This window comes from Alloalcanivorax dieselolei B5, from assembly GCF_000300005.1.
Classification (GTDB): domain Bacteria; phylum Pseudomonadota; class Gammaproteobacteria; order Pseudomonadales; family Alcanivoracaceae; genus Alloalcanivorax; species Alloalcanivorax dieselolei.
Genome location: NC_018691.1, coordinates 57547 through 113900, shown reverse-complemented (window position 1 = coordinate 113900; position 56354 = coordinate 57547). Strand labels below are relative to the sequence as shown.

Below are 56354 nucleotides of genomic sequence, written 5' to 3'. Positions count from 1 at the left end.
CCGATCCACGATCTGTCCGGCGCCCATCATTTCAATGAGGTGGTGTTCGAAAACGTCCAGGTTCCCCGCGACGCCCTGATCGGCGAGATGGGCGACGGCTGGAACCAGGTGCTCAGCGAGCTGGCGTTCGAGCGCAGCGGTCCGGACCGGTTTCTCTCCACTCTGTGGGTGCTGATCGAGTTGATCCGCGCCCTGCAAGGCCGCGATGACGATCAGTCCCGCATCGCCGTTGGCCGCCTCGCCGCCCATTTGATGAGCCTGCGTCGACTGTCACGCAGTGTGGCCGGCATGTTGCAACGGGGCGAGAATCCAACGTTGCAGGCGGCCATCGTCAAGGATCTGGGGGCCCTGCTGGAACAGGACATTCCGGACATTGCCCGGCAACTGGTGGACACCGGCCGCGCCGACGCCGCTCACCGGGACTTTTTCCAAGTGCTCCACTACGCTGTGCAACAAGTACCCGCATTTTCACTACGAGGCGGCACCCGGGAAATTCTGCGCGGCATCATCGCCCGTGGCCTGGGTTTGCGTTAATAAGCCGCGTTAATAACAAGGAATCTTCATGAGCGAACTGGTTACCTATCAACTCGACGACGGTATCGTCACCCTGACCCTGAACAGCCCGGAAAACCGCAACCCGATCTCCGACGCCGACATGATCGAAGCGCTGCTGGATGCCCTGGATCGCTTGGAGGCGGACCCGCAAGCCCGGGTGGCGATCCTCACCGGCGCCGGCAGTGCCTTCTCCAGCGGCGGCAACGTGAAAAAGATGGGTGCCGCTGGCGGTCTCAACGACGCCACGGCCCCGGTGAAAACCCGGCGCAACTACAAAACCGGCATTCAGCGCATTCCGCTGGCGTTCGAAAAACTGGAAGTCCCGGTGATCGCCGCCGTCAACGGCCCGGCGGTGGGCGCCGGCTGCGATCTGGCCTGCATGTGCGATATCCGCATCGCCGGCGAACGCGCCTGGTTCGCCGAGAGTTTCGTCAAGTTGGGCATCATTCCCGGAGACGGTGGCGCCTGGTTGCTTCAGCGGGTGGTCGGGTTCTCCAAAGCGGCGGAAATGGCACTCACCGGCGACCGCGTCGGCGCCGAGGAGGCGCTCGCCTGTGGTCTGGTGTCCCGGGTGGTGCCCGACGACAAGTTGCTGGACGAAGCCCGTGCCCTGGCCGCGCGTATCGCCGCCAACCCGCCGCAGGCGGTGCGCATGACCAAACGCCTGCTGTGGACCGCGCGCTCCTCGCGTCTGGATACGGTGCTGGAAATGTCCGCCGCCATGCAGGCGCTGGCCCACACCACCGATGACCACGACGAAGCCGTGGCCGCCTTCATTGAAAAGCGGGACCCGACCTTCAGCGGCCAGTGAGTTCATCTCTCAAAAGTGGACGGAGCCTGCGACATCCTGTTCAGGCTCCAGAGGATCCAGCCCCTTCGCCTTGCCGCCGCCAGGTATCACGGGCGGCCCGAAAAGCGGCTTCCACCCGTTGCTTCACCCCTTCATGCGCCACCACCGGCGGCGGATAGTCGCCGCTCAACAGCGGCTGCTTCCAGGGCTCATGAACACTGTCGTTATCGAGCTCCGCCAGCTCCGGCACGTAACGGGCAATAAAATGTCCTTGCGGATCGAACCGCCGGCTTTGCCGTACCGGGCTGAAGACCCGGAAATAAGGCGCCGCATCGGTTCCGGTGGAAGCACTCCATTGCCAGCCGCCATTGTTGGCGGCAACATCCCCGTCGATCAGATGTTGCATGAAAAACCGCTCGCCCTTGCGCCAATCGATAAACAGATGCTTGGTCAGAAACATGGCGGTCAACATGCGCAACCGGTTATGCATCCATCCCGTGCTTAGCAACTGCCGCATGGCCGCGTCCACCAGCGGATAACCGGTGCGCCCCTGGCACCAGGCGTTAAATAGCGTTTCGTTGTCGTTCCACTGCAACAAGCGGGTTTCCGGGCGAAACGGCGCGCCCTTGGCCAACATCGGGAACCGGTGCAGAATTTGCCGATAAAAATCCCGCCAGGCCAGTTCGCCGATCCAGCAAGCCGCGCCCTCCCGCACGCCAGCATCGCGCATCGCCAGCCGGGCGACCCACCAGGCCTGGGCCGGCGCCAGCGTGCCGGCGGACAACGCCGCCGATAACCCACTGGTTCCGGCTTCGCAGGGGATATCACGCCGGTTCTTGTAGTGTGCCAGATCCCGCGCCACGAACCGTTCCAGTTGCCGGGCCGCGGCGGCTTCTCCTGGCTGCCAGAGTTCCGTCAACCGCGGCGACACCGACAGTTCCGCCAGCGCCTTTCGCACCGTGGCTCGACCAACGAAATCACCTTGCCCGCCCGGCCATCGCGGCGTCTCCGGCAGTGGCGGACCTTTCTCCTCCATCCACGCATCCCAACGCCGCTTATACGCCGTGAAGACGGTGTAAGGGGTGCCCTTGCCGGTATTCAGCGCTCGCGGCGGCACCAACACGCCATCATCGAAACCGCGAATGCGCACGCCGGTGTTTTCCAGTGAACGCGCCACTGCCCGATCCCGATTCAGCTCGTTGACGGGGTATTCACGATTGCAGAACACCTCGGTGACACCCCGGTCGGCGACAAAGCGTTGCACTACCTCCACCGCGCCGGCGAAATCGCCGCCATCGATCACATGCAAGTCGACGCCCCGAGCCGCGAGCTCCTCGCCCAACTCCCGCAGACTCTCCAGTACATACCAGCGACGCAGCGGCGCGACATCGTGAGCGTCCCACTGCCCGGGGCACAGCACATACAAAGCAAGCACCGGACCGGCGCCGGCCAGCGCTTGCCGTAGCGGCGTATGCCCATGACAGCGCAGATCGTTACGGAACCAGACCAGACGCATGGCCATTCCCCCGCTCGTGTTCGGCAGACTCGCCATGGCCTGGAGCGGCTCCCAATGTCAGGCCAAGTGTTTACGCAAATAGATACGCCGGTAGGTGCCCTGCTCCAGGCGCCGTTCGTACTCCTGATAGCCGTGGTCGAGATAGAACACCAGGTTCTCCACCATGGCCTCGCTGATGTAAATGTACAGCGCATCATGCCCGGCTTCGCGGGCCAGCTGTTCGGCCTGGGCCAGCAGGCGACGCCCCAGGCCCTGTTTCTGAAAGTCCGGATCCACCGCCATGTTCTTGGTGAGCAGCCCGAAATCCGTTTCCTCCAGTTCCACCACGCCCTGGATGCCGAGGCCGTCATCGGCCACCCATACCGTGTTACGCCGCAGAACCTGGTTGTAGTCGTCGGTCATCGGTACCGGGGGACGTCCCATGCGGGGAACAAAATGTTGATAAGCGCGCAGCACACAACGGGATATGGCCGCCGCATCCTGCCGACGGGCCGGGCGTAAAACAACGGGACGGTGCCTGTCCATGACGACCATAACGCTCGAGCGGTTTCCTCAATGATATTGGGCCCGGATTCGGTAACCGGCGACCGGAGGGTCGGATCCTGGATATCGAATACCGCACTGTAAAAAGATTGGCATTGATTGAGAAGAGCCTGTACCACAATACGAGAAAAGCAGGCCGCCGTGCCAGCTGACATGGAATCACAGCGCTGATCCGCCCTGCCCGACGAAAGCCGGGTAGAGGCAGAGACAGGAAGTGACACCGGGGCACGGGATCATACTGGGGCGGCTCCTGTGCCAAAGCCATCCCCGGCGGCGTCGACAATAGCACCATCGCCATTACTCGCCATAGTAATGTTGTATCCCTGCAAACCGCGATGAACAAAAAAACCCCGGGTACCGCAGTCGATACGGCCCGGGGTCCTGAAGAGAGCCAGGAAATGAGCCCGGCAAGGCCGGGCTCCGTGTCATCAGCAGGGATTCAAGCGATGTTGTTCACGCGGCGCGCATTGCGGAACAACTGATCCATTTCCCCTTCGTAGTAAGCCTCAACGCGGGGATTCATGACCTTTTTCCACAGCGGCGGGAACAACGCCAGCACATACATGGCGGCGTAACCACCGGGCAATTGCGGACTTTCCTCGTAGTGGCGCAGGACCTGATAGCGCCGCTTGGCATAGGCATGGTGATCACTGTGACGCTGCAATTGGAACAGGGCCAGGTTGGTGAGGAGGTAATTGGAGTTCCAGCTATGCGCCGGGGTTACCCGCTCATAGCGGCCATTTTCCTGAACCCGACGATGCAGGCCGTAGTGCTCGATGTAGTTGATGACCTCCAGCGTCAAGGCGGCAACGAAGCTCTGTGCCAGGAAAAACAGCACACCCTGCCAGCCGAAAGCGATACCGAAAGCCACCGCGAACAAAGCGGAAATGCTGTACCACCAGATCAGCTCATTATGGATGCTGAAGTTCTTTTTGCCCTTACGCTCCAGATATTGCTTTTCCAGCTTCCAGGCATTGAGGAAGTTATGCTTGATGGCGCGCGGCAGAAAGCTGTACAGCCCCTGATTGTACTGGGATGAGGAGGCATCCTGCGGGGTTGAAACATGAACGTGATGGCCGCGCACGTGCTCCACCTTGAAGCCGGCGTAGGTCACCGAGGACAGCAGCAGCCCCCCCATCCAGTTCTCCAGCTTGGGATCCTTGTGGACGAACTCATGGCCCAGATTAATGGCGATGATGCCGCCCACGGTACCGATGGAAACAATCCACCCCAGCTTGCCGAACCAACCGTAGTCGTTGCTGATGAACACATGGCCGGCGTAGAACAGCACGCCCAGCCAGACAAAGCCCATCAGAAACAGGAAGAACGTGTAGATGCGCTCCTCGCTCAGGGAAGGCACCTGGACCTTCTCATCCGGGTTGGAGGGGTCCTTGCCGATAAGGTAGTCGAGCAACGGCACCATGCCGAACACGACGAAATAGATGAACCAGGCCCAATAGTCCTGGGTGCCGGCCTCACGTCCCACATAGACGCTGAACGGCAGCAGCGGCAGTACCGCGGCCCAGAACAGGAGATAGCCCCACTTTTTTATTTTCAACATGGTGTCGGACGACATTTTGGCGAACATGAGCGGCCTCGCTAGTGACAGTAACAGTCCTCGATGGCAACGTTAGCATGATTAATTCAATTGTCAAACAATTCAATTAGTGACACATCAGCTCATAATCGGGATAATCGCTCTCATCAAAAGGAGCCCTTTATGACCTTGAGAGCCGTGAGCCTCAGCGAGCAGATCGCCGATCATCTGGCCGAGCAGATTGTCCGCGGCGAGCGCAAACCGGGAGAGAAGCTGCCGGAGGCGGAGTTGGCCAAACAGCTTGAAGTGAGCACCAACTCACTCCGAGAGGCCTTCAGGCTCTTGGAGAAGCAGCATTTGATCGAATTGCAGCCACGCCGTGGTGCGCGGGTTTGCGAGGTCAGCGAAAGCGAGGTCCGCGACCTCTACGACTTCCTGTTTCTGCTGCTTTCCCGTCTGGCGGCCATGGCGGCCAGCAACTGGCGACCGGGCCAGATCGAGGATCTCGCCACCATGCTGCCGGACTTTCAGCGCTGCTATGACCAGGGGGACGTACAGGGTGGCCACCAGCTGGCCTTCCGTTTCGTCGAGATCGCCACCGACCGTTTCGCGGACAATCGCTACCTGGCGGCCGATATCACCGACCTTATGCCCTTGTTGAAGCGGTTCTCCTTCATCGCCCTGCAGGAAGAAACCACCGAGTTCGATGTGTCCCTGCGCATCTTCCAGCGGCTGCTGGAAAACGTGCTGGCGCGGGATCCCGAAAAGGCCGCGGCGGACATTCGCGAGTATGGCGAGAACCAATGCCGGATCGTGCTGCGGGCCGTGGCCAAACGGGAAAGCTAAGGCCCATCGCGGCCCTCCGCTCACGAGCCGCGATGGGCTGATGGGCTTCCCTCATCCCTTCCACACAAAAGCCACATAAGAGTCTCATTCAGGCCGTCCATGCTCTCCCCGACCTAACCTGCGAGGGGAACCGACATGATCATTCGCCTGCTTGCCACGCGGCCCGATGCCGCGCCCCGAACCGCCTTGCCCTGGGCTTTGTTGTGCCTGGCCGCGCTGCTGTTGTCCGCCACCGCCCACGCCGTGCCCCGGGGTACTCCGGCGGAACCGGGCAGCGGCGTGTTCCTGATGTTCGATGACGATGGCCAGGAGGTACCGGCAACCCTGCTCTCCACTGATGTGGACATCCATATCAGCGGACCGGTGGCCCAGGTCACCCTGGTGCAGTCGTTCCAAAACGAAGGCGCGCTCTTCAGCGAAGGACGTTATGTGTTTCCGCTGCCGGAGCAGGCGGCGGTCACCGGTATGACCCTGACGGTGGGCGAACGCCGTATCGTCGGCGAGATCCAGCCGAAACAGGAAGCCAAACGCCGCTACCAGCAGGCCAAGAGGGACGGCCATCGCGCCGGGCTGGTGGAGCAACGTCACAGCAACCTGTTCACCACTTCCGTGGCCAATATCGCCCCCGGCGAGCGCGTCGAAGTCACCTTGCACTACAGCCAGACCGTGGATGTACAGGGCAATGACTTCCGGCTGAGGGTGCCGATGACGCTGACGCCGCGTTACCAGCCCGAAGGCGACGAGAACCTTTCCGGCCCCTTCCATTCCCCGGATAGCAGCGCCGCCCCCAATATGGCCCGTCTGCGGGTGGAGCTGGATGCCGGCCAATCGATCCTGCCGCCGGACAGCGGCAGTCACGATCTGGACGTGGACGGCGCCCGTGGCCTCTATCGGATCCATCCCAGCGACGGCCTGGTGCCCATGGATCGGGATTTCCTGCTGCACTGGCGCATCGCCAACGCCGAACAAAGTCGCGGCAGCCTGTTCGTGGAGAATGTGAATGGCGAACACTACGCGCTGGTGATGCTGACCCCGCCCTCGCACCCCGCCGCCACCCGCGCCCTGCCCCGGGAAACCTTGTTCATCATTGATACCTCCGGCTCCATGAGCGGCGCCTCCATCCGGCAGGCCCGCGCCAGTCTGCTGGAAGCGCTGGCGCATCTGCGCCCTGGCGACCGCTTCAATGTGATCGAGTTCAACAGCGTCCATCACGCCCTGTTCGCGGCACCCATGCCCGCCGACGAGGCGCACTTGCAACAGGCACGCCGTTTCGTCACCGGCCTGAAAGCCAGCGGCGGCACCGAGATGCTGCCCGCCTTGCACACCGCGCTGACCATGCCCGCCGATGCCGAATACCTGCGCCAGGTGATGTTCATCACCGATGGCGCGGTGACCAATGAGGACGGCATTTTCAACCTGATTCATCGGCGCCTGGGTTCGGCCCGCCTGTTTACCGTCGGCATCGGTTCCAGCCCCAACAGTCATTTCATGCGCAAGGCGGCGCAGTTCGGCCGCGGCACCTTCACCTACATCGGCAACTTGCAGGAAGTGTCGAAAGCCATGAATGACCTGTTCGTGAAGCTGGAAAACCCGGTGATCCGCGATGTGCGGCTGACCCTGCCGCCGGGTGTGGAAGCGGAAGTCTGGCCACGCCGTATTCCTGATCTGTACGCCAGTGAGCCGCTGCTGCTGACATTGAAGCTGAATCGTGTTCCCGAGTACCTGACCTTGACCGGTCTCACTCCTGCCCCATGGGAACAGACCCTGCAACTGCCCGAAGGGCGGCAACATCCCGGCATCGCCCGCCTTTGGGCCCGTAACAAGATCGAGGCGCTGAACGACCGGCTGGCGCTGGGCGAAGCGGAACAAGTGATCCGTCCACTGCTCACCGACGTGGCACTGGAGCATTCGTTGATGAGCCGCTACACCAGCTTCGTGGCGATCGAGCGTACCCCTTCCCGTCCGCTGGACGAGCCGTTGATCCGGGAGAACATCGCCAACACCCTTCCCGATGGTCTGGCGTGGCCCGCCACCGCCACCGGCGTGGACCGGCTCTGGCGACAGGCCGTGGTACTTGCCCTCACCGGCCTGCTGTTAATTCTGGTGTTCCGCCGGAGACGCCACCGTGGCCAGGAGTGAGCGTCTGCTGCTGGGGGTGGTCCTGGGCTTGCTGATACTGGTGGCCGGCAAGGCGACCTGGATCGAAGCCAAGGCCTGGGTGGCCCAGGCGCTGATCGCCCGGGCCTGGGAAAGGACTCTGGCCGAAGGCGGTCATCATCCTCCCTGGCCGTGGGCGGACACCTGGCCAGTGGCACGGCTGACCGACAACCGCGGCAAGGATCTGTATGTCCTGGAAAGCGCCAGCGGTCAGGCGCTGGCGTTCGGCCCCGGCCGGATGGCGACCGCCGGCGGCGGCTGGGTGGTGGCCGGACACCGGGACACGCACTTCCGCTTTCTGCAGGGGCTGGAAAAGGAAGACCGGTTGAGCCTGCAGAAGGCGGACGGGCGCTGGGCCCGTTACCGGGTGACGGCCACCGAAGTGGCCGACACCCGCCGGGACACCCTGCAACCACCGGCGGACCCGCAAACGCTGGCGCTGGTGACCTGCTATCCCTTTGACGCCAGCGCAGCGGGAGGGCCGCTGCGCTATGTGGTCAGTATGGAAACGGTGGCCAGCGCGGAGGCGCTTAGCGGCCGAGGATATCCCGGGCGATGATTTCCTTCATGATCTCGCTGGTACCGCCGTAGATACGCTGAATGCGGGCGTCCACGTAGTCCCGGGAAATCGGATACTCCTTCATGTAACCGTAACCGCCGAACAGCTGCAGGCACTGGTCCGCCACCTTGCCCTGCAGTTCCGTGGTCATCAGCTTGGCGATGGAGGCGTTGGTGGTGCTCAGTTCACCACGGCCGTACTGCTCGATGCACTGGCTGGTAAAGGCTTTGTTGACCTCGACCATGGCATGCAGGTTGGCAAGCACGAAACGGGTATTCTGGAATTTGGCCACCGACTGCCCGAACGCCTGGCGCTCCTGAACGTACTCGATGGTCCGCTCCAGCATGCCCTCGCAAGCGGCCACCGCGCTCAGCGCCAGGATCAGGCGCTCACGGGGCAGTTCGTTCATCAGGTTAAAGAAGCCCTTGCCCTCTCCGCCCAGAATCTGGTCCGCGCCAACGCGGACGTCCTGGAAAAACAACTCCGAGGTATCCGCCGCGTGATGGCCCATCTTTTCCAGATTACGGCCACGGGAAAAACCCGCGGTGGTGGCGTCCACGGTAAACAGGGTCACGCCCTTGGCACCGGCATTGGCGTCGGTTTTGGTGGCCAGAACGATAACGTCGCTGTGCTGGCCATTGGTGATAAAAGTCTTCTGACCATTGATCACATAGTGGTCGCCGTCTTTCTCCGCGCGGGTTTTCATGCCTTGCAGATCGGAACCGGCGCCGGGCTCGGTCATGCCAATGGAGCCCACCGCTTCCCCGGTCACCATCTTCGGCAACCAGGCCTGTTTCTGCTCCTCCGTGCCCAGGTGCAGGATATAAGGGGCAACAATGTCGGAGTGCACGGACAGGTTGGACGCCAGAGCGCCGAACCCCAAACGGGAGGCTTCCTCCACGATCACCGCGGAAAGCCGAAAATCGGCGCCAAAGCCACCGTAGGCCTCCGGTACGTCCACACACAGAAACCCGTTCTCACCTAACTGGTTCCACAATTCGCGGGGAAACTTCTCCTCTTTCTCCCACTGATCATAGTGCGGCGCGACTTCCTTCTCGAGAAACTTGCGGACGTTATCGCGGAACAACTCAATTTCGTTTTGGTCAAGCATGACTCACCTGTTTTGTAACCTGGCCATCTGAAAACGGGGCCCTCCCGGCCCTCGTCACGGGTACCCGAACCACCCGGATACCGCAAAGGACATACCGGTTTGCCGGAAAGCGCCCTATTCTATGGCGTGATCCTTCAGGATAACACTTGACGTAGCGTCAACCTGAAGCCTCGGCGGCAACCGCCGACGCGACATTTTTTACCTATCCTCCGTCTTCCCGGCGCGGCCCCGCCTCGTCCATTCCGCCGATTGTAACCAGGCATGGCTGGACAGCGCCGTCACCGCCATGGATCATCTGCCGTTTCCCGAATCGGCAGAACGGAGCGTTCATGGCCAAACTGTTTCTGGTACGTCACGGCCAAGCGGCCTTCGGCGAAGACAATTACGATCAGCTTTCCGAGCTCGGGCACCAACAGGCACGCTGGCTTGGCGAGTATTTCCGTGAACGGGGCGTCACTTTCAAACGGGCCCTGGCTGGCGAGTTGATGCGACAACAGGACACCGCCAAAAGCCTGCTCGCCGCCACCGACAATCCACCTACCCTGGATATCCATCCCGGCCTGGACGAGTACGATGGTCACGCGCTTTATGCCAGCCATACCGGCAGCGCCGATGTGGCCGGCCACCAAAAACGGGACGCCGTGGATTACTGGCGGACGTTCCGTGGTGCCTATCAGGGCTGGGTGGACGGCACCCTTGTCGGAGAACACGAGAGCTGGGCCGATTTCGGTGGTCGTATCCAGCAGGCATTGAACGGACTGTGCACCGGTTTATCCCGGGAAGACAATGTTCTCGCGGTCAGTTCTGGCGGCGTCATCGGCACTACCATCGCCGGTCTTTTACAGACCGCGCCGCGTTCCGCCATCGAATTGAACTTCCAGTTCCGCAACAGCGCGTTCTGCGAAATCATCGTCGGCCGTTCCGAATGGCGCCTTTCCACGTTCAACGCCCTGCCCCACCTTGACCGCCCGGATCGGCGTGACGCCATTACTTTTGTTTGACGGCTCAGGCCCGCCCGGCAAATCGTCGTAACAGACGATAACCGGTTATTGCTTTGTCGATAGGGTAAGGACGGCCAGACCCGCTTTTTTTGGCGGGTTATTAACCCTTCCGGGAGGTCGTCCATGCGCCTTTTTCTTGTCGTTCTACGTCCGGTCTTAATGGTGGTTCTGCTCGCCAGCATGGCCGGTGCCCACGCCACTACCTTGCGTTATGCCACCGGTTATCCACCGGGATCCCTGCCCGCCAAGGCGGCGGAAAATTACGCCAAAGCGGTGGAAAAATATTCCGATGGCGATCTGAAGTTACGCGTCTTCGCGCTGTCTCTTCTCAATGCTTCGGAAACTTCCGATGGTGTCCGTGATGGCATCGCCGACGGCGGCTATTTGCTGACAGTGTATTTCCCCGCCATGTATCCGCATACCAATCTGGCGAACGAATCTTCCATGCAGCTGTTGTTGTTCGATGAGAAAGAACTCAATGGCAAAGGCGCCCTGGCCTATGAAGGCGCCATGACGGAATTCACTTTCTTCAACTGTTCTGAATGTCTTGAAGAATATGAAAAGCAAAAACAGGTCTATACCGCCAACGCTGCCAGTTCCAGCTATGGTTTGCTGTGCAACAAGCCGGTTACCAATCAGGAACAACTCAAGGGCAAACGCCTCCGGGTAGCCGGTTCTCACTGGTCCCGCTGGTCCGAGCATTTCGGCGCCACCTCCATGTCACTGACCATCAACGATACGCTCGAAGCGCTGCATCAAGGCGTGATTGACTGCACCATCGCATCAGCACCGGAGCTGATCAATCTGGGACTGATCGAAGCGGTCAGCGATATCACCATGAGCGTGCCCGGCGGCGTCTATGCCGGTGCCAATGCCGGAAGTTTCAATATTGATGTCTGGCGCAAACTGAACGAAAAACAACGCCAGGCCATTCTGCGCGCCGGCGCCCGCTACACCGCTGAAATCCCCTGGAGCTACCTGCAACTTGAGAAGGAAGCGCTGAGTAAAACCGAGGAAAAAGGCGCCGAACTGCATCAGGCATCACCGGAGCTTATGGAAGCCAGCCGCGAGTTCATTAAGCAGGATCTCAACACCATCATCGACTACTACGCCAAAAATCACGGTGTCGAACGTGGTGAGGAAATGCTCGATAGATTCCACGACCTTCTCAAGAAATGGGTTGGCCTGGTACAGGAGGTGGACAGCCTCGACGAATTGGAAACGCTGTACTGGGACGAGATTTTTTCCAAAGTGGACGTATCCAGCTACGGAATGAAGTAAACCGATAACACAGAGAAAGGTGACTGATTATGGTAATAACAAAAAGTGTCACCCGTGCTTTTCTTGTGGCAATGCTCCTGGTCGGTTTCGGCCAGGCCAGCGCCTCGGAAACATTGAGATTAGCACTGGGCTACCCGCCGGGCTCAAAAGCCGACGAGGTCATGCAGAAGTATGCCGAGACGGTAAAACAATATACCGACGGCAGCCTGTCGGTGAAGGTGTATCCGATGTCATTGTTGAGCGCCGCGGAAATTTCCGACGGTGTGCGTGACGGCATCGCCGATATCGGTGTCATGTACACGGTGTACTTCCCGGCCATGTACCCTCACACCAATCTGGTCAACGAATCCGCCATGCAGCTTCTGTTGCTGGATCCGGAAACCCTGAACGGCAAGGAGGCTCTGGCTTTCGAAGGGGCCATGTCGGAATTCACCCTGTTCCACTGCCCCGAATGCCTGACGGAGTACGAGAAACAGAATCAGGTCTATACCGCCAACGCCACCAGTATCAGCTATGGTCTGCTGTGTACCACCCCGGTGACCAATAAGGCACAGCTCAAAGGCAAGCGAATCCGGGTCGCCGGCTCTCACTGGTCCCGCTGGGCTCAGCATTTCGGTGCGTCCTCGGTTTCCCTTACCATCAACGAAACCCTGGAGGGGCTCAGCCAGGGCGTGATCGACTGTAGCATCACCTCCCCTGTGGAGCTGATCAATCTCGGTCTCGGGGAAGTCGTCACCGACATGACCCTGGCCATTCCTGGTGGCCTGTATGCCGGCGCCAGTGCCGCTGGCTTCAATCGGAACGTCTGGCAGGGGCTCACCGAGGAGCAACGCCGTGCAATACTCCGTGCCGGTGCTTCCACCACCGCCCTGTCACCCTGGGCCTCGCTGGAGCAAAAAGAGGAAGCCATGGCCCTGGCCGACAAAGAAGGGATCAAACAGCACGACCCGGACCCCGAGCTGATGGCGGCCACCCGTGAGTTCGTCAAAGCGGATATGAATACCATCGTCGACTACTACGCCAAGAATCATGGCGTCAAACGCGGCAAGGAAATGCTCGATTCCTTCCATGACATTCTGGTTCGCTGGGTCGATCTGGTGCAGGATGTGGACAGTGCCGAAGAGCTGGAAAAACTGTACTGGGACGAAATTTTTTCCAAGGTGGATGTGGCCAGCTATGGCATGAAGTAAATCCACGGGGAGCACTTCGGGAATATAAAAAGGCCGGCACCAGCACCGGCCTTTTTTTGTTAAAAAAACAAACTACTGTTCCGGATTTACGCTCACTGACGCTTTCAGTGAATTGGCCACGAAACAATTTCGGTGCGCGCTCTCATGAAGCCCCCTCAGCGTCGCCTCATCCACTTCCTCACCTTCGAAAACCACTTTTGGATGCAGCACCACCTCGGTAATGGACATCCGGCCTTCCTCATTTTTATCCACCACCCCCTGGGGTCGGTCCACGTAACTGAGCACCCTTAGTTTTTTCTTGGCGGCGATGGAAAGAAAAGTAAGCATGTGGCAACTGGACGTGGCGGCGATCACGGCTTCGTCCGGGTTCACCCGGCTATGGCAACCGTAGTAGTCCGGCGATGCCGATGCCTGAACCACCTCGCCACCGGCGAACGTCCATTCGTGATCGCGAGGAAAAGTTTCATACTGAAAATCCGCGCCCGGCGGCAAATGCCAGGCAACACTGGCGGTGTACTCGGTCATGGTGATTTCTCCCTCTGGCCCTATGGACAAGCTCCAGTTTAACCATGCCCCCGGTGGCGGTTTCTGGCAAGTGATCGAGGTCAATACCAACCACGGAAACGTTATCTCATGGTCTCATCCTGCAACCCTTCGGCCACCGCCCGTGCTACCCGGCGACTGTAGAGCAGGGCGCAATGGCCGAGGTAGGGCACATGCACGGTGCGCTCGGCGCCGTCCAGCAAGGCGCTGGAGGCCGGCAGGATAAAGTTGTCCATGGTGGAGTAAATCACCTGGTAGCGAGCCCCGCCGGGGCAGACTCCGCCTTCTTCCAGTTCCTTGACGAAAGGGCTGTCATAGCGCATCTGGGCGGCGGCGCCACGGGGTGCGAACAGTGCCGAGATGCGCGAGCCGCGATGGGGACTGCCCAGGGTGATGACCCGATCCACCTTACCGGCCAACCCCAGATTCTTGAGCGCATAGCGGACCAGAGGACCGCCCATGGAATGGCATACCAGATCGGCTTTCTCCGCCCCGGTCAGGGCCAGGATGCGGTCTACGTGATCCGCCACCTGTTGAGCCAGTTTGCGCGCGTTGATGTGGGGTGGGGTATAACTCACCGAATACACGTTGGCCCAGCCACGACGCCGCAACCACCATTGCAGCCACAGAAAATTGGTGCTGTTACCACCGTACCCGTGGACCAGAATAATCGGCTTTTGCCCTTGTTGGCGGGAGCGCTGCGGCGAGGCATCCTGAACCAGGCGCAGCGGGTAGCTAAGCACCAATACCGTCAGGCTGACCGCCTCCCGCGCCACCGCCAGCAAAGCGGGCAGGGGACGCAACGGCGCGTCCCGGTCCGCCGGTGTGGGGGAGGGAAAGGCGCGCCGGTCGTAGTACCAAAGCAGATAGAACACCAGGGTCAGGGCGCCGGGGATAAGCATCAACGCCAGCAGCAAACAGAAAATCCAGGACATACGGGCTTCTCCTTTCGTTACCGGCACCCCCGGCACCGGATTCCTTCCGGCAAACTACGCGCCCCCGGCGCCCGGCTCAACGCGGCACTGGCACCAGCGTACCGCCGACGGTCATTGACATGACCGCGGCGGGGATGTCATGGCAAACTGGCTGACCTTTTCGGGAAGAGCACGAACGAGAACAATATGAGCGACACCGTCATAATCAACGAAGTGGGCCTGCGTGATGGCCTGCAGAATCAGCCCGTCACCGTGGATACCGACACCAAGGCGCGTCTGGCCCGCCTGCTGGTGGACGCCGGTGTCCGCTATCTTGAGCCGGTCAGCTTCGTCAGCCCGAAAGCGATCCCGCAGATGGCCGACGCCGCCGCGCTGACGCCCCGGCTGCCGGCCGACGAGGGGCTGCACTACACCGCCCTGGTGCCCAACCTTAAGGGCTACCAATTAGCCCGGGATGCCGGTTACCGCACCGTGGCACTGGTACTGTCCACCACCGACACCTTCAACCAGCGCAATCTGAACATGAGCCTGGAGCAGGCCGCCGCCAGCTGCGAGAGCATCATCGCCGCCGCCCGTAAAGACGCTGTGGCCACCCGGACCTACATTTCCGGTGCTTTCGCTTGCCCTTACGATGGCCCGGTTCCGGTCAGCCTGCCGCAACAGCTGACCGAGCGCATGTTCGCCGCCGGCAGCGATGAAGTCGCCATCGCCGACACCATCGGCGCCGGCAACCCAAAACAAATGAAGGACATCATGACGCCGCTGATCCGCGAATACGGCGCCGAGAAGTTCTTTGTCCATCTGCACGACACCCGCGGGCTGGCGGCGGCCATGGCCTGGGAAGCCGCGGACCTGGGCGTGCGCCGCTTCGACGCCTCGGTGGGCGGCCTCGGCGGCTGCCCGTTCGCACCCGGCGCCACCGGCAACATGGCCACCGAGGACCTGGTTTACCTGCTGGAGAGTTGCGGGCTGAAAACCGGCGTCGACATCCAGGGCTTGCGTGACGTGGTGGCACTGGCGGCGGAGGCGACCCAGCGGCCGCTGGGCGGGCGGATCCTGGAATGGATGGCCTCCCAGGAGAAGCGGGGCAAAACCCCCTGTCTTTGGTGAGCTTCCGGAACGATGAGGCCAATATCCGCAATTTTCATTGAAAATGCGGCCATTGGCCTCGAAAAGAGCCGAAACTCACTAATGAAGCTGAAACAGAATCTTCAGCAGCTGCACCCCCAACAACACGATCAGCGGGCTTAAATCCAGACCTCCCATATCCGGCAGCAAGCGGCGGGTCGGCGCCATGATCGGCTCGGTGATCTGTACGATCACCCGCACCATCGGATTGTACGGATCCGGCGCGATCCAGCTCAGGATCACCCGGATCAGCACCATCCAGAACACGTAGTTGAGGATCAGCGACGCCAGTTCACGCAGGGTGTAGAGCAATAGCTCGGGACCCAGGCCAGCGGGCAGGGAGCCGTAATGAATGGCGCTAAGCACCAGCACCTTGGCGATGATCAGGATCACCACCAACACCAGCGAGGCGATGTCCAGACCGCGCCAACCCGGGATGATCCGACGCAGCGGCGCCAGCAGGGGGTTGGTGGCGCGCAGTACGAACTGGGAAATCGGGTTGTAGAAGTCGGCCCGGGCCAGTTGCAGTACAAAACGGGTCAGAACGATGAAGATGTAAATGCTGAACGCCACATTGATCAGGAAGATCGCGGCACCCTGGGGGTTCATAGGCTCTCCGGCGGTGTCATTTGGCGAAAGAGTATTGGGGCAAATCGGCGTGAATTCAAACCGGATCGGTGGGGGACGTGATTGGAAAGAGCCGGCCCCTGGGATCGAGGGGGTGTCGCCGTTGCAGGAAACGCCCATGAGGGCAGTTGACAGTTGATAGTGGACAGTTGAGAGCGGAAAAATAAAAACAGCTGATCTTTAGCCGCTGTGGGAAGCTTGCTTGCAAGCGAATATTGCAAACGCCTGAGTGGACCCTTCGCTTGCAAGCAAGCTTCCCACAGCCATCCATGGCGCGGCGCCGTGCCGGTCGGAGAGCCCGGCCTGGCCATCCGTGGCCAGTCGTAAACCCAGCTGCGAAGCAGGCTTCGGTCTCGGTTTACCCAGCCAGCTCTTCGGAGCGTTCGCGGGCGGCGGCGACGGCGGCCTGGACATGCTCGCGGAAGCCGGCTTCCTCGAAGACTTCCAGGGCGGCGGCGGTGGTGCCGCCGGGGCTGGTGACGCGCTGACGCAGCACATCCGGGCCCGCCTCGCTGGTGATCGCCAGTTGCGCGGCGCCCCAGGCGGTCTGCAGCACCAACTGGCGGGCGGTGGCGGCGTCCAGGCCCTGGGCCTTGGCGGCGTCAATCAGCGCTTCCATCAGCAGGAAGAAATAGGCCGGGCCGGAGCCGGAAACGGCGGTCACCGCATCCAGCGACTGCTCGTTATCGAACCAGAACGTCAGACCCACCGCCCCCAATACCTGGGCGGCCAGGGCTTTCTGGCTGTCATCCACGCCTTCGGCGGCGTACAGACCGGTGGCGCCGGCCTGCACCAGCGCCGGCGTATTCGGCATGCAGCGCACGATGGGCACCTCCTCGCCGAGCCAGTCACGCAGGTTGGCCACCGTGACACCGGCGGCGATGGAAATCACCAGCGGCCGCCGTTCCGCCACCACGGAACGCAAATCAGCGCATACCGATGCCATCATCTGCGGCTTCACCGACAGCACCAGGGCATCCACCCGCTGGGCCACTTCCAGGTTATCCGTGGCCACGTGGACGCGGTGCTGCTGGGACACTTCGTCGAGGCGATCCCGGGAGGGGTCGCTCATCCAAATACGGGCGGGGCGAATGCCCTTGGCGATCATGCCTCCGGCCAGGCTGGTGGCCATGTTGCCGGCGCCGATGAATCCGATTAGCTGTTGTGCCATGCGTTCCTTCCCATGTTCAGGTCCCGCCGTGGTCATACCGCGGGATTACTCGCCTTGGGCGGGCGCGGACCGAACAGGGCGGTGCCCAGGCGCACGATGGTGGCGCCCTCATCGATCGCCACCGGATAGTCCGCGCTCATGCCCATGGAAAGCGTATCAAGGGCCGGCATTGTATTGCGCAATTGTGACAGTGTCATGGCGAGTCGACGAAAGGCGTCCCGGCCGCCATCGGCGGCGTCCGCCCGGGGAATCGCCATCAGCCCGCGCAAACGCAGGCGCGGCCATTGCTGGAAGCGGGCGGCGAGGGCAGGGACGTCCGCCAGCGCCACACCGCTTTTGCTGTCTTCCGCATCCACATTCACCTGAATGCAAACATTCAGTGGTGCCAGCCCTTCGGGGCGCTGAGCGTTCAGGCGCTCGGCGATTCTGGCCCGGTCCACGGAGTGCACCCAGTGGAAATGGGCGGCGATGTCACGGGTCTTGTTGGACTGGATCGGGCCGATGAAATGCCAGGTCAGGTCCCGGTCCGCCAGTTCCCGGATCTTGTCCAGCGCTTCCTGCAGATAGTTCTCGCCAAAGTGGTACTGGCCCTGATCCGCCAACGCGGCCACGTCCCCGGCCGATCGCGTCTTGCTGACCGCCAGCAGGGTCACCCGCGCGGGATCCCTTCCGGACCGGTGACAGGCGTCGTCAATTCGTGCGCGAATCGAGGTATATGGTGTTTCACTGTGCTTCATGATTGAACGGTGGGCATCCAGGGGTTAGTTTATGGCTGATACTTTTTACTGAGTGTTTCGGTCATCGGGTTTTCGGGGGTCGGCCGGAACGAATCACACAACACTATATAAGCAACCCATGGATATCACCGAATTGCTCGCCTTCAGCGCCAAAAACGGCGCTTCGGATCTGCACCTGTCCGCCGGCCTGCCGCCGATGATTCGCGTGGACGGCGACGTGCGCCGCATCAATCTGCCGCCCATGGAGCACAAGGAAGTGCACTCCCTGATCTACGAGATCATGAACGACAAGCAGCGCAAGGACTACGAGGAGTTCCTGGAAACCGACTTCTCCTTCGATGTGCCCAGCGTGGCGCGTTTCCGGGTCAACGCCTTCAATCAGAATCGGGGCGCCGGCGCCGTATTCCGGACCATTCCCTCCAAGGTGCTGAGCATGGAGGAACTGGGCATGGGCAAGGTGTTCCAGAACATCGCCTCGCTGCCGCGCGGCATCGTGCTGGTTACCGGCCCCACCGGCTCCGGTAAGTCCACCACGCTGGCGGCGATGATGGATTACATCAATAACACCCGCTACGAACACATCCTCACCATTGAGGACCCGATTGAATTCGTCCATGAATCGAAGAAATGTCTGGTCAACCAGCGGGAAGTGCACCGGGACACCCATGGTTTCGCCGAAGCCCTGCGCTCGGCGCTGCGGGAGGATCCGGACATCATCCTGGTGGGGGAGATGCGGGACCTGGAGACCATTCGTCTGGCGCTGACCGCCGCCGAAACCGGTCACCTGGTGTTCGGCACCCTGCACACCACCAGCGCCGCCAAGACCATCGACCGGGTGGTGGACGTGTTCCCCGCCGAGGAGAAGGCCATGGTCCGTTCCATGCTCTCCGAGTCGCTGCAGGCGGTGGTGTCGCAAACGCTGATGAAGAAAAACGGCGGCGGCCGGGTGGCCGCCCACGAAATCATGATCGGCACCCCGGCGATTCGAAACCTGATTCGCGAGGACAAGGTGGCGCAGATGTATTCGGCGATCCAGACCGGCGCCTCGGTGGGCATGCAGACCCTGGATCAATGCCTGCAAGGACTGGTGCAGCGGGGGCTGGTATCCCGCGAAGTGGCCCGGGAAAAAGCCAAGTCCCCGGACTCAATCTGAACGCAGCGGTGAGCGCCCATGGAATTCGAAGACCTGCTCAAACTGATGGTGCAAAAAGGCGGCTCGGACCTGTTCATCACCGCCGGTGTCCCGCCAAGTATGAAAGTCCACGGCAAGGTGGTGCCGGTTACCCGTAACGCCCTGACCCCGGACATGACCCGGGACCTGGTGTTCGGTGTGATGTCGGAAAAACAGCGCAAGGAGTTCGTCGACCAGCACGAATGCAACTTCGCGCTGTCCTCGCGGGGCATCGGCCGCTTCCGCGTTTCCGCCTTCTATCAGCGGAACCTGGTGGGCATGGTGTTGCGGCGCATCGAGACCAAAATTCCCGATGTGGACGAGCTGCGGCTGCCGCCGATCATCAAGGACCTGGCGATGACCAAGCGCGGCCTGGTGATTTTCGTCGGCGCCACCGGCACCGGGAAATCCACATCGCTGGCGTCGATGATCGGCCACCGTAATCGCAATTCCAAAGGCCACATCATCTCTATTGAGGATCCGATCGAATTCATCCACCAGCACCAGGGCTGCATTGTTACACAACGGGAAGTGGGTCTGGATACGGACAGTTTCGAGATCGCTCTCAAGAACACCCTGCGACAGGCGCCGGATGTGATTCTGATCGGTGAGATCCGCAGCCGCGAGGTGATGGATTACGCCATCGCTTTCGCCGAAACCGGCCATCTGTGCCTGGCCACCCTGCATGCCAACAACGCCAACCAGGCGCTGGACCGGATCATTCACTTTTTCCCGGCCGACCGTCACCGGCAGTTATGGATGGACCTCTCCCTGAACCTGCGCGGCATCATCGCCCAACAACTGATCCCGACTCCGGACGGCAAGGGCCGCCGCGCCGCCATCGAAGTGCTGCTGAACACGCCACTGGTGGCGGACCATATCCGTAAAGGCGAAGTGCATTTGCTCAAGGCGCTGATGGGCAAATCCCGGGAGCAGGGCATGCAGACTTTCGATCAGGCCCTCTATGATCTTTATGACGCCGGTGAAATCACTTACGAGGACGCGATTGCCCACGCCGACTCCCCCAACGATCTGCGTCTGATGATCAAGCTCGCCAACGAAACCGACGCCTCCAGCCTGGACCACGCCACCCGTGGCCTGAGCATCGAGGACTCGGACTGATTTTTCCTGCCTCGGCGGTCTCGAAGACCGCCTTTTTTTGGTTCCTCCCGGTTTAGAGGGAAACGATATGACTCTCCATCGGGGACGCTGATCGGCGTTACGCCTTTACGGGAACGCCGTGAATACATCCATGTAAGCTCCCGGTCGAACATCCCTGTTCGACAGGGTCCCGCAAAGGCGTAACGCCGATCAGCTTCGAGGTAGCCAGCAGGCATGAGTGTCCTTCCAGCCGCTCCCAAAAAACCACGATGGGCTGTGGGTAACGCGCCCCCCCTTTCCAAAAAGGTTCGTCGTTGTTCGGGCCCGGAACATTGCGGTTCACTCGAAGCGGGTCTGTACGGAGGCCTTCCGGGACCCTGTTTGACAGGGACGTCAAACCGGGAGCTTACATGGACGTATTCACGGCGATCCCGGAAGGCCTCCGTACAGACCCGAGCCCCCGATGAAGGCACTCAGTCCCGTTATTCCGTGATGAATCTTTCTTTTTATTGACATCGGTCACGTGACACGATACAAATAATTTTAACCTTCACCGACAAACGAACCCGGGGACATTGTTAACGCAGTCGCCAGGAACAACACGCCATACGCATCAACGAATCAGGGGAGGTCTCATGACGCCGGAAAGCTTGTCAGGCCTGGAACGCCGTCCCACCCATCCTGGCGAGATGCTGCGCGAGGATTTCATGCCCGATTACCAGCTCACCGTGACCCGCCTGGCCACGGCGGTGGGCGTGTCCCGTCAGTCCATCAATGAGCTGCTGCGGGAACGGCGCGCGCTGAGCCCGGAAATGGCGCTGCGACTGGCGCGCCTGTTCGGCAACTCACCGGAGTTCTGGCTCAACGCCCAGCGCGCGGTGGATTTATGGGATGCGGCCAAAGCCATTGGCAAAGAGGTCGCGCGGATCAAGCCATTGAGTGCGGCCTGATTCGCCACGAGAGCAGACGCGATGAGCGGCGGGCTATAAAGAGTAAAGAAAAGCCCCGCCGAAGCGGGGCTTGGAGCATTGGCCTCAGGCCGGTTCGGTGAGAGTCCCGTTGCGATAATCCTGCAGGGCCTGTTCCAGCTCCTCCTGCGTGTTCATCACGAAGGGGCCGTACTGTGCCACCGGCTCACCCAGCGGCCGGCCCGTCAGCAGCAGCAACCGGGCGCCGTCCCGTCCAGCGACCAGGGTGACCCGGTCACCGTCGGTGAGTACCGCCACATGGTCCACCGACACCGTGTCTTCCGCCACCGTCACCGCGCCTTCGAACAGATACAGGAAAGCGTTGTAGCCCGGTGTCAGCGGTACCGCGACGCTCTCGCCGGGGCGCAATATCACATCCAGGTAGAGCGGGTCGGTACTGCCGCCGTGCACCGGCGCGGTGAGTGACTCACCGGCAAGGTCCACTTTCCCGGCAATCGCCTTGATCTGCCCGCCGGTCGCCAGATCCAGCCGCGGTATTTCGCGATCATGGATATCGCGATAGCCAGCGGGTTTCATTTTTTCCGCCGCCGGCAGATTGATCCACAACTGGAAACCGCGCAGCAAACCGTCTTCCTGCTGCGGCATTTCCTCGTGGATGATGCCGCGCCCGGCGGTCATCCACTGCACACCGCCCTGTTGCAGATCGCCCTCGTTACCCAGGTGATCGCGGTGGCGCATGTGGCCTTCCACCAGGTAGGTGACGGTCTCGAATCCCCGGTGAGGGTGGGGCGGAAAACCGGCAATATAGTCGTCCGGGTTATCAGAGGAGAACGCATCCAGCATCAGGAACGGATCCAGACGCACCGCCGGGTTTTGACCCAGGGCGCGCTTGAGCCGCACGCCGGCGCCGTCAGAGGTTTCCATGGCCCGGATGGTATGCAGCACTTGTCTGTCTTTCATGTTTCCTCCTCGCCCCTTGGGGCTTTCATGGTGCCCAGGATCAGGCGCCACGTACTTCCCGCTCGCCCAGCCGTTCACGCTGATGCGGCGCGGTAAAATCCAGTTCCGGCCCGATCGGGATGATCCCGTGGGGGTTCACCGTCGGGTGACTGCGGAAATAATGGTGACGGATGTGATCCATATGCACGGTCTCCGTCACACCGGGCAGTTGATACAGTTCACGCAGCAGCCCGTTGAGGTTCGGGTAATCACTGATGCGGCGCCGGTCGCATTTGAAATGGGTGACGTAAACCGCATCGAAACGCGCCAGCGTGGTCCACAGCCGCAAATCCGCTTCGGTGAGTGTATTGCCCACCAGATACCGTTGCCGGCTCAGCCGCTGCTCCAACTCTTCCAGGGTGTCGAACAGTGACACCACCGCTTCGTCATAGGCCCCCTGGCTGGTGGCGAAACCGGCCTTGTAGACGCCGTTATTGACGCGGTTATAGACGGTGTCATTGACGGCATCGATCTCCGTGCGTAACGACTCCGGATAATAGTCACCGGCCTTCGCGCCCAGACCGTCAAAGGCCTGGTTGAGCATGCGAATGATTTCCGCCGACTCATTGCTGACAATGGTTTCACGCTGTTTGTCCCACAGCACCGGCACCGTGACCCGGCCGGTGTACTGTGGATCGGCCTTCAAATACAGCTCGTACAGCTTGCTCAGACCGTACAGCGGGTCGCCCGTGGCGCCGTCGAAATCCGTACCAAGCTCCCAGCCATTTTCCAACATCAACGGGTGCACCACGGAAACACCGATGTGTTCTTCCAGCCCTTTCCAGGCCCGCATTACCAAGGCTCGGTGGGCCCAGGGGCAGGCATAGGAAACGTACAGATGGTAGCGCCCGCTTTCCGCCTTGAAGCCGCCCTCGCCACTGGGCCCGGCCTCGCCATCGGCGGTTACCCAGTTGCGGAATTGGCTTTCCGACCGCTTGAAGCGGCCACCGGTACTGTCGGTGTCGTACCACTTATCCTGCCATTTACCGTCCACCAATAATCCCATGGTGCTCTCCTTACTTTGCCGTTTGCCGCGTCAGCCGATCGCGGTGATTTACAGGGCCGCCAGCGCCGCTTCTGTTTCCACTCGCGCCTTTTCCAGGGCTTCCTCTTTCACATCCTCACTAATGTTCAAACCCTCGGCGTAAATGAAGCGCACGTCCTCAATGCCGATGAAGCCGAAAATCGCTTTGATAAAGGTGGTGCTGGTTTCATGGGGCTGGCCCACATGAAAACCGCCGTGAGAGGCGAACACCCGCACCGGGCGGTCAGCCACCAGCCCTTCCGGACCGTTAGCGGTGTAGCGGAAGGTCACTCCGGCCCGGGCGATATGGTCGAACCAGGCTTTGAACTGGGTGGGCACGCCGAAGTTGTACATCGGCAATCCGACCACCACTAAATCCGCCGCCCGCAGCTCTTCCACCAGGGCATCGGACAGAGCCAGTACCGCTTTCTGCTCATCGTCCAGGCTATCAGCAAAGCCGCGCAGCGCACCGGCACGGGCCAGGTCCAGATGAGGCACGCCGTCATTGACCAGATCGCGGACCACCACTTCGGTGCCGGGGTGCCGGGCCTGATAAGCCTCGATGAAGGCCGTGGCCATCTGGCTGGACTGGCCCTGGTCACCAAAGATGCTGCTCTGCAGGTAAAGAATGCGGGTCATGGCTGCTGCTCCGTAAGAATTGAATGACATCATTGTCTTTTCGTCTGATCCGATATAAAACAGCAACTATTCGAGCAATATCTTCGAAATATCTGATATGTCGACCAAAATCTCCCTGGACCAGTGGCAAGCCCTGATCGCCGTGGTGGACGAGGGCGGCTATGCCGCCGCCGCCGAGGCGCTGGGCAAAAGCCAATCCGCGATCAGCTATGCCGTACAGAAGATCGAAACCGAGCTGGGTATCCGCGCCTTCACTCTGGAGGGGCGTCGCGCCAAGCTCACGGAAACCGGCGATATGCTCTACCGGCAGGCCAAGCTGTTGCTGGAAGAAGCGGGCCGTATCGAAAACTCGGCAATCCAGTCCAGTCATGGCTGGGAGCCTCTGGTGCGGCTCGCGGCGGACGCCTTGTTTCCCCGTCAGCAGGCGTTGTGCGCTCTGGTCACTCTGGCTGAGGAAAGCCCGCTGACCCGGGTGGAATTCCAGGAAACCGTATTGTCGGGATCCGAGGAGGCGCTGCTCCGGCACGAAGCGGACGTGGTGGTTACCGGCCGGGTACCGCCCGGGTTCATGGGCGATCATCTGATGCGGGTGCGCTTCATTGCCGTGGCCGCTCCCGACCACCCCCTGCACCAGAAGGGCGAGCTGAGCCTGGAAGATCTGCGTGCGCACCGCCAGCTGGTGATCCGGGATTCCGGCAAGCGCCGCCTGGATTCCGGCTGGCTCGGCGCCGAGCAACGCTGGACCTTCTCCTACGGCGGCAGTCGGCGGGAGGCGCTATTGCGCGGGCTGGGGTTCGCCTGGGCGCCGGAAACCGAGGTGGAAGAGGATCTTGAAGCCGGCAGCCTCAAACCTCTGCCGCTCAAGGAGGGGGAGGAACGTTACGGGGATCTGTACCTGGTCTACGCGGACGGGCAATACGCCGGCCGCGCCGCGCGATTCCTCGGTGAAAGCCTGAAAGCCAGTTGCCGGAACCCGGACACTGACCCTTAGTCGCACCCGGTCTATACTGAAGCAAGATTTGCTCTGGAGGCATTCCCATGCGCAGTACCGTTGCTCTGATCCTTGCCCTCCTGCTAACGGGGTGTGTCGCGCCAGTGGTCATCGACCAGCGCGCGCAGACCGATTTCAGCCAATACCACAGTTATGCCTTTGATCCGCCGCAGGAGGATCAGGAAGCGCTGAGCCTGGACGGCCAGCGAGTGCAAAAAGCGGTGCGCCAGGCACTGGCCAGCAGCCCGCTGCAACCCGCCAACGAGAACAGCGCCGATCTGCTGGTGCGCTACCGTTTCGTTCCGGTGGATCGTTTCCAGGGCAGCTCGGTGCAGTTCGGCTTCGGTTTCTGGCGTGATCACTACGGCCTGTCCACCTCGACCCCGGTGGAGGGTCAGACCAATCAGGAGTACCGTCTACAGATTGCTCTGGTGGACCGCGGTGACAAACAGGTGGTCTGGCAGGGCACCAGCCGCGACACGCTCTATTTCGAGATGGCCACGCAGCGGCGGGCGGAGCGTATCGATACCATGGTGCGGGAAATGTTCAATCGCTACCCGCCGGTGGCCACCCCAGACTGACGAGCAGCCCGCCCGACGGACGGTTCTCCAGCCGCAATCGCCCACCGGTGCGGGCCATGATATTGGCGACGATGGCCAGCCCCAGGCCATGACCTCCGTCATGGCCGTGCCAGCCCCGATCCAGAACACGCCGTTGCCGCGCCTCGGGAATACCGGGCCCCTGGTCGGCCACCGTCAGCCAGCACAGGCCGTCCTTCTCCTCGAATCCGATGCTGACCACACCCAGTCGGGGGCTGTGGCGCAGCGCGTTATCCAGCACATTGCGCACGGCGATACGAACCAGCCCTTCCGGCGCCAGCGGCGCCGATTGGCCACCCTCCGTCAGCTCCCGCCGGGGGTCCTGGCCGGGGAATTCCTCCAATACGCTGGCCGCCACTTCGGCCAGGGGCGGGCAGGGCGGCGCCTCACCGGGAACGCGGTCTTCGCGCGCCAGCGCCAATAACTGCTCCAGGCTGCCTCCCAGCCTCACGGTGGCCTGCTCCGCCGCCGCCAGCGCCCGCTCCGCCTGTTCTCCAGAGGTGATCCGCGCTACCTGTAGCTGAGTGCGAATCGCCGCCAAGGGTGTACGCAGCTCGTGAGCCAGGTTATCGGTCAGTTCCCGCTCCCGGGTCAGTGCGCGGCCGCTTTGCGCCAGCCAGTGATTCAGTGACGCCACCATCGGCGCCAACTCACCGGCTCCCGGCGCCAGCGTCAACGGCCGGGTGTCCTCCAGGTCCCGCGTCGTCAACTGCTTGCGCAGCGAGGACACCGGTCTGAGCGCCCGTCCCACCGCCCACCAGACCAGCGCCAGACTGGCCAGCAGACCGGCCACCAGCGTCACCATCAGCATCACCGCCATACGGTGAAGGAAGCGGGTCCGGCCGCTGACGCGCTCGGCGGAAGCCACGCGCAGATCGCCCTCGGTAATGGTGTAGATGCGCCAGGCCTCACCGTCCAACCGGCGCTCGCCGAAGCCGTCCTGCGGCAGCACCAGTTCCCCCAGCGGCGCCCCGGCACTGCGCGCCAGGATCTCGCCGCGCAGCACACTGACTTCGCAGGCGATACCCTGGAAGGGCATGTCGTCCGGGCTGTCCACGGCCTGATTCGGCGTGGCGCCACTGGCGGTGATCAGTGACGCCACCATCCGCGCCGAGGCCGCCAGGCGATGGTCGAGCATGTCCGACAGCCGGTCCCGGGTTTCACCATGCAGCCAGATCGCCAGCAGCAGCCATAACAACGACAACCCCAGTCCCAAAGCCCAGAGCAGGCGCGCGCGCAGGCTTCGTGCATGAATCACGGCGGGCTCCCCAGTCGGTAGCCTTCGCCACGCACCGTTTCAATCAGATTTTCCCCCAACTTGCGGCGCAGATTGTGGATGTGCACGGCCAGGGCATTGCTCTCCACGCCACCGGTCCAGCCGTACACACGATCGGTAAGCTCGTCCACGGTCAGCAATCGCCCCCGGCTCTGCAGCAACGCTTGGAGCAGCGCCCGTTCCCGGCGGGCCAGTGAAACCGGCTGCTGATCCAGCCAGACCCGCTGCTGGCCCGGATCGAAACGCAGGCGGCCATATTCGATCCAGGGCGCGGCACGGCCCTGGGCACGACGCAGCAAGGCCCGCAAACGCGCCACCAGCTCATTGAGATCGAAGGGTTTGACCAGGTAATCATCGGCGCCGGCATCAAGGCCATCGACCCTGTGGGCCACCCGGTCCCGGGCGGTGAGCACCAGTACCGGCTCATCCCGCCGACGGCGGCGCCAGCGCCGCAGCAGTACCAGACCGTCCTCGTCCGGCAGCCCCAGATCCAACACCACCACATCGAAGTGGCAACTGGCCAAAGCCCGATCCGCTTCCGCCGCACGGGTGACCCAGGCCACGGTGAAGCCGTGGGCCTCAAGACCGGTGCTCACGCCGTCTCCCAGCAGGGCGTCGTCTTCCACCAGTAGTACATGCATTGTCTTCCAGGCTCCAACGAACGGATCACCAGGACGTCCAGCCCCGGGTACTCCAGAATAGCACCGCCGTATTAGCCCGCCATTAACGGGGCTGGCACGCTAAGCAGACTGCATTCAGCGATCGCTACAAGGCCGCTGTAGGAGCTTGCCCTGCAAGCGAATCGGGCGCTCGGGCCCCAAAAAATATTCGCTTGCAGGGCAAGCTCCTACAGCGGCTTCGTAGTCCGGTCTGGGAGAAGCTGACGGGCAAGCCCTGCGCTCACAAGCCGCGATCGGCTAATGGTGTCTTAATCGACGCCCCGCACACTACGTTATCGGAGGAGCCGCGAATGACCACCTTCACGCTGGGCCCGCTGGCCTTGCCATGGATGGCGATCCCCTGGCTGGCTTTATTGCTGAGTGCCTGGTTAACCACCGTATGGCGGCGGCGCCGGAACGGCCGGGCGGACGCCGAGCCTTTGCTGTGGTGGCTGCTGACTGGCGCTCTGGTCGGTGCACGCTTGGCCTTTGTCGGCCGCTACTGGGACCAATACGGCCTGACCTGGGCGCTGATCGACATCCGTGACGGCGGCTGGTGGTGGCCGGGCGGGGCAGCCGGCGCCGTCGTTGGCGCCGCTCTGGGCTGGCTGCGTCACCGGCAGGCCGGTGGTGAACTGCTGCGGACGCTGGCGGTGGGCGCCGTGGTGGCCGTGCCGGTGCTGGCCACGGTAATGGCCTTCAGCGGCGTGCGCCCCATGGCCCCGGACGTGACCCTGCAGGATCTGCAAGGACGCCCTGTCCAACTGCTCGATGACGGTCCGGCCACCGTCACCGTGGTCAACCTGTGGGCCAGTTGGTGTCCGCCCTGCCGCCGGGAAATGCCGGTGCTGCAACAGGGACAGCGGCTCTACCCCGAGGTGGACTTTGTCTACGTGAATCAGGGCGAGAGCAGCGCCCGGATCCGCAGCTATCTCACCGACCAGTCACTGCGCCTGCAACGGGTTCTGGCCGATCCGCACAGTGATCTGCTGCGCGCCCTGGGCAGCAGCGCGCTGCCCACCACAGTGCTGATCGATACCCGGGGCCGCCTGGTTGGCAGCCATGTGGGCCCGCTTTCCGACGCCAGCCTGCGCCATCTGCTGGCTCCGTACATCAAGGAGTAACGCCATGCTTCGTTTATTGTCCCTGCCATTGCTGTTGATGGCCGCCCTGTTCATCGTCCCGCTGGCACACGCCGACGATCAGGAGGACCAGGCCGCCGTGCAAAAACGGGTCTTCGAGATGTTGGAAAAAAGCCATTGGGTGGCGGAGGGCGCGGACGATCCGGAACGAGTGGTGTACCTGTTCACCGACATGGAGTGCCCGTATTGCGCCAGTCAGTGGCAAATGATGCGGCCGTTTCTGCAAAGCGCGGACAACGACGTCCAGGTGCGTCACATCATCGTCGCCCTGATCAAGCCCACCAGTCTGGGCAAGGGCGCGGCGGTGCTCGATGCCAAGGATCCGCAAGCGGCTCTGAACAAGGCCCAAGGTGATTTCGACCAGGGTGGCATCGAGCCGTTGCAGAACATCCCCGCCAAGGTGGAAAACGCCATCCAGGCCAATACCATCCTGATGATGCAGCTTGGCTTGCGCGGTACACCGGCAACCCTGTTCCGGGATCCTGACGGCCGCTTGCAGGCGGCGCCGGGGCTGATGAACGAGGAGGTTCTGGCCACTTACGTGTTCCAGACCCGGCCGGCGCCGGAGGCGCCGTGACCGGATCCGCCGGGGCTATTCGGCCAGCCAGCTCACCTCGCCATTACACAGGGTACGGCGCACCGAGCCGGGCAACACGGCATCAAGCCAGGGCGAGTTACGGCCGCGGGAAAGCCAGCGCTCATTCATGACACGCTGTTCATCCGGCGCCACCACCGCCAGGTTGGCCATCCGCCCGGTTTCCAGCTGACCCGCGGGAATGCCCAGGCAACGGGCCGGCGCCGAGGTCACCGCGTCCAATGCCCGATGCAGCGGCAAGGCACCGTCCTGAACCAGTTTCAGCACCAGCGGCAGCAGGGTATCGAGCCCGGAGATACCCGGTCGGGTGGACGGGAACGGCGCGGCCTTGCTGAACGAGCCCAGCGGTTGATGTTTGGAACAAATGGCATCCAGGGTGCCGTCAGCCACCGCGTCCAGTAACGCCTGCCGGTCCTCCACCGTACGTAACGGCGGCAGCACATGGCAGCGACTGTCGAAGCCCTCCAGGGCGGACTCGTCAAGCAGAAGATGGTGAATGCTCACATCCGCTGTAACCGGCAAACCACGGCGCTTTGCTTCCCGAATCAAGGTCAGAGAATGGCGGCTGGAGATCTGCTGGAAGTGAGCCCGCACGCCAGTAGCTTCCACCAGCAACAGGTCCCGGGACAGGGCCACCGACTCCGCCACCGCGGGAATACCGGGCAAGCCGAGGCGGGCCGCCACGGCGCCGTCGTGGGCGCAGCCTCCGGCGGTCAGGGAAGCGTCCTCGGGCCGGAACAGCACCAGCAAATCAAAGGTGGCGGCGTATTCCAGACAGCGCTTGAGCGTGAGGGAGCTCGCCACGGATGCGCCGGCCTGGCCCACCGCGATGCAGCCGGCCTGGGCCAGGGTCTGCATTTCCGCCAGGTGTTCACCGGCCAGGCCCTGGGTCAGCGCCGCCACCGGCAGAGCCCGGGCAAAGTTGGCTTGCCCCGCCTGTTCCCGGATCAGGCGTACCACCGCGGTACTGTCCACCGGGCCACAGTCCGGCTGCACCGCCATATGGGTGATACCACCACCCGCGGCGGCGCGGCATTCCGAGGCCACGTCACCGGTCCAAGGGCCCTCACCGGGCAGCGACAGATGCACGCAGCTGTCCACCAGGCCGGGAATCACCCACAGCCCTTCGGCCTCCATGATTTCCGCCCCGGGCGCGTCCAGGCTGGCGCCCACCCGCACCAGGCGGCCTTCCTCCACCAACAGGTCGGCGACATCATCACGGCCGGAGGCCGGGTCGATCACCCGTCCCTTGCGGATCAGCAGGTTGGCTTTAGTGTCCATGGCCGCTCTCCTCCCGGGCTGCCTGAGCCGCGGCCAGACTTTCCTGGCCACTGATGGCCATGGACATCACCGCCATGCGCACGGCGATGCCGAAGGTAACCTGGTTGAGAATCACCGAACGGGGCCCGTCAGCCACTTCCGAAGCGATTTCCACGCCACGGTTGATCGGTCCCGGATGCATGACGATGGCGTCCGGTTTGGCGTGGCAGAGTTTTTCATTGGTCAGCCCGTAGAGGCGAAAGAACTCGCCTTCGCTGGGCAGCAGGGCGGAATCCATACGCTCTTTCTGCAAGCGCAGCATGATCACCACATCCACATCCTCGATGCCCTGAACCATATCGGTGAACACGGTGGCACCGAGCGCGTCGGCATCCGCCGGCAGCAGGGTGCGCGGCGCGATCACCCGCACTTCCTCGGCGCCCAGGATATTGAGCGCGTGGATTTGGGAGCGGGCCACCCGTGAGTGCAGGATATCGCCGACGATGGCCACCTTGAGACCCTCGAAGCCGCCCTTGTAGTGGCGGATGGTGTACATATCCAGCATCGCCTGAGTGGGGTGCGCGTGGCGCCCGTCACCGGCATTGATGACCGCCACTCTCGGTGTCACCTGTTCGGCGATAAAAAACGGGGCACCGGAGTCCTGATGGCGCACCACGAACATGTCCGCCGCCATCGCTTCCAGATTGCGCAGGGTATCCAGCAGCGTCTCACCCTTGCTGGTGGCGGACTTGGCGATATCCAGGGTGAGCACGTCCGCGCTCAGGCGCTTGGCGGCCAGCTCGAAAGTGCTGCGAGTCCGGGTGCTGGACTCGAAAAACAGATTGACCACGGTCTTGCCGCGCAGCAGCGGCACTTTCTTGATCGCCCGTCCGCCGACGTCGACGAAACCGGCGGCGGTATCGAGGATGTCTTCCAAAAGCGGGCGGGACAGGTGTTCCAAGGAGAGAAAATGGCGCAGCTTTCCATCATCGGTGAGCTGCACGCGGGAGGAGGGCGGCGCAAGCGTCATTCCTGAAACCTTATTTCCAGGGTCTGTGGGCACGGACAGAACCTATGGCATGCTCCGCGGCCGGAATGCGCGGATCCGCCACATTCTAACTATTGACCGGGGCAGAATGCTATGGACCGGAGCATAATGCCAAAGTTTACGACATCAGTGTCCGTTCCGGACGGCCTGCACCGATGCTTCCAGCTTCTCCGGTCCGCTCAGTTCCACCCGTTGATCGGCGGGCAGGGACAACACCTCACCGCAAATGTCGGCACGAATAGGTAACTCGCGCCGACCGATATCGAATAACACCATCAGCCGTATCGAGGCCGGGCGGCCAAAATCAAACAACTCATTCATGGCGGCACGAATGGTGCGGCCGGTCATCAGCACATCGTCCACCAGGATCAGATGCGCCCCTTCCACGTCGAATGGCAATTTGGACGGTTTGATGCTTTTCTTCAGGCCGCGCTTCTCGAAATCATCGCGGTAGAAATTGGCGTCCAGAACCCCCAATGGCAACGGCTTGCCCAGGCGTTCGTTCAAGGCCCGCGCCACCCAGGCGCCACCGGACTCGATACCCACCAGGGCGGTGGTGCCGGCCTCGTCCGCTCCGTCCATGCTCTCCAGCGCGGACGCCATGTCCCGCAGCAGGGAGTCAATCTGTTCCGGATTCCAATGCAAGGTCATCTCCTCGGCCTGTTGTTCTGGCCGTCACCGCCGCGCGCTCCGCCGGCCGGTTTGTAAGGTCTGTTATCGCTTCGCAGCAGTCTAGCCGTTGCCGGGTGAATTGAAAAACAGGTTTACATCACAGGACCCGCCATGGCTTTCAGAGTACACTGCGCAGCTTGTTTTATGTCACTTCGATTACTAAGGAACGGTTATGAACCAGATGATTCGGATTGCTGTGGGGGCGGTGCTGGCAGGAACCCTGGGCGCCAACGCTCACGCCTTTGATCTGAAAGGTATGGCCGACAAGGCCACCAAGGCGGTGGACGACGCCAACAAGGCGGTCAGCGAGCAAACCGACAAAGCCAACAGCGCCATCGACGCCGCCTCGGAGCAGGGCCAGGCCAACCTGGACCAGGCCACCGGCCAGTGGCAAGTGGCTGGTGACGCCAAGAACATGGTCGACACCCTGTCCAGCGACCTCGGCGTCAGCCAGGCCCAGGCCGCCGGCGGTTCCGCCGCGCTGCTCGCCCTGGCCCAGACCAAGCTGGATGCCAGCCAGTTCAGCGGCGTTACCGACAAGGTCTCCGGCCTGGATCAAATGCTCGGCAACAGCCAGGAAAGCAGCGGTCTGCTCGGTAGCGTGCTGGGCAACGTGAAAAGCCTGCAAGGCGTGCAAACCGCGTTCAGCGCCATGGGCCTGAGCCCGGACATGGTGAGCCAGTTCGCACCGACCATGCTGAAGTTCCTGGGCGGCCAGGGCGTGGCCGACGGCGTGCTTGGATCCCTGCAGCAGCTGTGGACTCCGGCCGGCTAAGGCCCCACGAAGACCGTTAGCGGCGCTCTTATGAGCGTCGCCGGCGGCTTCTTCCCAGCTCCGCCTTGAGGCGCTCCGCCGCGTCAGCCCGCGCCAGAAACTCCATGGTTTTCCCCACCTTGTAAGGTGCCAGAATCTGCATCTTCTCCAACCGTTGCAGATCCGAGCGCGCCGTATTCTCGGACACGTCGAACAAATTCTTCACTTCCTTGGCGGTGAAGCTGGTTCCCGGATTTTTCAGCGCCTGGCGCAAAAGCTGCCCCTGACGGTAATTCAACCGATCACCGATACCGATTTCCGTTAACCAGGCGATCAGCTCCAGATACTCCCGCCGCTTCGTTTCCACATACTCCAGAAAGGTATCAATGGCGCGCTGAATCACCGCCAACTGGTAAACAATGAAATAGGTCAGATCCAGGCCGTCGGTTTCCGAGAACAGGTAGGCCTCGCCATATTGAATCGGAGCCTCTTTCAACAGACTGCTGATTGATATGTACTCAAATGGCCAGTACCCGGCTTTCAACATGTACCAGTAAAACACCGCCCGTGCGGTCCGGCCATTGCCGTCCGCGAACGGGTGCTCATACCCCACCATGAAATGCAGAATCACCGCTTTTACCGCGGGATGGATAAAAGCTCTCCCATCCCGGCCATCGTGGGTTGCATTGGCGAAACGGCACAAGGCTTTCAAACGCCCCAGCAGAGCCTCGGCGGTCGGCGGCCTGTGGACGACATCGCCATCCCGGTCAACCACCACGATGTCATCGGTCTGACGCGGCTCTCCAGGCACTACTCCATCCTGGAGAGTCCCCGAGGTGGCCAGCTCGTGGAAACGGAAAATCAGTTCCAGAGACAGCAGTTCTTCACTGGCCCTCTTTGCCTCCTTCATCAACAGATAGTTATTGAAGATCATCCTCTCGTCTTCGTTACGGGGGCGGCGCTCGCGGATGAGCATGTCCCGGGCAATCTGACGAGTGGTGGCGGCCCCCTCCAACTGCGCACTGGAGATCGCCTCATCCATCATCAGGGTCTCGACCAGATACTGCTCCCGTTCACTTTGGTTGGAGAGTTCCAGCCCACCCTCCTTCAAGGCCGGAGCGCACAGACGATCAATGCGATGCAGCACACTTTCGGCGGCGTCAATGGTGCAGAACTGGAAAGAACGGCCGTCCTCGGCTTTCAGTGGCAAAGATTTGAGCAATCCGGACCGGGCCAGTTTAATCGCAGCCCAGGCGGCCTCCTTATCCTCGGCGGCCGGCAAACGGCGCCGCAGATCATGCCAGTGCATGTAGCGCCCTTTTGCGTCCACTGCTCCATAATGGGACATGGCGGCAACCACGGCACTTGTTTTCTCTTTAAAAACCTTACTGAAATCAGGTGGTTGCTGAATTTTAGCCATTTCAACTCAATTTTCAGTAAATTGAGTTATAAATAGGCGTCTGAGTCGGGGATGTCAAGATGAAGCCACCGGTGCTCAAGGCGCCACCGGCTCGGTGCCATTCAGATACCCCTCCGCGATCACCACCGCGGCCATGGAATCCACCTTCGGATCCGGCCCCCTGGTGGCGGTGCGCTCGCGCGCTTCCCGGGTGGAAAGACGCTCATCCACCATATAAACCTTCAGTCCGAAGCGCCCCAGGATGCGCCGGGCGAATTTGCGCGCGCGCTCACTGGAATGGCTTTCACTGCCATCCATGTTCAAGGGCAGCCCCACCACCACCAGTTCCGGGCGCCACTCATCCAGTAACACGGCCATCTGTTGCCAGTCGGGCTGTTCGTTCTTGCAGGACAGGGGCGGTAACGGCGAGGCGGTGCCGATCAGGGTATTGCCGCTGGCGACACCGATTTTGCGGGTTCCGTAATCAAAGGCGAGCAGAATCAACCGTGGCCCACCTGAGTGGTGATCAGGCTCATATCCACGCCCATGCGGGCGGCCGCGGCATGCCAGCGCTGTTCAAACGGGATCTCGAACACCAACTCCGGGGCGCTGGGGGTGCTCAGCCAGACATTATCCGCCAGTTCCTGCTCCAACTGGCCTTCGCTCCAACCGGCATACCCCAGGCACACCAGGGTGGATTCCGGTCCCTCGCCCACGGCGATGGCCTCGAGAATGTCCCGTGAGGTGGTCATGCACAGCCCATCCGCCAGCATCAGGGTGGACTGCCAGTGGCGCTCCACATCCCGGTGCAACACGAACCCGGCTTCCTGCTGGATCGGGCCGCCGGCCACCACCTGATGGCGGCTGGAGGGCGGCACCTCCACCTCGATCTCCATATCCGCCAGAATATCGTGCAGGCTCAAGCCGGCCGGACGGTTCAGGGTCAGCCCCATGGCCCCTTCCGGATTGTGCTCCACCACATAGGTCACGGTGCGGTCGAAGTTGGGATCATCCAGCTGCGGCATGGCGATCAGGAACTGGTGTTTCAGGCTGTTGTGCGTCATGGGCCCAGTATCCGGGGAGCGCGGGACCAGGGCAAGAGTAGAGGGGTACTGGGGTAGAGGGCGCGCCGGATCAGCGTGAGGAGACCTGCCGGTTGGCGTCGAACTGCCAGGTACGGATGATCTCCAGCACGTCCATATGTTCGCGCATCTCCGTGGAAAAGGGTTCAAACGGCGCCGACAGGCGCACACTCTGCACCGCCGCCTCATCCAGGAAGGCATGACCGGAAGACTGCAACACCCGAATGTCGCGAATTTCACCGCTCTTGCCCAAAGCCACCATCAGCCGCACGCCACCAAAGGTGTTGCTGGTCAGTGCCCGGGCCGGGAAATGGCGGGTGCCGGTGATTTCCACTTTGCGGCGGAAGGCATCGATATAAAGCGCTTCGTAATGGGCCTTGGTGGAAACCGAGGTGAGCCGGCGCACCCGCGGCCGTTTGGCATAGGCCTGTTTCTGTTGGTCCAGACGCGCCTGCAAGCTGGCGATCTCACGGCTGAGCTGATCCAGGCTGTCATCATGGCGCTGCGGTTCGCTGGGCTCCTGTTTCTGCTCTTGCTGCCGTGGTTCGGCGCGTGGGGAGAAGGAATGCGTCACGATCACTTTCTGGCGCGACACCGGACGGGGTGGCGGCGCACTGTCCGGCTCCAATTGCACCGGGCGCGGCTGGGCATCGGTGAACGGCGCCTGCTCGGTGGTGGTCAGCTCCTGTTTTTCTTCCTCGTCGCCGGCCCCTTCCTGGTTGGCCTGGGCGATGAAGTCCGCCTCGTCCGGCGCCTGGTCGCTACTGTGAGTCGCCAGTGTCACATCCAGTGTCCGCGGCGTGGCGCGGGGCTGCTCCGGCGCGAAGCCGACACCGAACAGCACCAGGCCATGCACGGCCAGCGCCATGAAGAGTGTGAAGCCGAGGCGATCGGCGGCGGTAACCTGAGCAGAGGCCATGGGCAGTTATCGAAAAGTGTTATCGGAAAGAGTGTTATCGACAATCCGGTCGGGCCGGTGGACCGGCCCTTGTTATGGCGGCTATTGTCCCGTCGGTTTTACTTTTTCGCTAGGACCGGTTACGCATTTCCAGCAAAGCGTCGAAAAGCTGACCGGCGATATTGATGCCGTAAATGGCGTCCAGCTCACGCGCGCAGGTCGGGCTGGTGACGTTGATCTCGGTGAGATAGTCGCCAATCACATCCAGGCCGACAAAATACAGCCCCCGCTCGCGCAGCACCGGCCCCACCTGCCCGCAGATCCAGCGATCGCGGTCGCTCAGTTCCCGCCCCTGGCCGGTGCCACCGGCTGCCAGGTTGCCACGGAACTCGCCTTCCTTGGGAATGCGCGCCAGGGCGTAAGGCACCGGTTCCCCGTTGATCATCAGGATGCGTTTGTCGCCACTGGTGATCTCGGGAATGAATTGTTGCGCCATGATCGGCGTGCGGCCGTGATCGGTCAGCACCTCGATGATCACACTGGTGTTGGGGCTGTCCTTGGATACCCGGAAGATATTGGCGCCGCCCATGGCATCCAGCGGCTTCATGACGATGTCATTGAACTCCGCTACAAAAGCCCGCAACTGATCAGCGCGGCCGGAAACCAGGGTCGGCACACAGCATTGCGGAAAATCGGTGGCGAACAGCTTTTCGTTGCTGTCACGGACACTGCCGGGACGATTCACCACCAGGGCGCCCTCGCGCTCCGCTTTTTCCAGAATATAGGTGGCGTAAACGTACTCGGCGTTGAACGGCGGATCCTGGCGCATCAGGATCATGTCCAGATCCGGCAGCGAGGTCTGTGTGGCTTCGCCGAGTTCGAACCAGCGATCATTGTTGTCTTCCACCCGCAGCGGTTGGGTGGTGGCCAGGGGCCGGCCATCACGGACGTACAGATCCCCCGGTTCCATGTAGTGCAGCCGCCAGCCACGCCGCTGAGCTTCCAGGAGCAGGGATAAGGTGGTGTCTTTCCAGGGTTTTATGTGGGCGATGGGATCCATCACCACACCGATATCAAGGCTCATGGTGGCTCCAGGCAAGAGGACGACACCGCATGTTAGCAGTGCGCGGGAATGCTCGCTACGGGATGCTTTTCTCAAGTCCCACAGGGTCTTATAGATTGATTGTAGAAACTGTGTTAAAACCTCGGCGTGGGCTGAAAGACCCCGAAGCCCTGCCTATCGCGACACTATAAAAAGATTCCTCATTACAAGGTGTCGCGGCCTGTATTTGAATCACGGTGAAAGGCAGTTCTCAATGACTGACAATTTTCAAGACCTCAAGGTCATGGTGATCGACGACTCGAAAACCATTCGTCGTACCGCCGAGACCTTGTTGAAGAAAGCGGGTTGTGAGGTGATTACCGCCACCGACGGGTTCGATGCGCTTGCCAAGATTGCCGACAGCAAGCCGCGAATCATTTTCGTGGACATCATGATGCCCCGGCTGGATGGCTATCAGACGTGCGCCTTGATCAAGAACAACAGCGCGTTCAAGCAGACGCCGGTGATCATGCTCTCCTCGAAGGACGGCTTGTTCGATAAGGCCAAGGGCCGCATCGTGGGATCCGATGAATACCTCACCAAGCCTTTTTCCAAGGACGAGCTACTGGGCGCCATCCGTCAGCATATCAGCGCCTGAAACGGGCGCCTGACCGGAGTCACCCTGCTCAACCATAGAGGAAAAGATGGCACGGATTCTTATTGTCGATGACTCTCCCACGGAGACGTACAAGCTGCGGGAGATTCTGGAGAAACACGGCCACCAGGTGCTGGAAGCCAGCAATGGGGCCGACGGTGTGGCGACTACCCGTTCCGAACAACCGGACCTGGTACTGATGGACGTGGTGATGCCCGGCCTCAATGGTTTTCAAGCCACCCGGCAGTTAACCAAAGGCGCGGACACCCGACACATCCCGATTGTTATCGTCACCACCAAGGATCAGGAAACCGACCGGGTTTGGGGCAAACGCCAGGGCGCCCGGGATTATCTGACCAAGCCGGTGGATGAAGAGGTTTTACTCAAAACGGTCGAGCGTCAGCTCACCGGAGCGTGACGAGGGGGTCGCCGATGAGCGCCGCGTCCACAGCCTATTTGAAACTGGCGGATTACTTCATCCGTTGCCGCGACAATGCCGCCAACCTGCCGGAGGAGCAGGACGTCACGCCTTATTGGAGTGGCGTGGGGTTTTCCCTCAACGGTCACCGTCTGGTGGCACCGTTGACGGAAGTGGCGGAGATTCTATCGCCGCCGGCCTGTGCCCGGGTGCCCGGTGCTCAGGATTGGGTTCGCGGCGTGGCCAACGTTCGTGGGCGTTTGATGACCGTGACCGATTTGAACCGGTTTCTCGAACGCGCCTCGGAAGTGGCCGACGGCCGGCGCCGGTTGCTGGTGCTGGACCGGGACGAACTCTACACCGGCGTGATGGTTGATGACGTTCTGGGGATGCAACATTTTCCGGTGGAAAACCGGGTGACGGCACCGCCGCGCCCGGAAGAAAGCCCGATGGCCGCCTATCTGGATGGGGGTTACCGCCGGGACGGGGAATACTGGTCCGTGTTCAGCCTTGCCCGGCTGGCACGGGATCCGCGCTTTATGCGAGCGGCCAGCGGGGAATGAGCAACGGAGAGTGACCGCGGGGGGAGGGCGTCGTGCCAGGGGGGAATATCGACACACGTCCATTAAACCATGGCGGTTCCGAAAATCATAAGAGCAGAGTCAGGCCAGGAGCCAAGCTATGAAGTTCAAACCGGGGCTTGTGTTAAGCAAGATGCGGGGGGGAGCCGGTAACAATCCGCTGGGCGTTGCTCTGTATGTCGGGTTGCTCGCCTTTATTGTTCTCGCCTTGATGAATTTCGTTCTGTCCGCCATCGGCGCCAACCACGCCCGGGACAATATTACCCAGGCGTCGGACATGCGTGTGTATTCCCAGCAGCTGCCGAAAAACGCCTTGGAGGCGGTGTCCGGTAACGCCGAGGCCTTCGCGTTGCTTGAACAGGGTCGCCAAGGCTTTCTGCGCGCCTGGAATCAGGTCAGGGACGAACGGGTATCGGATCCGCGGGTGATGCAGCGTCTGCAGAATTTGTGGGACGAAGCGCTACGGCAGGTGAACACGGTCCTTCAGGGGCGCGCCACGGTGCTGGACCTGCACCAGGTGTCCGCCACCCTGGCACAGACCATTCCGGAACTTCAAAACAAGTATGACGAGGTGGTGCGCCTCCTGATCGCCAATGGCGCCTCCGCGGATCAGGTGGCACTGGCGCAACGTCAGTCATTGCTCACCGAACGCCTGATGCGATCCTTGGCGAAGATTCTGGAAGGCCGTGACAGCGCGGTGGCGGCGGCGGAAACGTTCGGCACCGACGCGGTACGATTCGGCAATGTCGTCAACGGCATGCTGCGCGGCAACAGCCGTCTCGGCATCCAGAGAGTCAGCGACCGCGATGCCCGCGCGCGGTTGACGGATATCTCCGACGTTTTTAATCAGTTCATCAATCCTTCCGTGGACAAGGTGCTGGAAACCGCGCCGGATCTGATACAGATCCGCGCCGCCGCCGACAGTCTGTTCCTGCGCTCCCAGGACCTGCTGCAGGAAGCGTCCAATCTGGACAACCAGTTCGAGAACGCCAACAGCGGCCTGTTCCCCTCCATATGGCTGGGCATCCTGTGCGCGGCGGTCTCGGTGTTACTGTTTTTCCTGATCATGCTGCAGGGCAATCGCAGCGCCAGCAAACAGCGTGGCGAACTGGAAAGCGAGAATCAGCGTAACCAGGCGGCGATTCTGCGCCTGCTCGACGAGTTGGGGGATCTGGCCGACGGCGACCTGACCGTGGAAGCGACGGTGACCGAGGATTTCACCGGCGCCATCGCCGACTCCATCAACTATTCCATCGACCAGTTACGCAGCTTGGTACAGACCATCAACCAATCCGCCGTGCAGGTGGCCAGCGCCGCCCAGGAGACCCAGTCCACCGCCATGCATCTGGCGGAGGCTTCCGAACATCAGGCGCAGGAAATCGCCGGCGCTTCGGCGGCGGTGAACGAGATGGCGGTGTCCATTGATCAGGTGTCCGCCAACGCCGCCGAGTCCGCGGCGGTGGCGGAACGAGCGGTGGCCATCGCCAACAAGGGCGCCGAGGTGGTACAGGCCACCATTCATGGCATGGACACCATTCGTGAGCAGATTCAGGAAACCTCCAAACGGATCAAGCGCCTGGGTGAGTCCTCCCAGGAAATTGGTGACATCGTTTCGCTGATCAACGACATCGCCGACCAGACCAATATTCTGGCCTTGAACGCCGCCATCCAGGCCTCCATGGCCGGGGAGGCCGGTCGCGGCTTCGCCGTGGTCGCCGACGAAGTGCAGCGCCTGGCGGAACGCTCCGCCGCCGCCACCAAGCAAATCGAGACGCTGGTGAAGACGATTCAGACCGACACCAACGAAGCGGTGATTTCCATGGAAGCCACCACCGCCGAAGTAGTGAAAGGCGCCCGTCTCGCCCAGGACGCCGGGGTGGCGCTGGAAGAGATTGAAACGGTATCCAAGAACCTGGCGGATCTGATCCAGAATATTTCCAACGCCGCTCGCCAGCAGGCCGCGTCCGCGGGGCACATTTCCAACACCATGAACGTGATCCAGGAAATCACCTCGCAAACCTCCGCCGGGACCACCGCCACCGCCCGTTCCATTGGCGATCTGGCGGAAATGGCGCAGGACATGCGTAACTCGGTGGCCGGCTTCAGATTGCCGGGCTGATGGACATTGCCGTGACGCCGCCCTGGGCTCTTCGCAACGCGCCGGCCATGGACACGGAGCAGTTCCAGCTCTGGCAGACCCTGCTGGAAGAGCGCACCGGCATGACCTTGCCGACGGAGCGGAAATCCTTCCTGGAAACCAGCCTGAGCACACGCATGCGTGAGCTGGGCCTGGAGGATTATCAAACCTACTACGCTCAATTGGTCACCGGCGCCAGCGAGTCCCGCGCCATGGAGTGGTCGATTCTGGTGGACCGGCTCACGGTGCAGGAAACCGGTTTTTTTCGTCATCCGGGATCCTTCGCGCTGGTCAAAGCGTTCAGTCGTGACTTCGCCCGCCGGCACGCCGGCGGCGGCACCTTGAATGCCTGGAGCGTGGGGTGCTCCACCGGCGAGGAAGCCTATTCGCTGGCCATGGTCATCAATGAGTGTTTCGCCGACGCCCGGGACAAGCTGTTTTACGGCATTACCGGCACGGATATCAGCCTGCCCACTCTGGCCAGGGCACGCCGGGGTGTGTTCCCCCTGCGCCGGGTGAACCGCGTGGCGCCGGTATTGCGTGAGCGATATTTTCAACACTACGACGCCCAGCACCTTCAGGTCACCGCCACCTTGCGCGAGCGGGTGTGCTTCGCCCACCTGAACGTGCTGGATCTGGATCAGGCGCCGATGGAAAACCTGGACCTGATCTTCTGCCAGAACATGCTGATTTATTTTCGCCGTTGGCGAAAACGCCAGATCGTCAATCGTCTGGCCGCCCGTCTGGCGCCGGGGGGCGTCCTGGTCCTCGGGCCCGGCGAAATCACCGACTGGCAAAACGATAATCTGGAGCGGGAAGCCTATCCCGACACGTTGGCGTTCCGGCGCCGCGTTTGACGGCCAGGGGCTGGGGGCAGCCCCGGGGGGATCATCAAATGAGCGATCATCACGATTATCTGGCTCTCGACTGGGTGCGCGGCGAAATCCAGGAAACACTGGACCAGGCCCGCCAAGCGCTCGAAGCCTATGTGGAGAACCCGGGCGACTCAACACGCATGCGGTTCTGCCAGACCCACCTGCATCAGGTCCATGGCACCTTGCAGATGGTGGAGTTCTACGGCGCCGCGTTGCTCGCCGAGGAAATGGAAAAACTGGCCCGGGCCCTGCTCGATCAGCGTATCGACCGGGAAGCGGAAAGCCTGGAATTGTTGATGCGCGCGATCCTGCAGCTGCCCCCTTATCTGGATCGCGTGGCCAGTAACCGCCGGGATTTGCCGGTGGTGCTGCTGCCATTGTTGAACGACCTGCGCGCCGCACGCGGTGAACCGCTGCTGTCCGAAACCGCGCTGTTCAAACCCGATCTGCGGCACGCCCAGGGCGACGGCCGCATTGATGAGAGCATCCGCAACGACGCCCGCTTTCCGCAGTTGATCCGCAAAATGCGGCAGACGTTCCAGGTGGCGCTGGTGGGCGTCATGCGCGGCGAGCAGGTGAAACGCAACCTCGGGTATCTGCGCCGGGTGTTGGAAAAACTCCGGCAAATCAGTGGTGAAGCCGCCCGGGCGCCATTGTGGCGGATCGCCGATGCGATGGTGGAGGGGCTGGAGGAAGAGGTCATTCCGCTGGGCTCTTCGGCCAAACAGATGCTGGGCCAGTTGGATCGCACCTTGCGAGAGCTGGCCGCCGACGGCGCCGACAGCCTGGAACGGCCAGCCCCCACGGAGTTGATCAAGAACCTGCTGTATTACGTGGCCCGGGCGGAGCGCGCGACGCCGGCCATCGATGCCATCCGGCGGCGCTTTCGTCTGCAGGACGCATTACCTCCCGAGGCATTGGTGAACGAGGAGCGGGCCCGCCTCAACGGCCCGGATGCCACGGCCATGCATTCGGTGGTGACCGCCTTGTCCGAGGAGATCACCAAGGTCAAGGATCACCTGGAGCGGTTCGTTCACGACTCCCGGGCGGACCCCGCCGATCTCGCGCCCCTGGTCAGCACGCTGAAGCAGGTGTCCGACACCATCGCCATGCTCGGCCTGGGCCAGCCCCGGGTACTGGTGGATGAACAACGGCAGGTCCTGGAGGACATCGCCGAACGCCGTCAGCCGCCGCAACGGGAGCGGCTGATGGATGTGGCCGGAGCCCTGTTGTACGTGGAAGCCACGCTGGCCGGCTTTGGCGGCAACAACCAGCACCGCCCCGCCGGCAATACCGTTGGCAATACCGTTGAAGGTACCGACACTTCTTCGCTGCCCAATCATCTCGGCCAGGCCATGGACGCAGCGCTGCGCGAATGCCGGGCGGGGCTGGAAGAAGCCAAGGACGGGGTGGTGGAATTCATCGCCTCGCATTGGGATCGTGCGCATTTGCAATCGGTGCCGGACCGCCTGCAGGCCGTCCGTGGCGGCCTGGAGATGGTGCAACTGCAACGCCCGGCTCTGGTGCTGCGGCAGTGCGCCCGTTTTATTCAGGAACGGCTGCTGGGCGACGAACAGGCCCCCGACTGGCAGAGCATGGATACCCTCGCCGATGCCATGAGTTCGGTGGAGTATTACCTGGAACGCCTTAGCGACGATCCGCATACCAGTGACGATGTTCTCGAAGTGGCCCATCGCAGCATCGCCGCCCTGGGGTATCCGCTTCAGCCTCTGGAGAGCGATGCGGAACCGTCATCAACGGCAACAGCGGCGGAGCCGGAACCGCGAAACGCGGACGACGATGATGATCTGGTGGATGACGAAATCATCGAGATCTTCGTCGAGGAGGCGGACGAGGTCATCGAGGCACTGGACCAGTACTTTCCCCGCTGGGCCGCCGATACCGGCGATGAAACCGCTCTGGTGGAGTTTCGCCGCGCCTTTCACACGTTGAAGGGCTCCGGCCGCATGGTCGGTGCCACCACCGTGGGCGAACTGGCCTGGGCCATCGAGAACATGATGAACCGGGTCATCGACCACAGCATCAGCGCCGACGCCACGCTGATCCACCTGGTACGCGAAGCCCACGGCCTGATCCCCGATCTGGTCGGCGCTTTCGCCCGCCGCCAACCGGACCCGGTGGACGTGACCCCGCTGATCGAAGCCGCCGGCATCCTTGCTGGCGGCGGCAGCCTGGATAACCTGGACGGTCCAACGTTGCCGGAAACATCCGCGGATCAGACCGACCCGGTGCTGCTGGATATTTTCCGCCGCGAGGCCGACCGCAATCTCACGCTGCTGACGCAATGGCTGGATGGGCTGGACCCGGAACTCGGCGAGCAGGATCTGGACGATCGCGTCCATCGCGCCCTGCACACTCTGAAGGGCAGCGCGCGCATGGCCGAATTGGATGCCATGGCGGAAATGGCGGAGGCCGGTGAAAAACTGGTGAAGGAATTGATTGCCGCCGGCCTGCGCGCCAACCGCGATCAGGTGGCGCTGATCCGCGACAGCCACCGGCAACTGAGCGAAGGCCTGCGGCGATTGGCCTCCCAGGGCGATGCCGCTTTACCCGATGCCGGACCGCTGTTGCGTGCCCTGGACGACGCCCGCCACCAGGTGCGTGGAGACCATCAAAACAATAACGCCCAGGTTCTGGCCATGCTGCTGTCCGACAGCATGGACCTGGTGATGGACGCCGATACCCTGCTACAGGCCTGGGCCACCGATCCCGAGCAGATCCGGCCGTTGGCCCGGCTCCGCGATGAACTGCAGAACCTGGCGCAAGGTGCCCGCAAGGCGAGTCTGGAGGAAATCGAAGGGCTCGCCCTGGCCCTGGCCACCGCCTACGCCACCGTCACTCAGGGACGCCTGGCCTTCGACCCTGGGCTGCTGGCACAGCTCAATGAAGGTCATGACGCGCTGATCAATATGCTCGATTGTCTGGCCGCTGGCCAGACCGTGCGCGCCGAATTGGGGCTGGTGGATGGCCTGCGCGACCTGACCGAAACCCGGCAGCCGCTGACGCTGGACCCGCAAGCGCCATCCGCACCCGCCTCGGAGCATAGCAGTGGACTTTTACAGCAGGCCGAGGAGGCCTTGCTGCGCGCCAACGAACATCTTGCCACCTGGCAATTGGGGCAACCGGCCAGCCTCAATCAGCTCGACCAGGAACTTACCGAGCTGGCCACCAGCGCCGGCGAGGCGGAAGTCCCCGCCCTGGCGGACCTGGCCGCCTCCCTGGCCGGGTTGTACCGCCGTCTGGCATCACCGGAGACCGGCGCGCCAACGCCCTCGGTGTTCGATATTCTGCAACGGGCCCATCATCGACTGGCTGACATGATCGATCAGCTGCGCTCCGGCTCACTGCCGGCCACGGACACCGTCCTCGAGGATGTACTGGCACTGGCCGACATACCCTGGACCCCGATGGCGAAGGCGGAGGTGGAGGCGGAGGGCGCGCCACCGGAACCGGCGGCTCAGCCAGCCATGGAGGAAAGGGATCCGGAATTGGTCGGCATCTTTCTGGAAGAGGCCGAGGACATTCTCCACAGTTGCACCGAAAGCCTGGAACGGTGGATTGCGGAACCGGAGAACATCCTGCTGGTGCAGGCCCTGCAGCGGGACCTGCACACCCTGAAAGGCGGGGCGCGCATGGCCGAGCTCAGCGAGCTGGGTGATCTGGGCCATGAGATGGAAACGCTCTACGAGCGCCTCGCTCTTGGCCGGGTGGAGCGACAGCCGGCGGTTTTCGATCTGCTGCACCGCTGCCACGACCGCGTGGCGGAAATGATCGACCGGGTCACCGCCCGGCAGGCCCTTGCCTCTGCCCGGGATTTGATTCAGGCCATCCATGACTACCTGAACGATCCATCCGGTTTCAGACTCGCGGCTCCCGTCTCCGACGTCATTCCCGAAGCCGCCCCGGCCAGACCTGCCGCGCCGCCGTCCGGCGGCGGTGATAGCGGCGGCATCGATCCCGACATTCTCGATATTTTTCTGGAGGAATCGGAGGAACTGGGCGAGACCATTGAAGCGACCCTGACCGCCTGGCGGGATCAACCGGAGGACCGTCAGCTCAACGACCAGCTCAAACGGGCGCTGCACACCCTCAAGGGCGGCGCTCGGCTGGCGGGGGTGGCACCCCTCGGGGATCTGAGCCATGACTTCGAGCAATTTCTGGAGCGGCTGGACAATCAACGCCGGGCCCCGGAAGAAGACGACTTCCTCACCATGCTCGGCTGGCTGGACGCGATTAACCAGCAACGCGGGCAGCTGCGCGGGCAGCCGGCGGACACCCGGGCACCGGACCTCCTTCCGGAACCCAGCGCCACTCCCGAGCCGGCTGCCGCCATGCCGGCGGCACCACAGGAAATGGTACGGGTGAGCGCCGAGGTGCTCGAGGCGCTGGTGAACCTGGCCGGGGAAACCTCCATCAACCGGGGCCGGGTGGAACAAAGCATCAACGATTTCGTCTCCCATGTGTCGGAGATCGGCGCCACCGTCACCCGCTTGTATGAACAACTGCGCCGGCTGGACGCGGAAACCGAAGCGCAGATCCTCTCCAATTATCAGCAGGGCGTGGACCGGGGCGAGTTCGACGCCCGCTTCGACCCCCTGGAGATGGACCAGTATTCCGAACTGCACCAGATCACCAAGCAGCTTTCCGAGTCCGCCTCGGACTTGCTGGATCTGAAAAACACCTTGCTGGAACGAACCCGCGACAGCGAAACGCTGTTGCTGCAGCAGCAGCGTATCAATACCGAGCTGCAGGAGAAGTTGATGCGCACACGCATGGTGCCGTTCTCCCGGCTGGTGCCGCGCCTGCGCCGCATCGTCCGCCAGGTTTCCGGCGAGGTTGGCAAGCAGGTCGAGTTCGAGGTGATCAACCCGGAAGGCGAGTTGGATCGCACCTTGATGGAACGCATGGTGGCGCCGCTGGAGCACATGCTGCGCAACGCCATCGACCATGGCATCGAGTCGCCCCGGGAGCGGCGCGAAGCCGGCAAGAATGAGACCGGCCAGGTGCGCCTGGAACTGACCCGCGAGGGCGGCGAGGTGGTGCTGACGCTGGCCGACGACGGCGGCGGTATCAATACCGGGGCGGTACGCGCCAAGGCGGTGGAGCGGGGGTTGATCGATGCCGATGCCAACCCCAGCGACAAGGACGTGCATCAGTTCATCTTCCACGCCGGCTTCTCCACCGCCAGCCAGGTCACCCAGCTGTCGGGCCGGGGCGTCGGCATGGATGTGGTGGCCAGTGAAATCAAACAGCTCGGCGGCACCGTGCACATCGAGTCGCGCCGCGGGCAGGGCACCCGTTTCGTGGTGCGTCTGCCGTTCACCCTGGCGGTGAATCGGGCCTTGATGGTGCGCGCCAACGAGGACACCTACGCCATTCCGCTCAACCAGATCGAAGGCATCGTGCGGGTCAGTCCGTTCGAATTGCTCGATTATGTGGAGAATCAGAACCTGGTGTATCGCTACGCCGGTCAGGACTACGACCTGCATTACCTGGGCCGTTTCGTACATGATCTGCCGATGCCGCATCCGGATGTGCAAAGCCAGCCGTTGCCGTTGCTGTTGATCCGCAGTTCCGACCACGCCGTGGCCCTGGTGGTGGACAGCCTGGTGGGCTCCCGCGAGGTGGTGGTGAAATCCCTCGGGCCGCAGCTCACCAGCGTGGCCGGCATCAGCGGCGCCACCATCCTCGGCGACGGCTCGGTGGTGGTGATCCTCGACATCCACTCCCTGATCCGCGCCGCCCAGCTGCGCCAGCCAGCACCGCTGACCGCCCCGGCGGACCAGCGCGATGCCGCTCGCGAGCAGGCACCGCTGGTGATGGTGGTGGACGATTCGGTGACGGTGCGGAAAGTCACCGGACGCCTGCTGGAGCGTCAGGGCTATCGCGTGGTCACCGCCAAGGACGGTCTGGACGCCATCGCCAAGCTGGAGGATCACACGCCGGATGCCATGCTCCTGGACATCGAAATGCCACGCATGGACGGCTTCGAGGTGGCGTCCCATGTCCGCCATGATGCGCGGCTGGCGCGGGTGCCCATCATCATGATCACCTCGAGAACCGGCGAGAAGCACCGTGACCGGGCCTTCGATATTGGCGTCAACGGCTACATGGGGAAACCGTTCCAGGAAGGCGAATTGATCACCACGCTCGGCGAGTTGCTGGAGGAAAGCCGGGAGAGCGTGGGATGACGCCACCGGCGGCCCGCATCGGCGTGATCGCCGATGACACCCTGCAAGGCCATCTGCTGTCCACCGCGATTCGCGGTCAGGGCTATCAGGTAGTGATCAGCACCGACCCGGAGAATCTGGCGGCACACTGGCTTGATGACACCGGTCTGGATCTGTGGGTGGTGGACCTGTCCCGGGAGGATCGCTGGCAGCGGTTCCTCGATCACTTGCTGGAAGGCGCCCGCGCGCCGTTGCTGTTCTGCGACGGCCAGGCCCCGCCGCGTAACGCCGCCCACTATCCACGCTGGGAGCGGCGTCTGCTGAGCAAGTTGCTGGATTATGTCGGCCCGCCGGCATTGCAGGAACGCTTGCAAAGCCTGCCCCCGGACACCAGGGCGCCGATCCCGGAACCGCGGGAATTCCGCGACCTGCCGCGAGCTGACCAGGACCGTCCGCGAAGGGTGTGGGTGCTGGGCGCCAGCCTGGGGGGACCGGCGGCGGTAAAACGTTTTCTCGACTCGTTACCGGAACATCTGCCGGTGGCCTTCGTACTGGCTCAGCACATCGATCCCGGATTCCTGGGCACACTCCGCCAGGTGCTGGACCGGAACCCTTCGATCCGCTGCCGGATCGGCGACGACGGCAGCCGTCTGTGTCACGGCGAGGTGCTGCTGGCGCCGGTGGAACAAGCGATCCGTTTTCATTCCGACGGCCGCGTCATCACCACCGGTAGCCGCTGGGAGGGCCCTTATGCCCCCAGCATCGACCAGTTGATGACCCATGTCCTGGATGGCATCGGCCACTGTGCCGGCGCCATTCTGTTTTCCGGCATGGGCAACGACGGCGCCATCGCCGCGCCGCGTCTGGCGGCGTCCGGCGCCCTGGTCTGGGCGCAGTCGACGGACACCTGCGCCGCCAGCAGCCAGCCGGACTCGGTGCGGGAAACCGGCTGTGTCAGCTACAGCGGCAGCCCGGAGCAACTGGCCGGCCAGTTGGTGGAACAGGTACGCCGGGAATTATCGGTCCCGGCACCAGGCTGGTGAACCCGGTCCTTGCAAGGAGAAGACGATGTTCGATAAGACCCTGTCCGATGATCGCAATGCCGATACGCTCCCCGACGACATCGCCAGTCTGCTGATTCCCATGGCGGAACGCCCCTGGCTGATCCCCAATCTGGTGGTGGCGGAGGTGATTCCGCTGCGCCACCCGGACCGGCCCGGCCACGGTCCGGAATGGTTGCTTGGCTGGATGCACTGGCGCGAGCAGGAACTGCCGCTGCTGTCCTTCGAAAAGCTGAACGAGTCCGGCCCCGTTCATATCGGGCCACAAGCACGCATCGCCATCCTTCATTCGGTGTCCGGGGCGTGCCGTTTCTACGCCATGGTGGTACAAGGGATACCAAGATTGCTGCGGGTGACACCCGGCGCGCCTCGGGAGGAACCGGGGGAGATCGGTCCGGCAGCGGCGATGAACGTGCAAATGGGAGGTGATCTGGCGGTGATTCCCGATCTTGACGCGGTGGAAAAGGCGGTGGCGGGCCTGCAAGCCGGGCAGCGCCGGCAATGATCGACTGGTCTCTACTGGAACAATGGGCGCGGCGCGATGCCCGGCCTCGCGGACGTTTCCGCAATCTTTACCCCACACCCGATCACGGACTGGCGGAGTTGCTGCGCTGGCAACGGGAAACCCGCGGCCGCTTCCCGCCCCATCTGCCATTCCCATTACAGCAACCAGACCCGGCGCTGCTGGCCCGGCCGGCACCGCAGCCGCGTTTCACCTGGATTGGCCACAGCACCTATCTGATCCAATACCGGAACTGGAATCTGCTGACCGACCCGGTGTTCTCCGAACGCTGTTCACCGGTCTCCTTCGCCGGCCCCAAGCGCGCCGTTCCGCCGGCGCTGACCATCGATGTACTGCCGCCCATCCACGCGGTGCTGGTTTCCCATAACCACTATGATCACCTGGACCGGGCGGCGGTGGACGCGCTGCAACGACGCTTCGGCGATCACATCACCTGGTTCGCCCCCACCGGGGTCGGCGCCTGGCTGCGCCGCCGGGGCATCACCGAAGTAGTCGAGCGGGGCTGGTGGCAGCACGCGGGCTGGCACGACGCTCAGGCGTTCTGTCTGCCGACCCAGCATTTCAGCGGCCGCGGCCCCCGTGACCGTAATACCACCCTGTGGTGCGGCTGGCGCCTGCAGTGGCCGGACTTCAGTTTGTTTTTCGCCGGCGATACCGGTTACGCCCCGCTGTTCCAGGATATCCACAAGGCGGTGGGACCGGTGGACACGGCGCTGTTGCCGATCGGCGCCTATCTGCCCCGCTGGTTCATGGCGCCGGTGCATATCAATCCGGAGGAGGCCGTGCGCATTCACCAGGATCTGCAAGCACGTCATTCCCTGGCCATGCACTGGGGAACCTTCGTACTCACCGACGAACCAATGGACGAGCCGCCACGACTGCTCACCCAGGCCCTTGCAGCCCGGGGCATTCCCACCGGACAATTCCGCGTTCCGGCCCATGGCGAAACCGTGACTCTGCCCTTGCGCGACACCGTTGCCGCCATTGACCCTGTTTTGCCGAGCTAAGCGCGGGCCGACCATGGGTCTGCTTGGCGACTCATGTAGAATGCGCTCATGAACGGCCCCCGCCGGCACACCTTGACTCCGGACCCGGGACCACAAGAATTCAGCCTTCGCAGGCGGAGGCAGCGAGATCCAAGGAGAAAGCGGAACATGACACCACGGCAACGGGGACGGCGTCTCTGGTGGCTGATGCGTCTGTTTGCGTGGCTGCCGTTACCCGTGGCTACCGGCTTGGGGGCGTTTCTGGCGGGACTGATGACCCGGGTGCCATTACGCTATGCCAGTGCTTACCGGGTTGCCCTGATCAACGTGCTGGCGGCTTATCCGGACATGCCCCTGTCCGAGGCGCGCCGGATTGCCCGGCAAAGCGTGTGCGAGCTGGGCCGCACCCTCACCGAGTTCGCCCATGTCTGGAGCCGGCCGGTGGAGGAAACCCTGGCGCGGTTCTCCGATATCCATGGCGAAGCCGCTTTTCTCGAGGCCTCCGCCAGCGAACGGCCGGTGCTGCTGTTGTCATTGCACCAGGGCAGTTGGGAGAACATCAATCTGTATCTGGGGCAGAAGGGCAACACCACGGTGATGTACCAGCCGCACCCGGCCACGCTGCTGGACGAGGTGGTGAAGCTGGCGCGCGAACGCACCGGCTGCCGGCTGGTGCCCACCAACAGCCAGGGGGTCAAGGAAGGGCTCGCCACCATGCGCGCCGGCGGCACCCTGGCGCTGCTGGCCGACCATAACCCCGGCAGCCGCGCCAACCCCAATGTGCCATTCTTCGGCCATCCGGTACCCACTCCGGCGCTGGTGGGGAAACTGGTGCGCCGCTTCCGGCCCCATATTTTCGTGGTGTCCTGCTATCGCGGTGAAGGCGGCGTGCGTGACATCCAGCTGCATTTCGAACCGGCGCCGGATATTGAAAACGCCGAGGACGACAGTGCCATTCTGTCCGCCCTGAATCGCCATCTGGCCCGCTGCATCAGCCGCAAGCCAACCCAGTACCAGTGGACTTACAAACGCTTCAAGTGGCGTCCCGGCGGGCGCCGGCTGTGGTACCGGCAATCCCTGGTTCTGTTGCGCCGCGCCGCTCACGGGGAGGACCGCTCCGCGCTGGGTCTGGCACCGGACATCACACCGGCGCGGAACGCTTCCGTCCCTTCGAAAGGAAAAGCATAATAGCGCCTTCGTTTTCGAGGACTCGCCCATGCCGATCAATAAAGACAAGGTCGTTACCCTGCACTACACCCTGCTCGACGGCGTCGATGGCAGCGAACTGGAACGCAGCGCCGAGGATGCGCCGCTCCGGTATCTGCACGGTGCCGGGAACATTCTGCCCGGCCTTGAGGCCGCGCTGGAGGGCAAGGACGTCGGCGAGGATGTGGAAGTGACGCTGGAAGCCAAAGATGCCTACGGCGAACGTGACGACAGTCTGCGGCAACGCCTGCCGGCCAAGCATTTCAAGCACGCCGGCAAGCTGAAACCCGGCAAAGTGGTCCGGCTACAAACCGAACAGGGCCCGCGCCTGGTCACCGTGGTGAAGGTGGGTTTGAAAACCGTGGACGTGGACGCCAACCATCCGCTGGCGGGCCGCGCCTTGCGCTTCCAGCTTTCGGTGAAGGATATCCGCGACGCCAGCGCCGAGGAAATCGCCCACCGCCACGTACATGGCCCGGGTGGCCACGAGCACTGACGCCGCACCTCAACGCCGCTTCAAAAAGCGCTCCAACACTCGCACCAGTACCCGGCCCAGTTGCGTGGCCAGGGTTCTCAGCAAGCTCTTGGTGAAAGCCTCGCCGGTGCTCTGCCGGCGTGAGGTTCGCTTCATACTGGCTTTTTTCTCCGGCTCCGGTTTCGCCAGCTCCACTTCCTTTTGCTGCTGGCGGCGAGCCTGCAGACGCTCGTGAGCGGAGTCCCGATCCTCCGTTTGATCGTATTTAGCGGCCAACGGCGACGCCGCTTTCAGCTGCGCCAAAGCATCCTCATCGGCCGGTCCGATGCGGCTACGCGGCGGCGCCACCAAGGTGCGTTCCACCGGCGTCGGAATACCCTGATCATCGAGCACGCTGACCAACGCTTCGCCGACGCCCAGCTCGGTGATCACCACGGCGGTATCCAGATCGGGGTTGGCGCGGAACGTCTGGGCCGCCACTTTCACCGCTTTCTGGTCCTTGGGGGTGTACGCGCGCAGGGCGTGCTGCACCCGATTACCGAGCTGGCCCAGCACACTGTCGGGAATATCGGACGGTGATTGCGTGACGAAATAAATGCCTACCCCCTTGGAGCGGATCAGCCTTACCGTCTGTTCGAGCTTTTCCAGTAACGCTTTCGGTGCGCTGTCGAACAGCAGGTGGGCTTCGTCGAAGAAGAACACCAGTAACGGCAAGGGCTGGTCGCCACGTTCCGGCAAGCGTTCGAACAATTCCGCCAGCAACCAGAGCAGGAAGGTGCTGTACAAGCGCGGCTGCAGAATCAGCTCCCGGCCATCCAGCAGATTGACCACGCCCTGTCCGTTCTGCTGCTGTATCAGATCCATGATATCCAGCGCCGGTTCACCGAAGAACACGTCACCGCCCTGGCTCTTCAACACCAACAGCCGGCGCAAAATAGCACCGAGGCTCTGCGAGGACAGCGTGCCATAGCGTTTGGACAACGGCTTGCGCTGCTCCACCATCCAGTTCAGCAGGCTTTCCATATCCTTCAGGTCCAGCAGCGGCAGATCCTCGCTCTCGGCGTAGTCAAAGGCGATGTGGAGCACACCGCTTTGCACCTCATTGAGCTCCAGCAGATTGCTCAACAGCGCCGGCCCCATGTCCGCCACGGTGGTGCGGACCGCCTGGCCGGTACGGCCATACAGATCCCACAGCCGGGCCGGGCAGGCCTCGGCGGCCCAATCGGTGATGCCGATGTGCTGAACCCGCTGCTGGATCTTGTCGTTGCTGTGGCCGGCCACGGCGATACCGGACAAGTCCCCTTTCACATCGGCGGTGAATACCGGCACACCCAGACGTGAAAAGCCCTCCGCCAGCACCTGCAAGGTCACGGTTTTTCCGGTACCGGTGGCACCGGCGATCAACCCATGGCGGTTCGCCATGGCCCCGTTGAGTGCAATCCGCCCCTTTTCCGTACCGCCGATCAAAAGCTGCTGCATGACCCGATCCCCGTTGTGTCCTGACCGCAGTCTGAGCGATTCGGCCGATTTTGTCCGTGAGGAGTTGTAAAAGCGGCGCGCAACCCCATGTGCTGGGGAGCCGTTTTATTGGAGAGCACATTATGCCCCGCCACTTTGAATCCGCTCCCGGCCTGTGCCAGCAGCCGGACGCGGAAACCAACCATTACCTGTTCAATCAGACCATGCTGCGGATCAAGGATCCCGAACGCAGCCTGGACTTCTACTCCCGCGTTCTGGGCATGCGTCTGGTGCGCAAACTGGATTTCCCGGAAATGCAATTCAGTCTCTACTTCCTCGGCTATCTTGCGCCGGACGAGGAAAATCGCGTGCCCGAGGACGACGCCGCGCGGCTGACCTACACCTTTGGCCGGGAAGCGATGCTGGAGCTGACTCATAACTGGGGCACGGAAAAAGAGGCGGATTTCAGCTACCACAGCGGCAACGAGGACCCGCGCGGCTTCGGCCATATCGGCGTCACCGTGCCGGACGTCTATGCCGCCTGCGAACGCTTCGAGAAACTGGGTGTGGACTTCGTCAAGAAGCCGGACGAGGGCAAAATGAAAGGTCTCGGCTTCATTCGTGACCCCGACGGTTACTGGATCGAGATCATTCAGGCCGACATGATGGAGAAACAGGCCAAGGGCGGCTAGAGATCAAGCAGCGCCAGAAAAGCCCGCGTCGCCGGTGTCGGGTTGGGATGCCACACCGCCCGCACCACCCGGCGCGGCGCTTCCCGCACTGGCCGTGTGCACACACCGGCCAGGCGGGGGGCAAGACTGGCGGGAATCAGGCCGATCGCCAGGCCACGGCGGACGATATCCACCAACAGAGAAATGGTGCTCACCTCGAACCGGACCGCGTAACGCAGGCCGGCGGCGGCGAACGCTTCCTCCGACTGCTGGCGGGCCCCGGTTCCCTCGCCAAAGTCCGCCATCGGCCATTCGGTCAGCTGCTCCAGACTGACTCTCCGGCACCGGGTCAGAGGGTGCTCTCTGGGCAGCAACGCCACCAGCTCTTCTTCGCACAGATCAGCGCTTTCCAACCGTTCAATCACCACCCCGGGCCAGAGACCGACAAAGGCCAGATCCAAGCTGTGTTCGTGCATGCGATCGATCATCCGTTCGCTGCCGTCCATGCTCATCTCGATGTCCACATGGGGGTAGCGGCGATGAAACCGGACCATCAGCCCGATCACGTCCGGCTCGGTCAGCGTGGAGATGGTCCCCAGAGAAAGCCGGCCCCGGACTTCACCGCTGCGCGCGGCCACTTCGTCTCCGATACGGCGTACCGCATCCAAAGCCCGCCGACCGCTCTCGACGAACGCCTCGCCGGCGGGAGTAAGCCGCAAGGATCGGGAGTTACGTTCAAACAGGATCGTCCCCAGCTGCTGTTCGAGCTGCGCCACCTGATGGCTCAGCGCCGATTGCACGATATGACAGCGGCGGGCGGCGGCGGTGAAACTGCCTTCCTCCGCCACCGCCAGCACATACTCGATCTGACGCAGTTTCATGGTCTCGCCCCTGATCTATCTCTTTTATAGATAACTGGGATGATATTAATGCATTTGTCACATACCGGCGATTGGCCGACACTGCACCGCTCAGTCGATTACCGACACCCAGCCCGCCAGGGAGATCCGCGAGGAGAGGCCATGAACACAGACCGCCAGCACGATACGGCACCCGGGCTCAATCCCATGCTGCTCATGCTGATGACCGTCACCACCGGGTTGGCGGTGGCCAGCAACTACTATGCTCAGCCGCTGCTGCACACCATCGCCGATGAGTTGTCGCTGTCCTATTCCCGCGCCGGCATCATCGTCACCGCCGCCCAGGCGGGCTACGCGGCCGGATTGCTGCTGCTGGTGCCTCTTGGCGATATGTTCGAGCGGCGGCGGCTGATCGTCACCATGATCACGCTGTCCGCCGGCGGCCTGCTGATCAGTGCCAATGCCTCCACACTGACCATGCTGCTGGTGGGCACCGCCATCACCGGCGCTTTCACCGTGGTGGCCCAGGTGCTGGTGCCTTTCGCCGCCACTCTCGCGGCGCCAGCGGTGCGCGGCAAAGTGGTGGGCACGGTGATGAGCGGTCTGTTGCTGGGGATTCTGCTGGCCCGGACCGTGGCCGGCGCCTTGTCCACCCTCGGCGATTGGCGCACCGTCTACTGGGTGGCCTCGGCGCTGATGTTCGTGAACGCCCTGGCGCTGTGGCGGCTGCTGCCCAGCCACCGGCAATCG

Annotated in this window: 54 protein-coding genes (2 of these 54 only partly in view); 30 read left to right on the top strand and 24 right to left on the bottom strand. The window is 62.5% G+C overall.

Translation table 11 applies throughout. From position 1 onward, the window contains the following. Window positions 1–534, top strand: partial view of an acyl-CoA dehydrogenase family protein gene (locus B5T_RS00535; RefSeq protein ID WP_014992477.1) — the final stretch only. It extends 615 nt beyond the left edge of the window; only the last 534 of its 1149 coding nucleotides appear in the window; its start codon lies off the left edge, out of view; the stop codon is at window positions 532–534. A gap of 28 nt (window positions 535–562) precedes the next feature. Further along, window positions 563–1366 (top strand): crotonase/enoyl-CoA hydratase family protein, encoded by an 804-nt coding sequence (locus B5T_RS00530; protein WP_014992476.1) that lies wholly within the window; start codon window positions 563–565, stop codon window positions 1364–1366. Between the two features lie 40 nt (window positions 1367–1406). Here B5T_RS00530 and B5T_RS00525 read toward each other — a convergent pair whose 3' ends face one another. The 3 genes from B5T_RS00525 to B5T_RS00515 form a co-directional block, all read right to left on the bottom strand. Then, window positions 1407–2867, bottom strand: coding sequence for a cryptochrome/photolyase family protein (locus tag B5T_RS00525; protein ID WP_014992475.1), 1461 nt, complete (start codon window positions 2865–2867; stop codon window positions 1407–1409). 51 nt (window positions 2868–2918) lie between these two features. After that, on the bottom strand, window positions 2919–3284 hold the full coding sequence (locus tag B5T_RS00520; RefSeq protein WP_167321192.1) for a GNAT family N-acetyltransferase: 366 nt from the start codon (window positions 3282–3284) through the stop codon (window positions 2919–2921). A 559-nt stretch (window positions 3285–3843) separates the two neighbouring features. Beyond that, on the bottom strand, window positions 3844–4992 hold the full coding sequence (locus B5T_RS00515; protein WP_014992473.1) for an alkane 1-monooxygenase: 1149 nt from the start codon (window positions 4990–4992) through the stop codon (window positions 3844–3846). A 132-nt stretch (window positions 4993–5124) separates the two neighbouring features. On the opposite strand from B5T_RS00515, the gene B5T_RS00510 reads away from it, so the two are divergent. From B5T_RS00510 to B5T_RS00500, 3 genes are all read left to right on the top strand, one after another. Beyond that, a complete protein-coding gene (locus B5T_RS00510) occupies window positions 5125–5787 on the top strand; it encodes a GntR family transcriptional regulator (RefSeq protein WP_014992472.1) in 663 nt (220 codons plus the stop codon). A gap of 135 nt (window positions 5788–5922) precedes the next feature. Further along, window positions 5923–7926, top strand: coding sequence for a VIT domain-containing protein (locus tag B5T_RS00505; protein WP_014992471.1), 2004 nt, complete (start codon window positions 5923–5925; stop codon window positions 7924–7926). Beyond that, window positions 7913–8503 carry a class GN sortase gene (locus B5T_RS00500; RefSeq protein WP_014992470.1) on the top strand — a complete coding sequence of 197 codons (591 nt, stop codon included), beginning with the start codon at window positions 7913–7915 and terminating at the stop codon, window positions 8501–8503. The genes B5T_RS00505 and B5T_RS00500 overlap by 14 nt, the downstream gene beginning before the upstream one ends. Here the strand turns inward: B5T_RS00500 and B5T_RS00495 are convergent. Next, window positions 8475–9614, bottom strand: a complete 1140-nt coding sequence (locus B5T_RS00495) for an acyl-CoA dehydrogenase family protein (protein WP_014992469.1) — start codon at window positions 9612–9614, stop codon at window positions 8475–8477. The two genes, B5T_RS00500 and B5T_RS00495, sit on opposite strands and share 29 nt — an antisense overlap. A 329-nt stretch (window positions 9615–9943) precedes the next feature. Here B5T_RS00495 and B5T_RS00490 point away from each other — a divergent pair, with 329 nt between their 5' ends. From B5T_RS00490 to B5T_RS00480, 3 genes are all read left to right on the top strand, one after another. Then, window positions 9944–10615, top strand: coding sequence for a histidine phosphatase family protein (locus B5T_RS00490; RefSeq protein WP_014992468.1), 672 nt, complete (start codon window positions 9944–9946; stop codon window positions 10613–10615). 123 nt (window positions 10616–10738) lie between these two features. Next, a complete protein-coding gene (locus B5T_RS00485; RefSeq protein WP_051015424.1) occupies window positions 10739–11896 on the top strand; it encodes a C4-dicarboxylate TRAP transporter substrate-binding protein in 1158 nt (385 codons plus the stop codon). A gap of 29 nt (window positions 11897–11925) precedes the next feature. Then, window positions 11926–13086, top strand: a complete 1161-nt coding sequence (locus B5T_RS00480; RefSeq protein ID WP_014992466.1) for a C4-dicarboxylate TRAP transporter substrate-binding protein — start codon at window positions 11926–11928, stop codon at window positions 13084–13086. A 72-nt stretch (window positions 13087–13158) separates the two neighbouring features. On the opposite strand, the gene B5T_RS00475 is transcribed toward B5T_RS00480, so the two are convergent. Together B5T_RS00475 and B5T_RS00470 are read right to left on the bottom strand one after the other, a co-directional pair. Next, window positions 13159–13611, bottom strand: coding sequence for an OsmC family protein (locus B5T_RS00475; protein WP_014992465.1), 453 nt, complete (start codon window positions 13609–13611; stop codon window positions 13159–13161). Between the two features lie 101 nt (window positions 13612–13712). Beyond that, window positions 13713–14564, bottom strand: coding sequence for an esterase/lipase family protein (locus B5T_RS00470; protein ID WP_041716610.1), 852 nt, complete (start codon window positions 14562–14564; stop codon window positions 13713–13715). Between the two features lie 186 nt (window positions 14565–14750). Between B5T_RS00470 and B5T_RS00465 the strand changes: the two genes are divergently transcribed. After that, a complete protein-coding gene (locus B5T_RS00465) occupies window positions 14751–15674 on the top strand; it encodes a hydroxymethylglutaryl-CoA lyase (RefSeq protein ID WP_014992463.1) in 924 nt (307 codons plus the stop codon). 78 nt (window positions 15675–15752) lie between these two features. Here B5T_RS00465 and B5T_RS00460 read toward each other — a convergent pair whose 3' ends face one another. From B5T_RS00460 to B5T_RS00450, 3 genes are all read right to left on the bottom strand, one after another. Further along, the gene (locus B5T_RS00460; RefSeq protein WP_014992462.1) at window positions 15753–16301 is read right to left on the bottom strand and encodes a YggT family protein; all 549 of its coding nucleotides are present in this window, start codon (window positions 16299–16301) and stop codon (window positions 15753–15755) included. Between the two features lie 376 nt (window positions 16302–16677). Then, window positions 16678–17490, bottom strand: a complete 813-nt coding sequence (gene proC / locus B5T_RS00455; RefSeq protein WP_014992461.1) for a pyrroline-5-carboxylate reductase — start codon at window positions 17488–17490, stop codon at window positions 16678–16680. A 32-nt stretch (window positions 17491–17522) separates the two neighbouring features. Beyond that, window positions 17523–18227, bottom strand: coding sequence for a YggS family pyridoxal phosphate-dependent enzyme (locus B5T_RS00450; protein ID WP_041716608.1), 705 nt, complete (start codon window positions 18225–18227; stop codon window positions 17523–17525). Between the two features lie 118 nt (window positions 18228–18345). On the opposite strand from B5T_RS00450, the gene B5T_RS00445 reads away from it, so the two are divergent. The 3 genes from B5T_RS00445 (at window position 18346) to B5T_RS00435 (ending at window position 21449) form a co-directional block, all read left to right on the top strand. Further along, window positions 18346–19380 (top strand): type IV pilus twitching motility protein PilT, encoded by a 1035-nt coding sequence (locus B5T_RS00445; protein WP_014992459.1) that lies wholly within the window; start codon window positions 18346–18348, stop codon window positions 19378–19380. Window positions 19381–19398: 18 nt separating this feature from the next. Then, a complete protein-coding gene (locus B5T_RS00440) occupies window positions 19399–20520 on the top strand; it encodes a PilT/PilU family type 4a pilus ATPase (protein WP_014992458.1) in 1122 nt (373 codons plus the stop codon). A 614-nt stretch (window positions 20521–21134) separates the two neighbouring features. After that, on the top strand, window positions 21135–21449 hold the full coding sequence (locus B5T_RS00435) for a HigA family addiction module antitoxin (RefSeq protein WP_014992457.1): 315 nt from the start codon (window positions 21135–21137) through the stop codon (window positions 21447–21449). A gap of 84 nt (window positions 21450–21533) precedes the next feature. Here the strand turns inward: B5T_RS00435 and B5T_RS00430 are convergent, their stop codons facing one another. The 3 genes from B5T_RS00430 to B5T_RS00420 are packed head-to-tail and all read right to left on the bottom strand — an operon-like array spanning window position 21534 to window position 24090. Then, a complete protein-coding gene (locus tag B5T_RS00430; protein ID WP_014992456.1) occupies window positions 21534–22388 on the bottom strand; it encodes a pirin family protein in 855 nt (284 codons plus the stop codon). 40 nt (window positions 22389–22428) lie between these two features. Continuing rightward, window positions 22429–23433 carry a glutathione S-transferase family protein gene (locus B5T_RS00425; protein WP_014992455.1) on the bottom strand — a complete coding sequence of 335 codons (1005 nt, stop codon included), beginning with the start codon at window positions 23431–23433 and terminating at the stop codon, window positions 22429–22431. Window positions 23434–23481: 48 nt separating this feature from the next. Next, window positions 23482–24090 (bottom strand): FMN-dependent NADH-azoreductase, encoded by a 609-nt coding sequence (locus tag B5T_RS00420; protein ID WP_014992454.1) that lies wholly within the window; start codon window positions 24088–24090, stop codon window positions 23482–23484. Window positions 24091–24187: 97 nt separating this feature from the next. Between B5T_RS00420 and B5T_RS00415 the strand changes: the two genes are divergently transcribed. Next, window positions 24188–25081: a LysR family transcriptional regulator gene (locus tag B5T_RS00415; protein WP_014992453.1), complete on the top strand. Its 894-nt coding sequence runs from the start codon at window positions 24188–24190 to the stop codon at window positions 25079–25081. 47 nt (window positions 25082–25128) lie between these two features. Beyond that, on the top strand, window positions 25129–25662 hold the full coding sequence (locus tag B5T_RS00410; RefSeq protein ID WP_041716605.1) for a DUF4136 domain-containing protein: 534 nt from the start codon (window positions 25129–25131) through the stop codon (window positions 25660–25662). Here the strand turns inward: B5T_RS00410 and B5T_RS00405 are convergent. Continuing rightward, entirely contained in the window at window positions 25628–26938 is a 1311-nt protein-coding gene (locus B5T_RS00405) for an ATP-binding protein (RefSeq protein ID WP_014992451.1), read from the bottom strand. The genes B5T_RS00410 and B5T_RS00405 overlap by 35 nt on opposite strands. Further along, complete coding sequence (locus B5T_RS00400) at window positions 26935–27597, bottom strand: response regulator (protein WP_014992450.1); 663 nt, start codon at window positions 27595–27597, stop codon at window positions 26935–26937. The genes B5T_RS00405 and B5T_RS00400 overlap by 4 nt, the downstream gene beginning before the upstream one ends. A gap of 329 nt (window positions 27598–27926) precedes the next feature. On the opposite strand from B5T_RS00400, the gene B5T_RS00395 reads away from it, so the two are divergent. Both B5T_RS00395 and dsbG read left to right on the top strand, forming a co-directional pair. Further along, a complete protein-coding gene (locus B5T_RS00395; RefSeq protein WP_014992449.1) occupies window positions 27927–28739 on the top strand; it encodes a TlpA family protein disulfide reductase in 813 nt (270 codons plus the stop codon). Between the two features lie 4 nt (window positions 28740–28743). Further along, window positions 28744–29334: a thiol:disulfide interchange protein DsbG gene (gene dsbG / locus B5T_RS00390; RefSeq protein ID WP_014992448.1), complete on the top strand. Its 591-nt coding sequence runs from the start codon at window positions 28744–28746 to the stop codon at window positions 29332–29334. 15 nt (window positions 29335–29349) lie between these two features. On the opposite strand, the gene B5T_RS00385 is transcribed toward dsbG, so the two are convergent. The 3 genes from B5T_RS00385 to pyrR all read right to left on the bottom strand — a co-directional run bounded on the left by B5T_RS00385 (window position 29350) and on the right by pyrR (window position 32311). Beyond that, a complete protein-coding gene (locus B5T_RS00385) occupies window positions 29350–30633 on the bottom strand; it encodes a dihydroorotase (RefSeq protein ID WP_014992447.1) in 1284 nt (427 codons plus the stop codon). After that, window positions 30623–31642, bottom strand: a complete 1020-nt coding sequence (locus B5T_RS00380) for an aspartate carbamoyltransferase catalytic subunit (protein WP_041716604.1) — start codon at window positions 31640–31642, stop codon at window positions 30623–30625. Before B5T_RS00380 ends, B5T_RS00385 begins: the two co-directional genes overlap by 11 nt. A 144-nt stretch (window positions 31643–31786) precedes the next feature. Beyond that, window positions 31787–32311, bottom strand: a complete 525-nt coding sequence (pyrR, locus tag B5T_RS00375) for a bifunctional pyr operon transcriptional regulator/uracil phosphoribosyltransferase PyrR (protein ID WP_041716602.1) — start codon at window positions 32309–32311, stop codon at window positions 31787–31789. Window positions 32312–32504: 193 nt separating this feature from the next. Here pyrR and B5T_RS00370 point away from each other — a divergent pair, with 193 nt between their 5' ends. Further along, window positions 32505–33107, top strand: a complete 603-nt coding sequence (locus tag B5T_RS00370; RefSeq protein WP_014992444.1) for a DUF2780 domain-containing protein — start codon at window positions 32505–32507, stop codon at window positions 33105–33107. Between the two features lie 28 nt (window positions 33108–33135). On the opposite strand, the gene B5T_RS00365 is transcribed toward B5T_RS00370, so the two are convergent. The 5 genes from B5T_RS00365 to gshB all read right to left on the bottom strand — a co-directional run bounded on the left by B5T_RS00365 (window position 33136) and on the right by gshB (window position 37549). Then, window positions 33136–34434 carry a Fic family protein gene (locus B5T_RS00365; RefSeq protein ID WP_167321191.1) on the bottom strand — a complete coding sequence of 433 codons (1299 nt, stop codon included), beginning with the start codon at window positions 34432–34434 and terminating at the stop codon, window positions 33136–33138. A gap of 147 nt (window positions 34435–34581) precedes the next feature. Beyond that, window positions 34582–34986, bottom strand: a complete 405-nt coding sequence (gene ruvX, locus B5T_RS00360; protein ID WP_041717192.1) for a Holliday junction resolvase RuvX — start codon at window positions 34984–34986, stop codon at window positions 34582–34584. Further along, window positions 34986–35549 (bottom strand): YqgE/AlgH family protein, encoded by a 564-nt coding sequence (locus B5T_RS00355; protein WP_014992441.1) that lies wholly within the window; start codon window positions 35547–35549, stop codon window positions 34986–34988. Before B5T_RS00355 ends, ruvX begins: the two co-directional genes overlap by 1 nt. A gap of 70 nt (window positions 35550–35619) precedes the next feature. Further along, entirely contained in the window at window positions 35620–36486 is an 867-nt protein-coding gene (locus tag B5T_RS00350) for an energy transducer TonB (RefSeq protein ID WP_014992440.1), read from the bottom strand. Between the two features lie 109 nt (window positions 36487–36595). Then, window positions 36596–37549, bottom strand: coding sequence for a glutathione synthase (gshB, locus tag B5T_RS00345; protein WP_014992439.1), 954 nt, complete (start codon window positions 37547–37549; stop codon window positions 36596–36598). Window positions 37550–37781: 232 nt separating this feature from the next. On the opposite strand from gshB, the gene pilG reads away from it, so the two are divergent. From pilG to B5T_RS00290, 11 genes are all read left to right on the top strand, one after another. After that, window positions 37782–38165 (top strand): twitching motility response regulator PilG, encoded by a 384-nt coding sequence (pilG, locus tag B5T_RS00340; RefSeq protein WP_014992438.1) that lies wholly within the window; start codon window positions 37782–37784, stop codon window positions 38163–38165. 46 nt (window positions 38166–38211) lie between these two features. Beyond that, a complete protein-coding gene (gene pilH, locus B5T_RS00335; RefSeq protein WP_014992437.1) occupies window positions 38212–38580 on the top strand; it encodes a twitching motility response regulator PilH in 369 nt (122 codons plus the stop codon). A 14-nt stretch (window positions 38581–38594) separates the two neighbouring features. Continuing rightward, a complete protein-coding gene (locus B5T_RS00330) occupies window positions 38595–39143 on the top strand; it encodes a chemotaxis protein CheW (RefSeq protein WP_014992436.1) in 549 nt (182 codons plus the stop codon). 118 nt (window positions 39144–39261) lie between these two features. Further along, window positions 39262–41280 (top strand): methyl-accepting chemotaxis protein, encoded by a 2019-nt coding sequence (locus B5T_RS00325; RefSeq protein ID WP_014992435.1) that lies wholly within the window; start codon window positions 39262–39264, stop codon window positions 41278–41280. Further along, window positions 41280–42155, top strand: coding sequence for a CheR family methyltransferase (locus B5T_RS00320; protein ID WP_014992434.1), 876 nt, complete (start codon window positions 41280–41282; stop codon window positions 42153–42155). Before B5T_RS00325 ends, B5T_RS00320 begins: the two co-directional genes overlap by 1 nt. 38 nt (window positions 42156–42193) lie before the next feature. Then, entirely contained in the window at window positions 42194–48385 is a 6192-nt protein-coding gene (locus B5T_RS00315) for an Hpt domain-containing protein (RefSeq protein WP_014992433.1), read from the top strand. Next, window positions 48382–49407 carry a chemotaxis protein CheB gene (locus B5T_RS00310; RefSeq protein WP_014992432.1) on the top strand — a complete coding sequence of 342 codons (1026 nt, stop codon included), beginning with the start codon at window positions 48382–48384 and terminating at the stop codon, window positions 49405–49407. Before B5T_RS00315 ends, B5T_RS00310 begins: the two co-directional genes overlap by 4 nt. Before the next feature lie 25 nt (window positions 49408–49432). After that, window positions 49433–49930, top strand: coding sequence for a chemotaxis protein CheW (locus tag B5T_RS00305; protein ID WP_014992431.1), 498 nt, complete (start codon window positions 49433–49435; stop codon window positions 49928–49930). Next, entirely contained in the window at window positions 49927–50955 is a 1029-nt protein-coding gene (locus B5T_RS00300; protein WP_014992430.1) for an MBL fold metallo-hydrolase, read from the top strand. Before B5T_RS00305 ends, B5T_RS00300 begins: the two co-directional genes overlap by 4 nt. A gap of 147 nt (window positions 50956–51102) precedes the next feature. After that, complete coding sequence (locus tag B5T_RS00295; RefSeq protein WP_014992429.1) at window positions 51103–52122, top strand: lysophospholipid acyltransferase family protein; 1020 nt, start codon at window positions 51103–51105, stop codon at window positions 52120–52122. 28 nt (window positions 52123–52150) lie between these two features. After that, the gene (locus B5T_RS00290) at window positions 52151–52636 is read left to right on the top strand and encodes an FKBP-type peptidyl-prolyl cis-trans isomerase (RefSeq protein WP_014992428.1); all 486 of its coding nucleotides are present in this window, start codon (window positions 52151–52153) and stop codon (window positions 52634–52636) included. Between the two features lie 9 nt (window positions 52637–52645). Here the strand turns inward: B5T_RS00290 and B5T_RS00285 are convergent, their stop codons facing one another. Then, window positions 52646–54094 carry a helicase HerA-like domain-containing protein gene (locus B5T_RS00285; RefSeq protein WP_014992427.1) on the bottom strand — a complete coding sequence of 483 codons (1449 nt, stop codon included), beginning with the start codon at window positions 54092–54094 and terminating at the stop codon, window positions 52646–52648. 122 nt (window positions 54095–54216) lie between these two features. Here B5T_RS00285 and gloA point away from each other — a divergent pair, with 122 nt between their 5' ends. Next, on the top strand, window positions 54217–54765 hold the full coding sequence (gloA, locus tag B5T_RS00280) for a lactoylglutathione lyase (RefSeq protein ID WP_014992426.1): 549 nt from the start codon (window positions 54217–54219) through the stop codon (window positions 54763–54765). Here gloA and B5T_RS00275 read toward each other — a convergent pair. Continuing rightward, window positions 54762–55625 carry a LysR family transcriptional regulator gene (locus B5T_RS00275; RefSeq protein WP_014992425.1) on the bottom strand — a complete coding sequence of 288 codons (864 nt, stop codon included), beginning with the start codon at window positions 55623–55625 and terminating at the stop codon, window positions 54762–54764. The two genes, gloA and B5T_RS00275, sit on opposite strands and share 4 nt — an antisense overlap. Window positions 55626–55766: 141 nt before the next feature. Here B5T_RS00275 and B5T_RS00270 point away from each other — a divergent pair, with 141 nt between their 5' ends. After that, a protein-coding gene (locus tag B5T_RS00270; protein ID WP_014992424.1) for an MFS transporter crosses the window boundary here: on the top strand, window positions 55767–56354 show its start. It continues 615 nt past the right edge of the window; 588 of the gene's 1203 nt are visible here — the first part of the coding sequence; it begins with the start codon at window positions 55767–55769; its stop codon lies beyond the right edge, outside the window.

Coding starts and splice junctions, on each gene's coding strand:
- B5T_RS00530 (WP_014992476.1), top strand. CDS start 563: ATGAGCGAACTGGTTACCTATCAACTCGACGACGGTATCGTCACCCTG.
- B5T_RS00525 (WP_014992475.1), bottom strand. CDS start 2,867: ATGGCCATGCGTCTGGTCTGGTTCCGTAACGATCTGCGCTGTCATGGG.
- B5T_RS00520 (WP_167321192.1), bottom strand. CDS start 3,284: ATGGGACGTCCCCCGGTACCGATGACCGACGACTACAACCAGGTTCTG.
- B5T_RS00515 (WP_014992473.1), bottom strand. CDS start 4,992: ATGTTCGCCAAAATGTCGTCCGACACCATGTTGAAAATAAAAAAGTGG.
- B5T_RS00510 (WP_014992472.1), top strand. CDS start 5,125: ATGACCTTGAGAGCCGTGAGCCTCAGCGAGCAGATCGCCGATCATCTG.
- B5T_RS00505 (WP_014992471.1), top strand. CDS start 5,923: ATGATCATTCGCCTGCTTGCCACGCGGCCCGATGCCGCGCCCCGAACC.
- B5T_RS00495 (WP_014992469.1), bottom strand. CDS start 9,614: ATGCTTGACCAAAACGAAATTGAGTTGTTCCGCGATAACGTCCGCAAG.
- B5T_RS00490 (WP_014992468.1), top strand. CDS start 9,944: ATGGCCAAACTGTTTCTGGTACGTCACGGCCAAGCGGCCTTCGGCGAA.
- B5T_RS00485 (WP_051015424.1), top strand. CDS start 10,739: ATGCGCCTTTTTCTTGTCGTTCTACGTCCGGTCTTAATGGTGGTTCTG.
- B5T_RS00480 (WP_014992466.1), top strand. CDS start 11,926: ATGGTAATAACAAAAAGTGTCACCCGTGCTTTTCTTGTGGCAATGCTC.
- B5T_RS00475 (WP_014992465.1), bottom strand. CDS start 13,611: ATGACCGAGTACACCGCCAGTGTTGCCTGGCATTTGCCGCCGGGCGCG.
- B5T_RS00470 (WP_041716610.1), bottom strand. CDS start 14,564: ATGTCCTGGATTTTCTGTTTGCTGCTGGCGTTGATGCTTATCCCCGGC.
- B5T_RS00465 (WP_014992463.1), top strand. CDS start 14,751: ATGAGCGACACCGTCATAATCAACGAAGTGGGCCTGCGTGATGGCCTG.
- B5T_RS00460 (WP_014992462.1), bottom strand. CDS start 16,301: ATGAACCCCCAGGGTGCCGCGATCTTCCTGATCAATGTGGCGTTCAGC.
- proC (WP_014992461.1), bottom strand. CDS start 17,490: ATGGCACAACAGCTAATCGGATTCATCGGCGCCGGCAACATGGCCACC.
- B5T_RS00450 (WP_041716608.1), bottom strand. CDS start 18,227: ATGAAGCACAGTGAAACACCATATACCTCGATTCGCGCACGAATTGAC.
- B5T_RS00445 (WP_014992459.1), top strand. CDS start 18,346: ATGGATATCACCGAATTGCTCGCCTTCAGCGCCAAAAACGGCGCTTCG.
- B5T_RS00440 (WP_014992458.1), top strand. CDS start 19,399: ATGGAATTCGAAGACCTGCTCAAACTGATGGTGCAAAAAGGCGGCTCG.
- B5T_RS00435 (WP_014992457.1), top strand. CDS start 21,135: ATGACGCCGGAAAGCTTGTCAGGCCTGGAACGCCGTCCCACCCATCCT.
- B5T_RS00430 (WP_014992456.1), bottom strand. CDS start 22,388: ATGAAAGACAGACAAGTGCTGCATACCATCCGGGCCATGGAAACCTCT.
- B5T_RS00425 (WP_014992455.1), bottom strand. CDS start 23,433: ATGGGATTATTGGTGGACGGTAAATGGCAGGATAAGTGGTACGACACC.
- B5T_RS00420 (WP_014992454.1), bottom strand. CDS start 24,090: ATGACCCGCATTCTTTACCTGCAGAGCAGCATCTTTGGTGACCAGGGC.
- B5T_RS00415 (WP_014992453.1), top strand. CDS start 24,188: ATGTCGACCAAAATCTCCCTGGACCAGTGGCAAGCCCTGATCGCCGTG.
- B5T_RS00410 (WP_041716605.1), top strand. CDS start 25,129: ATGCGCAGTACCGTTGCTCTGATCCTTGCCCTCCTGCTAACGGGGTGT.
- B5T_RS00400 (WP_014992450.1), bottom strand. CDS start 27,597: ATGCATGTACTACTGGTGGAAGACGACGCCCTGCTGGGAGACGGCGTG.
- B5T_RS00395 (WP_014992449.1), top strand. CDS start 27,927: ATGACCACCTTCACGCTGGGCCCGCTGGCCTTGCCATGGATGGCGATC.
- dsbG (WP_014992448.1), top strand. CDS start 28,744: ATGCTTCGTTTATTGTCCCTGCCATTGCTGTTGATGGCCGCCCTGTTC.
- B5T_RS00385 (WP_014992447.1), bottom strand. CDS start 30,633: ATGGACACTAAAGCCAACCTGCTGATCCGCAAGGGACGGGTGATCGAC.
- B5T_RS00380 (WP_041716604.1), bottom strand. CDS start 31,642: ATGACGCTTGCGCCGCCCTCCTCCCGCGTGCAGCTCACCGATGATGGA.
- pyrR (WP_041716602.1), bottom strand. CDS start 32,311: ATGACCTTGCATTGGAATCCGGAACAGATTGACTCCCTGCTGCGGGAC.
- B5T_RS00370 (WP_014992444.1), top strand. CDS start 32,505: ATGAACCAGATGATTCGGATTGCTGTGGGGGCGGTGCTGGCAGGAACC.
- B5T_RS00365 (WP_167321191.1), bottom strand. CDS start 34,434: ATGTCCCATTATGGAGCAGTGGACGCAAAAGGGCGCTACATGCACTGG.
- B5T_RS00355 (WP_014992441.1), bottom strand. CDS start 35,549: ATGACGCACAACAGCCTGAAACACCAGTTCCTGATCGCCATGCCGCAG.
- B5T_RS00350 (WP_014992440.1), bottom strand. CDS start 36,486: ATGGCCTCTGCTCAGGTTACCGCCGCCGATCGCCTCGGCTTCACACTC.
- gshB (WP_014992439.1), bottom strand. CDS start 37,549: ATGAGCCTTGATATCGGTGTGGTGATGGATCCCATCGCCCACATAAAA.
- pilG (WP_014992438.1), top strand. CDS start 37,782: ATGACTGACAATTTTCAAGACCTCAAGGTCATGGTGATCGACGACTCG.
- pilH (WP_014992437.1), top strand. CDS start 38,212: ATGGCACGGATTCTTATTGTCGATGACTCTCCCACGGAGACGTACAAG.
- B5T_RS00330 (WP_014992436.1), top strand. CDS start 38,595: ATGAGCGCCGCGTCCACAGCCTATTTGAAACTGGCGGATTACTTCATC.
- B5T_RS00325 (WP_014992435.1), top strand. CDS start 39,262: ATGAAGTTCAAACCGGGGCTTGTGTTAAGCAAGATGCGGGGGGGAGCC.
- B5T_RS00320 (WP_014992434.1), top strand. CDS start 41,280: ATGGACATTGCCGTGACGCCGCCCTGGGCTCTTCGCAACGCGCCGGCC.
- B5T_RS00315 (WP_014992433.1), top strand. CDS start 42,194: ATGAGCGATCATCACGATTATCTGGCTCTCGACTGGGTGCGCGGCGAA.
- B5T_RS00310 (WP_014992432.1), top strand. CDS start 48,382: ATGACGCCACCGGCGGCCCGCATCGGCGTGATCGCCGATGACACCCTG.
- B5T_RS00305 (WP_014992431.1), top strand. CDS start 49,433: ATGTTCGATAAGACCCTGTCCGATGATCGCAATGCCGATACGCTCCCC.
- B5T_RS00300 (WP_014992430.1), top strand. CDS start 49,927: ATGATCGACTGGTCTCTACTGGAACAATGGGCGCGGCGCGATGCCCGG.
- B5T_RS00295 (WP_014992429.1), top strand. CDS start 51,103: ATGACACCACGGCAACGGGGACGGCGTCTCTGGTGGCTGATGCGTCTG.
- B5T_RS00290 (WP_014992428.1), top strand. CDS start 52,151: ATGCCGATCAATAAAGACAAGGTCGTTACCCTGCACTACACCCTGCTC.
- B5T_RS00285 (WP_014992427.1), bottom strand. CDS start 54,094: ATGCAGCAGCTTTTGATCGGCGGTACGGAAAAGGGGCGGATTGCACTC.
- gloA (WP_014992426.1), top strand. CDS start 54,217: ATGCCCCGCCACTTTGAATCCGCTCCCGGCCTGTGCCAGCAGCCGGAC.
- B5T_RS00275 (WP_014992425.1), bottom strand. CDS start 55,625: ATGAAACTGCGTCAGATCGAGTATGTGCTGGCGGTGGCGGAGGAAGGC.